At 68.2% G+C, this 57,671-nt stretch carries 48 protein-coding genes (1 of these 48 running past the window's edge); 16 read left to right on the forward strand and 32 right to left on the reverse strand.

Annotated elements, in window-relative coordinates:
* Positions 1-331: 331 nt before the first annotated feature.
* Positions 332-2,422: a methyl-accepting chemotaxis protein gene (locus EDC22_RS11830; RefSeq protein WP_165926887.1), complete on the forward strand. Its 2,091-nt coding sequence runs from the start codon at positions 332-334 to the stop codon at positions 2,420-2,422.
* Positions 2,423-2,537: 115 nt separating this feature from the next.
* Here EDC22_RS11830 and EDC22_RS11835 read toward each other — a convergent pair whose 3' ends face one another.
* The 5 genes from EDC22_RS11835 to EDC22_RS11855 all read right to left on the reverse strand — a co-directional run bounded on the left by EDC22_RS11835 (position 2,538) and on the right by EDC22_RS11855 (position 7,667).
* The gene (locus tag EDC22_RS11835) at positions 2,538-3,245 is read right to left on the reverse strand and encodes a hypothetical protein (protein ID WP_132806877.1); all 708 of its coding nucleotides are present in this window, start codon (positions 3,243-3,245) and stop codon (positions 2,538-2,540) included.
* 199 nt (positions 3,246-3,444) lie between these two features.
* The gene (locus EDC22_RS11840; protein WP_132806878.1) at positions 3,445-4,293 is read right to left on the reverse strand and encodes an ABC transporter permease; all 849 of its coding nucleotides are present in this window, start codon (positions 4,291-4,293) and stop codon (positions 3,445-3,447) included.
* A gap of 5 nt (positions 4,294-4,298) precedes the next feature.
* The gene (locus EDC22_RS11845) at positions 4,299-5,333 is read right to left on the reverse strand and encodes an ABC transporter permease (RefSeq protein ID WP_245499738.1); all 1,035 of its coding nucleotides are present in this window, start codon (positions 5,331-5,333) and stop codon (positions 4,299-4,301) included.
* On the reverse strand, positions 5,326-6,435 hold the full coding sequence (locus tag EDC22_RS11850) for an ABC transporter ATP-binding protein (protein ID WP_207903768.1): 1,110 nt from the start codon (positions 6,433-6,435) through the stop codon (positions 5,326-5,328). Before EDC22_RS11850 ends, EDC22_RS11845 begins: the two co-directional genes overlap by 8 nt.
* Before the next feature lie 98 nt (positions 6,436-6,533).
* Positions 6,534-7,667, reverse strand: a complete 1,134-nt coding sequence (locus tag EDC22_RS11855; protein WP_132806880.1) for an extracellular solute-binding protein — start codon at positions 7,665-7,667, stop codon at positions 6,534-6,536.
* 184 nt (positions 7,668-7,851) lie between these two features.
* Here EDC22_RS11855 and EDC22_RS11860 point away from each other — a divergent pair, with 184 nt between their 5' ends.
* Positions 7,852-9,378, forward strand: coding sequence for an alkaline phosphatase family protein (locus EDC22_RS11860; protein WP_132806881.1), 1,527 nt, complete (start codon positions 7,852-7,854; stop codon positions 9,376-9,378).
* A 413-nt stretch (positions 9,379-9,791) separates the two neighbouring features.
* Complete coding sequence (locus EDC22_RS11865) at positions 9,792-10,121, forward strand: c-type cytochrome (protein WP_132806882.1); 330 nt, start codon at positions 9,792-9,794, stop codon at positions 10,119-10,121.
* On the opposite strand, the gene EDC22_RS11870 is transcribed toward EDC22_RS11865, so the two are convergent.
* Together EDC22_RS11870 and EDC22_RS11875 are read right to left on the reverse strand one after the other, a co-directional pair.
* Complete coding sequence (locus EDC22_RS11870) at positions 10,091-10,558, reverse strand: GtrA family protein (protein WP_132806883.1); 468 nt, start codon at positions 10,556-10,558, stop codon at positions 10,091-10,093. The two genes, EDC22_RS11865 and EDC22_RS11870, sit on opposite strands and share 31 nt — an antisense overlap.
* A complete protein-coding gene (locus EDC22_RS11875) occupies positions 10,555-12,051 on the reverse strand; it encodes a UbiA family prenyltransferase (protein WP_132806884.1) in 1,497 nt (498 codons plus the stop codon). Before EDC22_RS11875 ends, EDC22_RS11870 begins: the two co-directional genes overlap by 4 nt.
* A 194-nt stretch (positions 12,052-12,245) precedes the next feature.
* Here EDC22_RS11875 and EDC22_RS18105 point away from each other — a divergent pair, with 194 nt between their 5' ends.
* Positions 12,246-12,572 (forward strand): sunset domain-containing protein, encoded by a 327-nt coding sequence (locus EDC22_RS18105; protein WP_245499739.1) that lies wholly within the window; start codon positions 12,246-12,248, stop codon positions 12,570-12,572.
* Here EDC22_RS18105 and pbpC read toward each other — a convergent pair.
* Positions 12,569-14,698, reverse strand: a complete 2,130-nt coding sequence (gene pbpC / locus EDC22_RS11885; RefSeq protein WP_132806885.1) for a penicillin-binding protein 1C — start codon at positions 14,696-14,698, stop codon at positions 12,569-12,571. The genes EDC22_RS18105 and pbpC overlap by 4 nt on opposite strands.
* Before the next feature lie 22 nt (positions 14,699-14,720).
* The gene (locus EDC22_RS11890) at positions 14,721-20,141 is read right to left on the reverse strand and encodes an alpha-2-macroglobulin family protein (RefSeq protein WP_132806886.1); all 5,421 of its coding nucleotides are present in this window, start codon (positions 20,139-20,141) and stop codon (positions 14,721-14,723) included.
* 231 nt (positions 20,142-20,372) lie between these two features.
* Here EDC22_RS11890 and EDC22_RS11895 point away from each other — a divergent pair, with 231 nt between their 5' ends.
* On the forward strand, positions 20,373-21,329 hold the full coding sequence (locus EDC22_RS11895; protein ID WP_132806887.1) for an ornithine cyclodeaminase family protein: 957 nt from the start codon (positions 20,373-20,375) through the stop codon (positions 21,327-21,329).
* Positions 21,330-21,369: 40 nt separating this feature from the next.
* Here the strand turns inward: EDC22_RS11895 and chrA are convergent, their stop codons facing one another.
* Positions 21,370-22,743 carry a chromate efflux transporter gene (gene chrA / locus EDC22_RS11900; protein ID WP_132806888.1) on the reverse strand — a complete coding sequence of 458 codons (1,374 nt, stop codon included), beginning with the start codon at positions 22,741-22,743 and terminating at the stop codon, positions 21,370-21,372.
* A 466-nt stretch (positions 22,744-23,209) separates the two neighbouring features.
* Entirely contained in the window at positions 23,210-24,052 is an 843-nt protein-coding gene (locus tag EDC22_RS11905; protein WP_132806889.1) for a helix-turn-helix domain-containing protein, read from the reverse strand.
* A gap of 116 nt (positions 24,053-24,168) precedes the next feature.
* Here EDC22_RS11905 and EDC22_RS11910 point away from each other — a divergent pair, with 116 nt between their 5' ends.
* The 4 genes from EDC22_RS11910 (at position 24,169) to EDC22_RS11925 (ending at position 27,267) form a co-directional block, all read left to right on the forward strand.
* Positions 24,169-25,122, forward strand: coding sequence for a fatty acid desaturase (locus EDC22_RS11910; protein ID WP_132806890.1), 954 nt, complete (start codon positions 24,169-24,171; stop codon positions 25,120-25,122).
* Positions 25,123-25,132: 10 nt separating this feature from the next.
* Positions 25,133-25,933: a PhnD/SsuA/transferrin family substrate-binding protein gene (locus tag EDC22_RS11915; RefSeq protein ID WP_207903769.1), complete on the forward strand. Its 801-nt coding sequence runs from the start codon at positions 25,133-25,135 to the stop codon at positions 25,931-25,933.
* Between the two features lie 97 nt (positions 25,934-26,030).
* The gene (locus tag EDC22_RS11920; RefSeq protein WP_132806892.1) at positions 26,031-26,648 is read left to right on the forward strand and encodes a 2-hydroxychromene-2-carboxylate isomerase; all 618 of its coding nucleotides are present in this window, start codon (positions 26,031-26,033) and stop codon (positions 26,646-26,648) included.
* Between the two features lie 106 nt (positions 26,649-26,754).
* On the forward strand, positions 26,755-27,267 hold the full coding sequence (locus tag EDC22_RS11925) for a hypothetical protein (RefSeq protein ID WP_132806893.1): 513 nt from the start codon (positions 26,755-26,757) through the stop codon (positions 27,265-27,267).
* Positions 27,268-27,329: 62 nt separating this feature from the next.
* Here the strand turns inward: EDC22_RS11925 and pcaG are convergent, their stop codons facing one another.
* The 4 genes from pcaG to EDC22_RS11945 all read right to left on the reverse strand — a co-directional run bounded on the left by pcaG (position 27,330) and on the right by EDC22_RS11945 (position 30,320).
* Entirely contained in the window at positions 27,330-27,896 is a 567-nt protein-coding gene (gene pcaG / locus EDC22_RS11930) for a protocatechuate 3,4-dioxygenase subunit alpha (protein WP_132806894.1), read from the reverse strand.
* A gap of 1 nt (position 27,897) precedes the next feature.
* Positions 27,898-28,602, reverse strand: coding sequence for a protocatechuate 3,4-dioxygenase subunit beta (pcaH, locus tag EDC22_RS11935; RefSeq protein ID WP_132806895.1), 705 nt, complete (start codon positions 28,600-28,602; stop codon positions 27,898-27,900).
* 87 nt (positions 28,603-28,689) lie between these two features.
* Positions 28,690-29,460, reverse strand: coding sequence for a CoA-transferase subunit beta (locus EDC22_RS11940; RefSeq protein WP_132806896.1), 771 nt, complete (start codon positions 29,458-29,460; stop codon positions 28,690-28,692).
* The gene (locus EDC22_RS11945; RefSeq protein ID WP_132806897.1) at positions 29,457-30,320 is read right to left on the reverse strand and encodes a CoA transferase subunit A; all 864 of its coding nucleotides are present in this window, start codon (positions 30,318-30,320) and stop codon (positions 29,457-29,459) included. The genes EDC22_RS11940 and EDC22_RS11945 overlap by 4 nt, the downstream gene beginning before the upstream one ends.
* Positions 30,321-30,438: 118 nt before the next feature.
* Between EDC22_RS11945 and EDC22_RS11950 the strand changes: the two genes are divergently transcribed.
* Entirely contained in the window at positions 30,439-31,206 is a 768-nt protein-coding gene (locus tag EDC22_RS11950; RefSeq protein ID WP_132806898.1) for an IclR family transcriptional regulator domain-containing protein, read from the forward strand.
* Positions 31,207-31,269: 63 nt separating this feature from the next.
* On the opposite strand, the gene EDC22_RS11955 is transcribed toward EDC22_RS11950, so the two are convergent.
* Positions 31,270-31,689 (reverse strand): hypothetical protein, encoded by a 420-nt coding sequence (locus EDC22_RS11955; RefSeq protein WP_132806899.1) that lies wholly within the window; start codon positions 31,687-31,689, stop codon positions 31,270-31,272.
* 9 nt (positions 31,690-31,698) lie between these two features.
* Positions 31,699-32,085 (reverse strand): ElaB/YgaM/YqjD family protein, encoded by a 387-nt coding sequence (locus tag EDC22_RS11960; RefSeq protein ID WP_132806900.1) that lies wholly within the window; start codon positions 32,083-32,085, stop codon positions 31,699-31,701.
* Positions 32,086-32,327: 242 nt separating this feature from the next.
* Between EDC22_RS11960 and EDC22_RS11965 the strand changes: the two genes are divergently transcribed.
* Positions 32,328-33,554 carry an AI-2E family transporter gene (locus tag EDC22_RS11965; protein WP_165926889.1) on the forward strand — a complete coding sequence of 409 codons (1,227 nt, stop codon included), beginning with the start codon at positions 32,328-32,330 and terminating at the stop codon, positions 33,552-33,554.
* A 72-nt stretch (positions 33,555-33,626) separates the two neighbouring features.
* Here EDC22_RS11965 and EDC22_RS11970 read toward each other — a convergent pair whose 3' ends face one another.
* The 5 genes from EDC22_RS11970 to EDC22_RS11990 all read right to left on the reverse strand — a co-directional run bounded on the left by EDC22_RS11970 (position 33,627) and on the right by EDC22_RS11990 (position 38,167).
* A complete protein-coding gene (locus EDC22_RS11970) occupies positions 33,627-34,262 on the reverse strand; it encodes an NAD(P)H-dependent oxidoreductase (protein ID WP_132806902.1) in 636 nt (211 codons plus the stop codon).
* Positions 34,263-34,266: 4 nt separating this feature from the next.
* The gene (kce, locus tag EDC22_RS11975; RefSeq protein WP_132806903.1) at positions 34,267-35,202 is read right to left on the reverse strand and encodes a 3,5-dioxohexanoate:acetyl-CoA acetone transferase; all 936 of its coding nucleotides are present in this window, start codon (positions 35,200-35,202) and stop codon (positions 34,267-34,269) included.
* A 21-nt stretch (positions 35,203-35,223) separates the two neighbouring features.
* On the reverse strand, positions 35,224-36,504 hold the full coding sequence (locus EDC22_RS11980; RefSeq protein ID WP_132806904.1) for a TRAP transporter large permease: 1,281 nt from the start codon (positions 36,502-36,504) through the stop codon (positions 35,224-35,226).
* A 3-nt stretch (positions 36,505-36,507) separates the two neighbouring features.
* The gene (locus tag EDC22_RS11985; protein WP_132806905.1) at positions 36,508-37,080 is read right to left on the reverse strand and encodes a TRAP transporter small permease; all 573 of its coding nucleotides are present in this window, start codon (positions 37,078-37,080) and stop codon (positions 36,508-36,510) included.
* Positions 37,081-37,162: 82 nt separating this feature from the next.
* Positions 37,163-38,167, reverse strand: a complete 1,005-nt coding sequence (locus EDC22_RS11990; RefSeq protein WP_132806906.1) for a TRAP transporter substrate-binding protein — start codon at positions 38,165-38,167, stop codon at positions 37,163-37,165.
* A 253-nt stretch (positions 38,168-38,420) separates the two neighbouring features.
* Here EDC22_RS11990 and EDC22_RS11995 point away from each other — a divergent pair, with 253 nt between their 5' ends.
* Entirely contained in the window at positions 38,421-39,353 is a 933-nt protein-coding gene (locus EDC22_RS11995) for a DUF6282 family protein (protein WP_132806907.1), read from the forward strand.
* A 183-nt stretch (positions 39,354-39,536) separates the two neighbouring features.
* On the opposite strand, the gene EDC22_RS12000 is transcribed toward EDC22_RS11995, so the two are convergent.
* The 7 genes from EDC22_RS12000 to EDC22_RS12030 all read right to left on the reverse strand — a co-directional run bounded on the left by EDC22_RS12000 (position 39,537) and on the right by EDC22_RS12030 (position 47,699).
* A complete protein-coding gene (locus EDC22_RS12000; RefSeq protein WP_132806908.1) occupies positions 39,537-40,694 on the reverse strand; it encodes an iron-containing alcohol dehydrogenase in 1,158 nt (385 codons plus the stop codon).
* A gap of 140 nt (positions 40,695-40,834) precedes the next feature.
* A complete protein-coding gene (locus EDC22_RS12005; protein ID WP_132806909.1) occupies positions 40,835-42,232 on the reverse strand; it encodes an aldehyde dehydrogenase family protein in 1,398 nt (465 codons plus the stop codon).
* Between the two features lie 186 nt (positions 42,233-42,418).
* A complete protein-coding gene (locus EDC22_RS12010) occupies positions 42,419-43,789 on the reverse strand; it encodes a glutamine synthetase family protein (RefSeq protein WP_132806910.1) in 1,371 nt (456 codons plus the stop codon).
* A gap of 97 nt (positions 43,790-43,886) precedes the next feature.
* Positions 43,887-44,951 carry a TRAP transporter substrate-binding protein gene (locus EDC22_RS12015; RefSeq protein WP_132806911.1) on the reverse strand — a complete coding sequence of 355 codons (1,065 nt, stop codon included), beginning with the start codon at positions 44,949-44,951 and terminating at the stop codon, positions 43,887-43,889.
* Between the two features lie 105 nt (positions 44,952-45,056).
* Positions 45,057-46,379: a TRAP transporter large permease gene (locus EDC22_RS12020; RefSeq protein WP_132806912.1), complete on the reverse strand. Its 1,323-nt coding sequence runs from the start codon at positions 46,377-46,379 to the stop codon at positions 45,057-45,059.
* Positions 46,376-46,885 (reverse strand): TRAP transporter small permease subunit, encoded by a 510-nt coding sequence (locus EDC22_RS12025; protein ID WP_132806913.1) that lies wholly within the window; start codon positions 46,883-46,885, stop codon positions 46,376-46,378. The genes EDC22_RS12020 and EDC22_RS12025 overlap by 4 nt, the downstream gene beginning before the upstream one ends.
* A gap of 10 nt (positions 46,886-46,895) precedes the next feature.
* On the reverse strand, positions 46,896-47,699 hold the full coding sequence (locus EDC22_RS12030; RefSeq protein WP_132806914.1) for an N-formylglutamate amidohydrolase: 804 nt from the start codon (positions 47,697-47,699) through the stop codon (positions 46,896-46,898).
* A 155-nt stretch (positions 47,700-47,854) separates the two neighbouring features.
* Here EDC22_RS12030 and EDC22_RS12035 point away from each other — a divergent pair, with 155 nt between their 5' ends.
* A complete protein-coding gene (locus tag EDC22_RS12035) occupies positions 47,855-48,721 on the forward strand; it encodes a MurR/RpiR family transcriptional regulator (protein WP_132806915.1) in 867 nt (288 codons plus the stop codon).
* Between the two features lie 159 nt (positions 48,722-48,880).
* Here EDC22_RS12035 and EDC22_RS12040 read toward each other — a convergent pair whose 3' ends face one another.
* The 3 genes from EDC22_RS12040 to EDC22_RS12050 form a co-directional block, all read right to left on the reverse strand.
* Entirely contained in the window at positions 48,881-51,415 is a 2,535-nt protein-coding gene (locus EDC22_RS12040) for a ligase-associated DNA damage response DEXH box helicase (RefSeq protein WP_132806916.1), read from the reverse strand.
* Positions 51,416-51,515: 100 nt separating this feature from the next.
* The gene (locus tag EDC22_RS12045) at positions 51,516-53,078 is read right to left on the reverse strand and encodes an OpgD/OpgG family glucan biosynthesis protein (RefSeq protein ID WP_132806917.1); all 1,563 of its coding nucleotides are present in this window, start codon (positions 53,076-53,078) and stop codon (positions 51,516-51,518) included.
* A gap of 102 nt (positions 53,079-53,180) precedes the next feature.
* Positions 53,181-55,571, reverse strand: coding sequence for a heavy metal translocating P-type ATPase (locus EDC22_RS12050; protein ID WP_132806918.1), 2,391 nt, complete (start codon positions 55,569-55,571; stop codon positions 53,181-53,183).
* 90 nt (positions 55,572-55,661) lie between these two features.
* Between EDC22_RS12050 and EDC22_RS12055 the strand changes: the two genes are divergently transcribed.
* The 3 genes from EDC22_RS12055 to EDC22_RS12065 all read left to right on the forward strand — a co-directional run.
* On the forward strand, positions 55,662-55,937 hold the full coding sequence (locus EDC22_RS12055) for a metal-sensitive transcriptional regulator (RefSeq protein ID WP_132806919.1): 276 nt from the start codon (positions 55,662-55,664) through the stop codon (positions 55,935-55,937).
* A gap of 169 nt (positions 55,938-56,106) precedes the next feature.
* Complete coding sequence (locus tag EDC22_RS12060; RefSeq protein WP_132806920.1) at positions 56,107-56,472, forward strand: hypothetical protein; 366 nt, start codon at positions 56,107-56,109, stop codon at positions 56,470-56,472.
* On the forward strand, positions 56,469-57,671 hold the 5' portion of the coding sequence (locus EDC22_RS12065; protein WP_132806921.1) for a methyl-accepting chemotaxis protein. Its footprint extends 255 nt past the window's final position; the window shows 1,203 of its 1,458 coding nt (coding positions 1-1,203); it begins with the start codon at positions 56,469-56,471; the stop codon falls past the right edge of the window. Before EDC22_RS12060 ends, EDC22_RS12065 begins: the two co-directional genes overlap by 4 nt.

Consider the following 57,671-nt stretch of genomic DNA (forward strand, 5'->3'; position numbering starts at 1 on the left):
AGATCGGTCGGATAGGCACGGCGGCGGCGCCGCATCGGTGTCGACCTCGGTTCGGAAAAGCCGACACCCCATGAATCATACAGGAGTCGCCCTGGGAATCCCCCTTCTCAAACACGCTCTGAATTTCATAAGCCACTCCTGCAGGATACTTTGATGACGTGCGTGTTGATCGTCTCGTGATAGAATCTCAGCACACGCACGATTTGATCGTCCGATCAGAAATACATCTATATTTAATTCCGTTAACCATACTTTCAGGAACTCCGACGACGATCGGGCCGGCGAGATCTCCGCGAGCAGAGATCGACAACAAGATATGCAGGTGGACTCCATGAAATCCCTATCCCTGAAGGCGATTCTCTACGGCGTGACCGGCCTGCTGGCCGGCCTCGCGGTGCTCCTGGCGGCAGAAAATGCCCGCCACATGTGGGAGCAGCAGGCTGCGGCCCAACTGACCCAGTCCTACAACGCGGTCGGCGACCGGCTCCTGGCAACCGCGGGCAGCCTCGCCGCGGAGCGCGGTCTGACCGTCACCGGCCTGAACGCGGCCGCCCAGTCGAGCCCGGATCGCCTGGCGGCGATCACCAGGGCGCGCGAAACGGCGGATGCAGAGTTCGCGGCAGCGATCGGGGCGCTGGAGGCGATGGGGGGCAGCGATCTCCACGAGTTCGACGACGCCCGCGCCGCCTATGCTGCGATCTCGGCGGTCCGCCGCACGATCGACAGCCAGCTCGCCATGCCGAAGAGCGAACGCCCGCAGGCGGCAGCGGCGGATGCCGGGGCGGCGCTGACAGATCTCATCGACGCCACCCAGAGGCTGCGCCGCGCGCTCGATCTGTCACTCGAATCCGCGACGGCGCGGACGGCCCATCTCCAGTCGATGAAGGACGCGATCTGGGTGATGAGCGAATTCGCCGGCCGCGAACGGGCGCTGCTCGGCGGCGCGGTCGCGCAAGGCACCCCTCTCGGCAGCGGGCAGCTGCAGACCGTGGCAGGTTTTCGCGGCCGCATCGACCATGCCTGGGAAACCGTCAAGCTCATTGCCGAGGAACTGAATACCTCGCAGGCCATCGATCGCGCGATTGCGGCCGTCGAAAGCGAGTATATCGGCTCGGTCGGCGATGCGCGTCGGAGGCTGATCAACGCCAGCGCCAGTGGTGAACCGTATCCGATGACCGCCGACGAGTGGATCGCGGCGGCCACCAGGGGCATCGACGCGATCCTGGAGCTCAACCGCACAGCGGGACAGGAGATTGATGCGCTGACGGCGGAAATGGCCCGCACGGCGCGCACCTGGATGATCTTCGGCCTCGGCGCGCTCCTGGTCGCGACCGGCGGCGCGGCTCTCGCATTCTGGATCGTCGCCGCACGCGTGCTGCGCCCCCTCGAGGCGATCCGCCTTGCGATGACGCGGCTTGCCGACGGTGAACGCGACATCGCGGTGCCTGGCCTCGAGCGTCGGGACGAGGTCGGCGCCATGGCGGCCGCGGTCGAGGTCTTCCGAAGGAATGCCGAGGAGGTGGCGCGCCTCGAGGCCGAGCAGACCGAGCGCGACCGGCTGGCCGCCGAGGAGAAACGGCGGATGATGAACGAACTCGCGGACAGTTTTCTCGCCAGCGTGGGCGGCGTCGTCGAAAAGGTGTCGTCGGCCGCCGTCGAGATGGAAGCGACCGCCCGGTCGATGGCCGCGACAGCCGAGGAGACGAACCGGCGGGCCGTCGCGGTATCGGCCGCGTCGGAGGAAGCGTCGACGAACGTCAACAGCGTCGCCTCGGCGGCCGACGAACTGTCCTCCTCGATCGGCGAGATCGCCCGCCAGGTCCAGCACGCCGCCGGCATCGCGGCGAGTGCCGTGACCAGCGCCAGTGCCACCAACAGGACGGTCGAGGGTCTCGCCGCAACGGCCCAGAAGATCGGCGAGGTGGTCGAACTGATCAACTCGATCGCCGAGCAGACCAACCTGCTGGCGCTGAACGCGACCATCGAGGCGGCGCGCGCCGGCGACGCCGGCAAGGGCTTCGCGGTGGTGGCGCAGGAGGTCAAGGCGCTCGCCAGCCAGACCTCGAAGGCGACCGAGGAGATCGGCCAGCAGATCTCCGACATCCAGGCGGCCACCGCGGAGGCAGTGCGGGCGATCCGCGAGATCGGCGACACGATCGTCTCGATCAACGAGATCTCGACGGCCATCGCCTCGGCCGTCGAGGAACAGGGCGCGGCCACCGACGAGATCGCCCGCAACGTCCAGCAGGCCTCGAGCGGCACCGGCGAGGTCAGTGCCAACATCGCCGGCGTCTCGTCGGCGGCCAGCCAGACCGGCAGTGCCGCCAGTCAGGTGCTGGGAGCGGCGCGTGGACTGGCCGACCAGGCCGAACGCCTGCGGCAGGAGGTCAACGGCTTCGTCGAGCGCGTGCGCGCCGCCTGAGGCGCCCGCACACCGCCCAAGGCCGGAACCGGGTCGGGGCCAGGGATGGTTCCGGCTCGGTGACGACGCCCCTCATTGCCCTTGCCGGTCGCCGGGCACAGCCTCGCCGGTGCCCCTATCCCGGCCCGACCCGGAACGTCCTTCTGTAAAGACCGGGATCCGCCGACAGGCCTTCCTCGATGTCCCGGTAGGCCGCCATATGGCCGACGTCCATCGTTTCCGCCACGATCTCGACGGCTTCCCGCCGGACAGGGATCGCCTGGGCGACCGGCGTCCCGGCCGGCAGCACGCCCTCGAAGCCGGGGTCGGTCCATAGCGCCGGGAAATGCACGAAGCCGTCGGAGAACCGGTCGCAATCGACCAGGCCGGCCAGCGTCCGGAATGGCAGATCCTCGCGGTTGAGCGGATGGACGAACAGGATGGACCACCCTTCCGGCGCTTCCAGCGCCCAGAAATTGGTGAACTTCACCACGAACTGTCCGTCTGCCGCCGGCAGCGGCACGCCACGCACCTGCTCGGGAACGTGCAGACCGATCGGCGAGCGCGTGTGCCGCAGGCCCGGCACGCGCGGCGCCTCCCAGTCCCAGGACAATTCGCCGCCAGCAACCGTCAGGTCTGCGGCGAGCGGCATCAGCACGCCCGCCGACAGGGCGTCGATCAGCGGCGGACAGTGCTTGAGCGTGCGCACCTCGAGGCCGCCCAGCGTCTCGCTCACGGTTGTCGCCGGCATCGCCCTCAGCCAGTCCGGCAGCGCGGTCCGCGCCGCCACCGGCTTCGGCAGGATCGATTCGTAGCCCGGCAGGCAGCGGAAGGTCAGGCGCATCGTGCAGACCATCGGCGGGTCGCGGGAGCGGACCTCTCGGCACGCCCGGTCGGCGTCATCCCGGCCGGCACGAGGTGCGGCGCCGGGGTCGGGCTGGATCCACCGGTGGCCCCATCGCGATCTTGGATCGGCCGTCCTGCCGTCCGGGTTGCCGCGGCGGAACCGCATGCGGCCGCTCGTGCCCGCGTCGATCGCATGGCTACCGTGCGCTGCGCGCCTTGCGGTCGCGCTCCATCAGGAGCACGTAGACCGTGGCGGCGATCACGGTGATGACGACGAAGATCACCCCGATGACATTGATCACCGGCGACAGCCCGAAGCGGAAGCGCGAGCCGATCTCGGTGACCAGAGTCCAGTTGCCGCCGATGGCGAAGACCGTGGTGTTGTAGTTCTCGATCGACTGCAGGAAGGCAATCACCGCCGCGGTGAAGATGGTCGGAGTCAGGAAGGGCAACGTGATCCGCCGGAACACCAGAAGGTTGGAGGCGCCGAGATCGAGCGCGGCCTCTTCCAGACTGCGGTCCTGGCGTTGCAGGCGCGCCATGAACATCAGCATGCAGTACGAGGCGATGAAGGTTGCCTGCGCCATGGCCGCAACGAACAGACCGCCCGGCACATCGAAGGTCCGCCAGAAGATCAGCGTCGAGATGCCGAGGATGATGCCGGGGGTGAGGATCGGCGAGACCAGCACGCCGTAGAGGAGGCCGGTCCAGCGCGACTGCAGCCGGGTCAGGATGAAGGCGCCCGACAGGCCGAGCGGCACCGACACGGCGATGACACCGATGCCGACCACGATCGAGTTCCACAGGCCCTGCAGGATGCGCTGGTCGCGGGCGAGCTCGCCGAACCATTTCAGCGTCCAGCCGCGCCACTGGGTGACGGAGGGATAGTCGTAGGCATTGAAGGCGGCGAGCGCCATGACGAGCAGCGGCGCGAACAGGTAGAGGAAGAAGATCGCCAGATAGACGTTGAGGACCGTATCGGCCCAGCGCCCCTCGCGGCTGGCGCGGACGGGTGTGGCGGGTGCAGCGGCGGTCGTGGCGGTCATCCCCCTCACCTCGCGATATCGCGGATGCCGACCCTGAAGATCATCATCATCAGGAAGATGAACAGGATGCACACGACGAGCAGGGTGAAGGCGTAGGCCGCGCCCTGGTTCCAGTTGTTCGATTCGAAGAACTGCCGGTAGATCGTCTGGCTGAACCAGTCGCCGGAGGTTCCCCGGGTCATGATCTGCGGCACCGAGTAGGACGAGGCCGACAGCATGAAGGTCATGATGCAGCCGACCGCGATGCCGGGCTTGGCGTGCGGAATCGCGACGCGCCAGTGAATCCGCCACGTCGAGGCGCCGAGATCGCGCGCCGCCTCGATCTGGTTCCGGTCGAGCGTCTCCAGCGTGTTGTAGATCGGGAACGCCATGAACAGGATGTAGGCGTAGACCATCGCGACGAAGACGGCGGCGGGGGATTCCAGGAAGGGTATCCACTGCCCGGCGGCGAGGTCGGTGACGCCGATCCAGCTCAGCATGGTGTTCAGCACCCCCTGATAGTCGAGGATCATCAGCCAGGCATAGACGCGCAGGAGCTCATTGATGGCATACGGGATGATGAGCCCGAGCAGCAGGAAGGCGGCACGCTGCGGGGTCGCCACCTGCGCCACCGCATAGGCGATCGGATAGCAGACGACGAGCGCCAGGATGGTCACCAGCGCGGAGTAGAAGATCGTCTTGACGAAGATGCGGACGTGCAGCGCCGACATGCGTGTGTAGTTGTAGAGCGAATAGACCTTCGGCGGATCGGTTTCCTCCGCCTCCCATTCGGCGATCTGCGCGCGCAACGCCGAGATCCTCTCGGCCAGCTCCTGCCGTTCCGCCTCGGTCGCGTTCTGCGAGTCGAGCTCCAGAAGACTGACCTCGTTGTAGGCGCGGTCGATCCTGAGCGAGATGTCGGTGGAGACCGTGCGGTTCCACAGCGAACGCTCGATCATGAACAGCTGCGGCACCAGGATCATCACCAGGATCCAGACCGCCGTCAGGGCGATGAACAGCCCGGCCAGACCGCGCCCGTAGGTGCGCAGCAGATCACTCACGCGCGAGCTCCCCGGCCGGCAGCACGAGCGCATCGGCCGCCGCGAAGCCGATCCGCTGCTCGCCGGTGAGGTTGCGGCCGGCGGCGCCGGAATTGGTGAGATGCACCATGATCTCGTTGCCGTCACGCCGCAGGAACACGTTGACGAACGGCCCTTCGAGATCGCGGCGGTCGACCGCGGCTGCGATCTCGTTGTCGAGGGCAGCGCCGTTGAGGAACTGCATCCGTTCCGGCCGCACGAACAGCAATGCCTCGGCGCCGGGGGCAAGTCCGTCCCGGTTGCGCCCGCGCAGGCGGCCTGACGGACCCTCGATGACGGCGAAGCCTTCCGCTGCCTCGACCACCCTGCCGCGGAACACGTTCTGCTCGCCGACGAAGGTCGCGACGAACGGCGTCGCCGGATTGTCGTAGAGCATGTCGGTGGTGTCGACCTGCTCGATCCGCCCCTGGTTCATCACGGCGATGCGGTCGGACATGGTCAGCGCCTCGCCCTGGTCGTGGGTGATGTAGATGAAGGTGACACCGGTCTTGCGCTGGATCGCCTTCAACTCGGCGCGCATGTGCTGGCGCAGCTTCAGATCGAGCGCCGACAGCGGCTCGTCGAGCAGCAGCACCGACGGCTCCACCGCGAGTGCGCGGGCAATGGCGACGCGCTGGCGCTGACCGCCGGAGAGTTCGGTGGGCCGCTTGTTCTCGTGCCCCTTCAGCGCGACGAGTTCGATCAGCTGCATGGCCCGTTCGCGACGCTGCCTCTTCGGCATGCCACGCGCCTCGAGACCGAAGGCGACGTTCTCCCAGACCGGCATCAGGGGAAACAGCGCCAGGTTCTGGAAGATCAGTGCGGTGGGCCGACGGTTCGGGCCGATTCCGGCCATGTCCTCCCCGCCGATCAGGATGCGTCCCGAGGTCGGTTCGAGGAAGCCGGAGATCATCCGCAGGATGGTGGTCTTGCCGCAGCCCGACGGGCCGAGAATCGAGAAGAACTCGCCTGCCTTGACCTCGAGATCGGTGCGGTGGACGGCGGTGAAGTCACCGAAGACCATGGTCACGCCGTCAAGGACGACGTTCTTGCCGCGCAGTTCGCCCGTCACGCCGACAACCATCTCTGCCCCACCCGCTGTCGTCGCAGACCGGCGGCAGAGGCCGCCGGCCCTTTACCGGACCGCCGTGGCGCGCGGTCCGGTGTCGCCCGACCGCCCGCTCAGGCGTTGGTCAGCTTCTCGGAATACTCCGAGCGCAGCGAGGCGAAGAAGTCGGTCTGTGCCGGCCACCACCACAGATTGTCGATCGCCTCCTGGGTCGGATAGGCCATCGCAAAGCCCTTCTTCTGGGCCTCGTTGAGGAAGTTCTCGGCGCCGACGGCCGCCGAGTTGTAGCCGGTGTTGTTGGCGAACATGCCGCCGGTCTCGGGGCTCAGCATGAAGTTGATGAAGGCATAGGCCTGTTCGACATTCTCGGCGCCGGACGGGATCGCCATGGTGTCGAGCCAGGCAAGCCCGCCTTCCTTCGGCATCGAGTACTGCCACTTCGGGCTGTTGTCGCGATTGAGCAGCAGGCCCGTGGTGTCCCAGGTCTGGCCGATGACGCAGCCCGCATCCGTGAAGGCGGCGGTCGCCTCGGTGGCGTTGTTCCAGAACGCGCCGATGTTCTTCTTGTGCTTGATCGCCCAGTCGGTGACTGCCTCGAAGACGCGCTTGCACTCGTCCGCCGACTTGTAGAGGTCCATCGCCCGGTCGGACTTCACCTCGCCGGTGGCGTCGAGATAGATCGCCAGCGACACCAGCACCGACTTCTGGCGGACGGCCACCTTGCCAACCAGATCCTCGCGCCACAGGTCGCCATAGGACAGGGCCGCGGACTCGATCGGCAGCACCTCGTTGTTCCAGGTGATCGCCTCGGTGCCCCAGTCGCACGGCACGAGATAGCGCTTGCCGCGGTTGGTGGCGCCGAGGCTGATCGACGCGCGGTAGATCGACGGGATCACCCGGTTCACCTCGAGCTTGTTCTCATCGATCTCGGCAAGCAGATTGTCCTTGTAGTAGTTCGGCCCGGTATCGACGGACGGGAACACGACGTCGAAGCCCTTGCCGCCGGCGGCCCGCAGCTTGTTCTCGGCCTCGTCGTTCGAGCCATAGGTCGAGAGGTTCATGGTGATGCCGGTCGCCTTCTCGAAGGCTTCCTTGATGTTGTCCTGGACGTAGTCGCCCCAGGCGAAGACGTTGACGGTGCCAGATGAGGCGAGCGCGTCGGAGGCGCGCAGGATCGCCGGAGCGGCGAGCACGGCTCCGGTTGCGGCGGTCGCCTTCAGCATGGAACGGCGGTTTACTGTCGTCATGTTCTGCCTCCCGATTGATACGGCCGAAACGGGGTTCTCCCGCGCGAGGAGGCTGCGATCAGGCTGCAACCCCGCGTCGGCCCCCGGCGTTAGCAGGCCGCCTTGACAAGTGTATGACAGCTGTCGCCTTGCTGTCATCGTTCTTGGCTAACCGGCTGGGCAGAGGCGACCGAGGCGCGCTCGCATGACCAACATTCTGCTGATCACGGCCGACCAGTGGCGCGGCGATACCTTCGGTGCGGCCGGCCATCCGGTGGTGCGCACCCCCAACATCGACCGGCTGGCCGGCGAGGGCGTGCGCTTCGCGCGGCATTTCGGCCAAGCCGCGCCATGCTCGCCGGCGCGGGCCTGCCTCTATACCGGCCTCTACCAGATGACCAACCGGGTCTGCCGCAACGGCACGCCGCTCGACCGGCGCCACGACACGCTGGCGCTGGCGATGCGCCGGGCGGGTTACGATCCCACCCAGTTTGGCTATACCGACGTCTCGCTCGATCCGCGCGACCGCTCGGGACGCGATCCGGCGTTGACGACCTACGAGAGCGTGCTGCCCGGGATGAGCGTCAGGGTGTTGCTGCCCGAGCATGCGCGGCCGTGGTTGTCCTGGCTGAGGGGCCGCGGCGTCGAGGTGCCGGCCGGGCTCGACATCTACCTGCCCAGGAATGCGCCGGCCGATCCGCCGGCCGGGGCGGCGCCGGTCTACGGGCCGGACGAGACCGAGACCGCGTTCCTGACCAACGAGTTCCTGCGCTGGCTGTGGGAGCAGGACGGCCCGTGGTTCGCGCATGTGAGCTTCCTGCGGCCGCACCCGCCCTTCATCGTGCCGGAACCCTATGCCTCGATGTATCCGCCGGAAGCGGCCACGGTTTTCGTGCGCCAGCCGACCGCCGCGGAGGCTGCGGCCCTACATCCCTTCCTCGCCTACAGCCTGGCGTCGATCCGCAAGGGCAGCTTCGTGTACGGCGCTGAGGGCTTGATCAGCGAGTGGGATGACGCGGCACGGCGGCAGATCCGCGCTACCTACTGGGGCATGGTCTCCGAGGTCGACGCACAGATCGGCCGCATCCTCGACGGGCTGGACGAGGCGGGCGCTGCCGCCGACACGATGGTGATCCTGACCAGCGATCACGGCGAGATGCTGGGCGACCAGTGGCTGTTCGGCAAGCTCGGCTGGTTCGACGCGAGCTATCACGTGCCGCTGATCATCCGCGACCCGAAGACCACGGCCGGCGGCACCGTCGTCGAATCCTTCACCGAGTCGATCGACATCATGCCGACGATCCTGGAGCGGATCGGCGCCGAGGTGCCGGACCATCTCGACGGGCGTTCGCTGATGCCGTTCCTGCGCGGCGAAACGCCGCCCGGCTGGCGCGCCGAAGCGCACTGGGAGTTCGATTTCCGCGAGGTCGCGACAGGCGAGACGGAGGCGGCGTTCGGACTGCCGCTCGATGCGCTCAACCTGGCCGTGATCCGCAGCGAGCGCTACAAGTATGTCCACTTCGCCGGCCTGCCGCCGCTCCTGTTCGATCTCGAGCGCGAGCCCGGCGAACTGGTGGACCGGGCGAACGACCCGGCCTATGCCGCGATCCGTCTGGAAATGGCAGAGAAGCTGCTGGCCTGGCGGGCGCGCCATCTCGACCGGCGGCTGTCGGGGATCGAACTGACCGAGGGCGGACCGGTGAGCGCCGGCTTGCATCGCAGGGTCGGGTAACGCGGATCATCGCAGCCGCGATCCGATGATGCGTTCCGGGCGAGAGGCTGCCGAGGTTGCGACGTTCCGGTGTCGAGAGGGGTCGGCTAAACGGGCACGGGACCGGACGTCCGGCGCAACGCGGTCGCGACTGAATGGCAAGGCAGCTCGCGCCCGGGCGACCGCCGGAAGGCGTCGCCGTAGCCGTGGCGTCGGCCTGCACACGGCACGTGAACGGGTTGCCCGACATCGTTGCGAAGAACCGGCGGGCTGCACGCTGATCGCAACCGCTGTTCCGCTCCTGCTTCCCGTCACGTCGTACATCCTGACGGCGAACCGGGTTCACCGATGCGGAAACTGTCCCAATCTCGCCGACACCCGCCGGTCAGACGTCTGCCGTCAGCGATCTTCCGCATGATCAACGAGGCGAGCGCATGCGACCGATCTCCTCGATCATTGCCGTCCTGGCGGGGCTCGCGACCAGCGGATCGGCGGCTGCGTCCGGGCCGGGCGGAGCGGCGGGGCTCGAGAAGGCGGCGATCTGCGCCTCCTGCCATGGTCCGGTCGGCATCTCGCCGGTGCCGACCTATCGGAACATCGCCGGGCAGAACGCGCTCTGCCTGGAACATGCGCTGAAGCGCTACCGGGCCGGCGAGCGGGGCGGCGATCAGTTCGGGATGATGTTCACGGTGACGCAGGCGCTGAGCGATACCGACATCACCGATCTCGCCGACTACGATGCCAGCCTGCCGGCCGGCCGCTGAGCCGGAATATCGGCGCTTGCGGCGTGGCGACCTGCGGCGTGACGAAAGGTCAGGAACTTGTGGCCGACGAAGTTGACCGCCGCGCCCACCGCGATGGCGATGCCGTGGGCGGTCGCCTCGGGCATGAAGGCGTAGTCGGCGGCCGGGAAGACGCGCGCGACGAGGAGCATCGCCACCGACCAGACCACCACCGCTCCGGCCGCATTGACGATCAGGAACACCGCGACCTGCCGTCCGATCGGCACGGTTGAACCCGGGAACACATAGGCCCGGTAGAGGGCAAAGCCGGCCGTCATGCCTATGGCGTAGGCGACCAGGATCGCCGCGGAGAACGGCAGCACCAGCGATAGCGGAAAGCGGACGAGCCAGTTGATCGCGGCGGCGAGCCCGCCCAGCAGCAGGAAGCGCAGGATCTGCGCGATGAGCGTTCGGTTCACGCGCCGAGCCCGTACCAGGCGCCGAGGAAGGTCAGCCCCATTACCGCGCCGAGCATCAGGCTGGTGCGGTCGCGGATGGCGAAGGCGACCGGATCGTCGTTGAGCTCGCCGCGCTGGCACAGCAGCCAGACGCGGCCGATCCACAGGAACAGGATCGGCGGAAAGGCCCAGAGCCAGATCGGATTCGCATACAGCCCGACCTTGAAGGCATCGTTGATCAGGTAGAGCACCATGATCACGATTGCGGCCAGCCCGCTGGCCACACCCATGGCCAGCAGCAGTGGACCGTCGGTGGTGATGTAACCGCGGCCGGCGATCCGGCGCTCGCCGAGGGCGGCCATGCGTTCGACCTCGGTATGCCGCTTGGCGAAGGACAGCGAGGCAAACAGGAACATCGAGAAGACCAGCAGCCACGGCGAGACCACGACACCGGCCGAGGCAATTCCCAGGCCGAGTCGCATGGTGAAGAGCAGCGCCAGCACGAAGGCATCGACGATCGGCTGCCGCTTCAGCGCCATCGAATAGGCGACGGTCAGGATCAGATACGCCGCGAGCAGCGCCACGGCCGCCGCGCCGACAATCGCGGCAAGGCCGAAGGCCAGGGCAAAGCCGATCGGCAGGGAGAGCACGGCAGTGGAGATCGGCATGTGCCCGCTGGCCAGCGGCCGCAGCCGCTTCGACCAGTGACGGCGGTCCTCGGGCAGGTCGAACAGATCGTTGAGCAGATAGGTGGTGGAGGCGAGCACGCCGATCGCGACGAAGGCGATCGCGGCATTCGCCCAGGCAACCGTATTGCCGATCTCGCCGCCGAGCACCAGGGGCACGAAGACCAGCCCGTTCTTCGCCCATTGGTGCAGCCGCGCCGCCTTGGCGAAGGCGGCAGCGATGCTCGGACGCGGAAACGTCGCCTCGACCGGACGGAACCGGGCTGCCTCACGCTCGATGCGACGGGGCGCCTCGACCAGCACGACCGTATCGGCGCGCCGCCAGACGGGTAGGTCGGCGCTGCTGTCGCCAGCGTAGGAGAAGCCGTCCGGAAAGGCCTGCGCCAGCGCCTCGGCCTTGGCCGCGCCCTTCATGTTGGTAACACCGTCGCTGGCGATCACCCGGTCGATGAACGGGAAGCGTCTGGCGATGGCGGTGGCAAGCAGCAGGTCGGTTGCAGTCGCCAGCACCACCTGCCGGCCCTTGGCCTTCTCGGCCGCGGCATAGGCGGCGAGTTCCTCGTTGACGGGAAGCGAGTCGACATCGACGGCGACCTGCTCGGCGAGCCGGCGCTTCAGGACCGCGCGGCCCTGCATGAGCCAGCGGACGACCTTGAAGATGCCGAACGGATTGCGGCGCAGGAAGCCGATCGCGGTCTCGTGCAGGATGTCACAGCGGATCAGACTGCGATCGAGATCCAGCACCAGCGGCGGCAGATCGCAGCGCGCCCCCGACTCCCCCGTATCGGCATGGATCGATGGTTTGGCCGTGCGCAGAGCAGCGGTCATTGCCCAGTTCCGTTCAGCTTTCGGTCGTGGCCGTCCGCAGTCCAAGAAAGGCGAGCGGTCGGCAAATTGCAAATTAACGTCTCGGTAAGAGTTAACGTCGGGAGATCCCGGTGCCTCGCGGCTCCGATATCCGATAGGATTGTCTTGAAGGTGTCAGGCTGGTCTTAGCAAACATCTCCGATACTGGGGCACCGATGACCAGACCGACGTCCAGCCGCATCGGCACGCCCGCATTCTCCACCGCGATCGCGCTCGCAACGGTGGCTGCCGGTACCGCGGCTCTTGCGGCCCTGACGGTCGAGCCGAGGCTTATGGCATTCGCGCGGGACTGGGCAGGCAGTTTCGGGCTCATCCCCGGCTGCAACATCAAGGGCAACATCGCGGCGAACGGCCAGCGCATCTACCACGTGCCCGGCCAGGAATACTACGCCGCGACGCAGGTCGATCTTGCCCGGGGCGAGCGCTGGTTCTGCAGCGAGTCGGACGCACGGGCTGCCGGATGGCGACGCGCCAAGATCTAGCGCCGGGCCGATGCTGTCGGCTGCTCCAGGAACACCGTGACGCTGGTCGCCTTGCCGTCGGCATCGACGACGGAAAGGGTGGAGAAGCCGGACCCGTCCGGTTGCCAGATGACGCTACGGCGACGCTGTGCGGCATCGACGGGACGGCCGTTGGCGAACCACTGGAAAGGCGGACGGCCGCCGTCGAGCTTGACGACCAGCGGCCGCGGCCGGCCGTCCGGTGCATGCTGCAGGGCAACGCGGGCGCCATCCGGCGGAAAGACGATCGTTGGCGGCGCCTCGGGCACGACGGGGCCGGCGATCGGCCGCAGCGGCTCGAAGCGGCGCAGCGCCGGCGGCAGGTCGGCCGCGCCGGCGATCAGCGTCCCGGCCGGCGGTGGCGGCAGCGGCACACGACGCCCGCCGAGGCGCTCGAACGCGTCGAACAGGATCGGCGCGGCGGTGAGCCGCCCCGACAGGCCGGGAACCGAGGCGCCGTCCGGACGGCCGACCCAGACCCCGATGACATGGCGCCCGTCAAACCCGACCGACCAGGCGTCGCGAAAGCCGTAGGAGGTGCCGGTCTTGTAGGCGAAGCCGGCACCGGCCCGCCCGGGCGCGGGCGGCGTTCCCTTCAGGATGTCGCCGACGAGCCAGGCCGCGCGCGCATCGAGGAACTCCCCCTCGTCCTCCGGCAGACTGGGCCCGGCGGCGACCTCGCGCCGCAGCACAACCGGCCGCCCGCCCGCGGCAAGACCCGCGAACAGGGTCACCAGACCGTCCATCGTCATGCCGACGCCGCCGAGGCCGACCGGCAGGCCTGGCGCGTCGCCCCGGGGCAGCACCGGCGTCGCGCCGGCGCGCCGCAGCCGCGCGACGAGGCGGGTGGGCCCGACCGCCTCGAGCAGGCGGATCGCCGGTATGTTGAGCGACTGCTGCAGCGCTTCCCGGACGCTGACCGTACCCTGATAGGCGAAGTCGAAGTTGCGCGGCCGGTAGGTGCCGAAGCTGGTCGGGCGATCGTCGATCAGCGTCTCGGGCAGCGCGAGCCCCGCCTCGAAGGCGAGGCCATAGATCAGCGGTTTCAGCGTCGAGCCGGGCGAGCGGACGGCGCGTATCATGTCGACCTGTCCGGCCCGGCCGGCGTCGAAGAAGTCGGCCGAACCGACTTCGGCCAGCACCTCGCCGGTGGAATGGTCGGCGACGAGAATCGCAAGCGACATGCGCGCGCCCAGTCCGGCGGCTCGGTCGCGCGCCAGCGCCTCGAGCCGCGCCTGCAGGCCCGCGTCGATGGTGAGGCGACGCTCCGCACCCGCCCACGCGGTTGCCGCCACGAGGCGCGACAGGTGCGGCGCAAGATGGGGCATGTCGCGGCGCGCCGCCGGCACACTGGCCGCGACGGCGGATGCAACCTCATCGGCTTCGATGACGCCTGCTGCGACCATCCGTTCCAGCACCCGGTTGCGGGCCGCCGTCGCCGCGCCGGGATTGCGGTCCGGTCGGCGTGTCTCGGGCGCCTGCGGCAACGCGACCAGCAAGGCGGCTTCGGCAAGGGACAACCGGCGCGGCTCACGGCCGAACCAGGCGATCGAGGCGGCACGGACACCCTCGAGATTGCCGCCATAGGGCGCGAGTGTCAGGTAGAGCGACAGGATCTCGTGCTTCTCGAAGGCAAGCTCCAGCCGGATCGCGTCGCGCATCTGAACGAGCTTGGCAGCGAGGCTGCGTTCGGCGCGGGGGGTCAGCAGGCGGGCGACCTGCATGGTCAGCGTCGAGCCGCCCGAGACGATGCGTCCCGACGTCACCAGCTGCCAGGCGGCACGCCCGAGCGCCAGCGGATCGACACCGGCATGGCTGGCGAATCGACGATCCTCGTAAGCGATCAGCATGTCGAGGAAGCGGCTGTCGACGGCATCGGCGTTCACGGCGAGCCGCCACCGCCCGTCGGAGATGGCAAAGGGCCTGAGCAGCACGCCGTCGCGGTCGACGATCTCGCGGGAGACTTCAATGGCGCGCGCGCGGGCGACCGTCTCGGCACCGCCGGGCGCGGCAAGAAAGGCTGCGGCGGCAACGATCGACACGACGAGTACGATCGCGGCAAGCGCACCCCCCACCGCGCGAACCGTCGCCCCCCCTTCGTCGCGCATCACCGCCCCCGATGCCAGACGGTCAGGGCCTTGGACCGAGCACCTCGAGGCGGCCGGTCTCGCCGCGCGCGTTCAGATAGGGGCGATACATGTCCTCGACATGCACCGGCGGGTGGACGAAGCTGCCGGGCGAAACGGCCCGCACCACATAGGCGAGCGAGAATTCCCGGTCGCCCCTGCCGTCGCGCTCGAAGGCAGCGACGAACCGGTCGTCGCGGAACTCGACATGGGCCGGGTTGACGTCGTCCGGCAGCCAGCCGAAACCCGCCAGATCCGCCGATCCCACGAGGCTCGGATTGTCGATCTCGAAGCCGGCGGGCAGCATGTCGACGACCAGCACCTTGCTCGGCCAGTCGCTGGTCTCGGTCACCTCGATGACCACGACGAAGCGGTCGTTCTGCGCGACCTCGGCAACCGGCACCGGGTCGCCGTTCATGTCGTAATAGGTGCGGGTGATCGAGAATCCGTTGGCCTCGGGACCGCGCGGCACTTGCGGGATGCCGGTTGCGGTCAGGACGGCGGTCACGGCGTGGTCGGAGGTGTTGCGGATGCTGACCGGCCGGCCCTCGAGCCGCTCGCCCGAATAGCGCCGCAACAGGTTGCCTTCGACAACCTCGCCGTCGACATCGAGCCTGAGCGCGCCGGACCGGTTGATCAGCGCATGGGCTGCCATCAGCATCCAGCCGTCCTCCTGGGTGCTGGTGTAGCGGCGGCCAGCGCGCTCGGCATCAACGACCTGCAGCAGCGTCGGGATCGGACCGTCGCCGACACCGCTTTCGGCAACGAGGGTCAGGGTGGCGGCGCCGTCGCGCAGCCTCGAGCCGTAGTCGGATCGGTAACCGCTGCCGGTGCTGCCCTCGAGACTCTCCAGCGCGGCGGCAAAGGCCCGACGGGCGCGCTCGGCCTCCCCGTAGAGTGCCAGCGCCGCACCGAGCTGCGCCTTGGCAAGCGCGGTCGGAAAGTCGGACAGCCGCGTATCGGCATAGTAGCGGAGGTCGGAGATCGCTGCCCGCTTGTTGCGGGCGAGCACATAGAGCGCATAGGCGATCTGGACGCCTTCCCCCTCGACATCGGTCGCCACAGCGAGCCCGTTGGACAGGTGGTCCAGCGCCTGGCCGAAAGCGAGATCGGGCACCGCATGGCCCTGCTCGCGGGCGCGCGTCAGGAACTCGCTGACATAGGCGTCGAGCCACAGGTCGCCGCCGCCGGTGGGGCCCCACAGGCCGAAGCCGCCGCCGGAGGACTGCTTTGCCAGAACGTCCTTGATCGCCTTGTCGATCCGCTCGCGCAGCTCCGGCTCGGTGCCGAGGCCGAGGTCGCGCGCGACGGAGGACAGGTAGAGCAGCGGCATGCCGCGGCTGGTCAGCTGTTCGGCGCATCCATACGGATAGCGGTCGAGCGCCGCCATGATGGCGGGAATGTCGAGCGCGCCGGCGCGGGTGACCGACAGGCTGACGAAGCCGCTGCCGGGGATCCGGTCGGCGACGAGCGCCCCGTCCAGCGTGAGGCTCGCGCCCGGAGCGAGCGAGACGACCCGGCGCTCGCTCAGCGGCGGCTCGGCGCCCCGCACCCCGATGTTGAGATCCTGCGTGATCTCCAGTCCGCTTTCATGGGCAAGCCGCACGCGCAGCCGGTCCTGGCCGATGCGGGTGGCGGTCAGCGGCACCGAGACCGCCGCCTTCTGCTTCTCGGCCATGTGCAGCATCGCGGCCGGTTCCGGTGTGCCGGCGGATACGGGACCCTGGCTGTCGATCGAAACCACATAGGCGCCGGCAGGGCCGTCGGTGTTGTCGAGGTCGATGCGCAGCCGCGACCGGTCACCCGGCGCAAGGAAGCGCGGCAGGCTCGAGAGCATCACCACCGGATCGCGGACGATGACGTCGCCCGTGCCGTGGCCAACGCCATCCCTTGTCCAGGCGACCGCCATCACCCTGAGCGTGCCGTTGAATTCGGGGATATCGAAGCTGACGGTCGCGCGCCCGTCTGCATCCGTGGTCACCAGCCCGGAAAACAGCGAGACGGGCTCCTGCGTCGGCGGGCTGCCCTGCATGGCCGCCGCCTCGCCGCCGCCCGCGCGCAGCCGGCCGACCTCGCCCGAGAGCCCGTCGATCAGCGCGCCATAGATGTCGCGCATCTCCATGGCGAGCTTGCGCTGGCCGTAATACCAGGTCTCCGGCGCCGGTGGCTGGAAACCGGTGAGGTTGAGGATACCGACATCGACCGCGGCAACCGTCAGATAGGCCTGTTGTCCCGGCGCAAGCCCGCCGACCGCCAGGGGCACCGACATCTCGCCGCGCGGGCGGACGACCTCGGGGAGATCGAGATCGACGGTCAGGGTGCGGTCCGCCATGTCGATCCCGAGCCAGGCGAGGCCGACGGCGCGGGCCGGCATAAGCGAGGCATTCTCGCCCATCGGGCGCAGCACCGTCGCGGTCACGTAGGCGCCGGGTGCCCAGCTCGCATCGACGGTGAATTCGACTGTGCCACCGGCATCACCGACGTCGACCTCACGGCGCTCAAGAACGGTCTCGCCGATCACCGCGACGATCGCCGTGCCGGCGATGCGCGGCGCGATGGTCACGCGCGCCGTGTCTCCGACCCGGTAGGACGGCTTGTCGAGGGTGAGTTCGACGGAGTCCGGGCTGTCGGCGTCGCTGGCCTCGACATACCAGCCGGCGGTGAACTCGATGCTGGTGACGGGACCGTCGGGATCCGGGGACATGACCTCGAGGCGGTAGCGGCCCCAGTCCACGTCGACGGTCAGCCGCGCCGGCTGGTCGGCGGCCAGGTCGATACGGCCGTCGGCGACGCGTGAGGTATACGTCACGGCGTCGTAGGTCCAGCTGCCGTCGAGCCGGTACCACTGGAAACTGCGGTCGACGCGCAGGAGCTCCCAGCGGACGCCGCGCTGGGCGATGCGTTTGCCGGAGGGGTCGAGCGCAATGACATCGAAGGCCGCGCTGGTCCGCTCCGGCACGCTGCCGTCGGCAAACAGCGGCCGTACGCCCAGCATCGGCACGCCGGTCTCGATCGGCAGTTCGAGACGGCGCTCGACCGCCCGGCCGCCGCCCTCCCGCATGCGCACGTCGATGCGTGCCTTGAGCGGTCGGGTCGTGTCCGGCAATGCCGGCGCGGCGATCCTGAAGGTCGCCCTGCCGTCCGCGCCGGTGCGTGGCAGGTCGTAGAGCGGTTCGCGGACAGGTGTCACCTCCTCGTCGGCTAGGCCGAAGCGATAACCCGGCCAGTCCGGCAGTTCCGAGCTCGGCGCGACGATGATGTCGCCCTCGAGCCGCAGGTCGGCGGCAGGCGCCCCATAGAGGAAGCGCCCGTCGACCTCGGCCTCGATCGGTTCGGTGGCCGGCAGGACGGCGGCGGCGGTGGTCAGGTCGAACGTGATGCGGTCGGGCACGAAATCCTCGACGAGGAAGTCGATCGAGGCGACCGGCTGTCCCTTCGGGTCGGTATAGGCGGCCACCGTCCATGAGCCGCGCATCGCGTCGCCGATCATCGGCAGGGCGAAGAGATGCCCGCCCATGGCGTCGTCGCGGCCGATCAGCCGCCTGTCCTCGACCCCGTCAGGACGTGTGACGATCAGCGTCAGCGGCAGGCCGGCGACGGCCTGGGCGGTGTCGTCGCGGACGAGTGCCGTCAGGTTGACGGTTTCCCCCGGCCGGTAGACACCGCGATCGGTGTAGAGGAACACGTCGAGCGGGCCGGGTGCCTCTCGGCCGGCCACGCCGCGATCGGTCAGGTCGAAGCCCGGGCGGGTCATGTCGAGGAAGGTGAAGTCGAGGCCGCCGTGTTCGGCCGTCAGCACGCCGGGCGCCATGCCGCCGGTGCCGCGGGTCAGTCCGGCAGCGAGCCGGGCGTGGCCGTCGGCGTCGGTCGTCGCCTCGCCCAGCACCTCGTTGTTGCGCGCCAGCAGCCGCAAGGTGACGCCCGCCAGCGGCCGTGCCGTCTCCAGCGAGCGGGCGAAGACATGCAGGCCCTCCTGTCCCATCAACGTGGTGAGGCCGACGTCGGAGACGATGAACCACTGGGTGGCGTTCGCCTCCCAGTATTCCTGCTTCGCCCCGACCGCCCTGGCGGTCATCACGTAGACGCCGGGCCGCCGCTCGGGCAACGCCTCGTCGATCGGGAACAGCGTGGTGACGTCTCGGTTCAGTTCGTTGCGGACCTCGAGCGCGCCGCTCCAGATCTTCTCGCCCGTCTGTTCGGCGATCCGCTCGGCGTCCCAGTTGTCGAGCTGGCGCAGGAACGGGCCGTCGCCGACGATGTTGGTGAGGCCACGCGCGCCGATCCGGTAGAGCTCGATCTCGATCTGCGAGGTGTTCACCGTCACCGCCGGTACACCCCGTGCGCCGACCCGCGGCAGCACGAAGCTGCGGCCGGCGAAGCGGACGCCGGGATTGCGGTCGGGAACGTAGATGTCGAAGTTCGAGGCGATCTCGGTCGTCTCGTCGACCACAGAGGGCACGCCGGGGCGCACCGACAGCCGGTAGCGTTCTCCGTGACGGATGCCGTCCACGCACAGCTGCTCGCCCTCGGCGGTCACCGCAGGAGGGGTGCGTCCGTCGAGCGTCACGAAGGGCGTGAAGTCGATGCGGCCGACCTGAAGCTGTTCCGAGAACTGCACGCAGATGCGCGGATTTGGGGCATCCGAATCGATGCTGTAGTCGACGACGCGGAAGCCGTGGGTCCGCCTCAGCTCCTCGAAGGCCTCCCTCACGACCGACGAGTCGACCAGCTTCAGACTCGCCTTGTAGGCCTCGATCGCCGGCCGGTAGCGCTGCTGGCGCTCGAGGGCCTGCGCCAGCAGGTCATAGGCCTCGGCCCGGGCCGTGCGGTCCCTGGCCTCGCGGACCGCCGTCACCGCCGTCCAGACGGCCTCGCTGTTGATGCGGTAGCTGTCTTCCTCTCCCGGCGACATTGCCAGGAGTGCGCGCGCCAGACCGGTGAACACGGCGGCATCACCGGGGGCGAGCGGCACGGCACGACGGAACAGGTCAGCCGCTGCCTCCGGATCGCCGGAATCGAGCGCCCGGCGGGCCTCGGCGATCAGCGCGCGGGCGGTCTCGCCCTGCGGCACCGGCGCAGCCCGCAGACGAGCAGCGTGGGTTGCGGCATCGTCGAGAATCCAGTCGAGCACGAAGCTGAGATCCGGCGGTGGCAGCGTCTCGACGCGGACCGTCACCTCGCTGATCCGGCCGGCGATCGCACCCGAGAACGACTTCAGTTCGCCAGCCTCCGACTTCAGGAAGCACCAGCCGGCATTGCGGTTGTAGGTGAAGGCCTTGCAGGCCGTATCGTCGATGCAGGCCTGCTCGCACTGGTCGAGCGGGACGCCGCGCAGGGTCTGGTAATCGTGACCGTAATAGTCACCATCCTCGACGGTGACGATGCGCCGTTCGATACGGCTATCCTGGGCTTGTGCAACCGCCATCGGCGGGTCCGTGGCCAGCAAGGCACCGGACAGGAGGACCATCGAGACGAGACCCACGCGACGCAACCACATCCTATCCTCCCTGGGGCCGCCATGGGCCCGTTCCGGCGCATTGTGACCAAAGCCCAGCAGCGCGTCCATCTCGTTGCGGGAGGTGGCAGCAACCGACGCCCGGACATATCGTGCGCATGTTTCGTGCTGATTGCACTTCCGAACCCGGACGGACCCGCGATGATCGTGATCGATTCTCCCGCCGTGAACGAACTGCTCGACTGGCACGCGCTGGTGGCAGCACTGAGAGAGGGGCATCGCGGTGCGCGACCGCGGATCGACGACCTCTTGCAGCGCGACGGCGCCGCAGCCTTCCTGATCCGCGCCGCCTGGCAGCCGGGCGGGGCACTCGGCCTGAAGGCGGTGACCGTGTTTCCGGAGAATCCCGACCGCGACCCGCCGCTGCCGGCGGTACAGGGGCAGTTCCTGCTGTTCGATGGGCAGACCGGGCGCGTCACCGCGGCAATCGATGGCGCCGCAATCACCGCCTGGAAGACGGCGGGCGATTCGGCGCTCGGGGCGGACCTGCTGGCGCGGCCGGACATCGAGACGATGGCGATGGTGGGCGCCGGCAGCATGGCCGAACCGCTGGTCCGGGCGCATCTGGCGGTCAGACCGTCGCTGCGCCGCATCCTGATCGCCAACCGCAGTCGCAGCCGCGCCGAAGCCCTGGCGCAACGCCTTGCCGACACCGGCCGGCGGATCGAGATCGCGGAAAGCGTGGACGCGGCCGTCGCCGAGGCCGACCTGATCAGCACAGCAACCATGAGCCACGCGCCGCTCATCAAGGGGCTGCTGCTCAGGCCCGGGGCCCATGTCGACCTCGTCGGCGCCTACACACCTGACATGCGCCAGGCCGACGACGACGTGCTGCGCCGCGGCCGGCTGTTCGTCGATGCGCGCGAGACGACGCTGCACGAGATCGGCGAACTGAAGATCCCGCTCGCTGCGGGGGTGATCAGCGAGTCGGACGTTTCCGGCGACCTGTTCGATCTGGTGCCGGCAGCCGACCGCGGCGAAGCCGCACGCCGCTCGCCCGAGGAGATCACCGTCTACAAGAATGGCGGCGGTGCGCATCTCGACCTGATGACGGCGGGCGCGATCCATGCCGCCTGGCGGCAACGGCACCGGCTGTAGCTGCCCGCCCGACCCTGCCCGCCCCGCTCTGCCGGTCGGCTCAGACCAGCCAGGGGACGAGACTGTGCAGGGCGATTCCGGCAGCAGCACAGCCGGCGAGCACGGTGAGCGTCCCGACGCCGAAGCGGAAGACCGCCAGCAACGCCGCAGCGGCCAGCAGCGCCGAGGGCCAGTCGATCGAGGCGATGACCGGGACGTCGAGGCGCAGCCCGAAACCGGCCGCCTCGACGACCTCGGCGAACACCACATGCAGCCCGAACCACAGGGCAAGGTTGAGGATCACGCCGACTACCGCCGCCGTGATCGCCGTCAGCGCCGCGGTCAGCGACCGGTTGTGCCGCAGCCGCTCGATGAAGGGCGCCCCGAGGAAGATCCACAGGAAACAGGGGGTGAAGGTGACCCAGGTGGTCAGCAGCCCGCCCAACGTGCCGGCGATCAGCGGCGGCAGACCGCCCGCTTCACGGAAGGCGGCCATGAACCCGACGAACTGTGTCACCATGATCAGCGGTCCCGGCGTGGTTTCGGCCATGCCGAGTCCGTCGAGCATCTCGCCCGGCGCGAGCCATCCGTAGTTCTGCACGGCCTCCTGTGCCACATAGGCCAGTACCGCATAGGCGCCGCCGAACGTCACCACCGCCATGACGCTGAAGAACGCGGCGAGCTGCGCGAAGACGTTGGCAGGTCCAAGCGCGATGACAAGGCCGGCGACCGGCGCCAGCCACAGCGTCAGCAGCACCGCGGAGAGCCGGAAGGCGGCGGCGCGGTCGACGCGCGCGTGATCGGGAACCTCCTCGCCGAGAATCGTCCCCGCATCCGCGACGGTCTGCCCGCCCAGCAGGCCGTGACCGCGGCCATCGGCGAAGGCCGGCAGGTTGGCGCGGGCACCGAGATAGCCGACGAGCCCCGCCACGAGAATGATCAGCGGGAAGGGCAGGTTGACGGCGACGATGGCGACGAACGAGGCGGCGGCGATCGCCACCATCGCTCCGCTGCGCAGGGCACGCCGACCGATGCGGACGACGGCCTGCGCGACAATCGCCAGCACTGCGGCCTTCAGGCCGAAGAACAGGGCCTCGACGAGCCCGACATTGCCGTAGAGGGCATAGATCCAGCTCAGCGCCATGATCGCCGCGGCGCCCGGCAACACGAACAACAGACCGGCGATGATGCCGCCGGGAGTGCGGTGCATCAGCCAGCCGACATAGACGGCCAGCTGCTGCGCCTCGGGTCCCGGCAGCAGCATGCAGTAGTTGAGGGCATGCAGGAAGCGGGTCTCGCCGAGCCAGCGGCGCTCCTCGACGAGGATCCGGTGCATCATCGCGATCTGGCCGGCCGGACCGCCGAAGCTCAGCAGGCCGATCCGGGCCCAGACCCGTGTCGCCTCGGCAAGGGTTGGATGCGGGGGGCGTGTCATGCCGCGCGCTCCTTGCGCCGCGTGGAGGGCGGGATACGGGTCTCGCCAAGGCAGATCTCGGACAGACGTTTGAGCCTCGACGCAGCTGAGGCGGCGGGTGCCGGATCGGCCCGATCGTCCGCCGGCGTCTGGCAGGGCGCGCGCAAGGCCATGCGGTCTGGTAGCCGGAAGCGGGTGGCGGCGCAATCGGGATGATCTCGTCAGACCGGCCAGGGCCCGTCGGGCACTGTCGTACCACCCCAGCTGCGCAACTCTCGTCGCGAACCGACAGCGCATCTATACACGCTGCCGAGGTGCTCGACGCCGGTCTTCCATATCGCCCTGACAATCATGAGTCTTGCGATATGATCGAACGTTCCAACGTCCGCCTCCCGTCGGACCTCCCCACCGCACCCGACGCAACGGCGCGATCAGGGCGACTCTCCACCGACACCCGATCTGACAGATCCGGTCCGGCCGGGCACCCTCATACCTCTTCCTCAAGCTGCGCGATCCGCGCCGCCGCCTCGTGCGGGTTGACCACCGCCTGGCGGATCAGGCTGTCGAAGCGGTCGATCAGGGTGCGGATGTGCTCGGTGGCGTTGAGGACGAGGTACATGTCGCCCATGTAGATCGCCGCACGCTGCGGACCGAAGATGGTCATCGGCGCGGAGAAGGTTCGGCGGGCATCATAGAGAAACAGCCGGAAGGTCGGATAGAGCTCGTCGAGAAGGCGGGCCATCCGAGCGAGCTGGGCGCGCCGCTCGGCTGCACCGAGACCGGACCACATGCCCTCGCCGCGGGCAAAGGAGACGAGACGCTGCAGCGGCATGCAGACCTCCATGTCGGTTTCCGGTCTGCGGGTGTAGGCCAGATAGGAACCGGCGTCGGCGATCGAGGCCTCGATGCGCGCGTCCGGCTCCCGGCCGAGCTCGTAGCGGATCACCGCCTCGGTGCGCAGCAGATCCGGCAGCGTCGCCGGGACGTAGCGGATCTTGAAGCCCGTTGCCTCGCGCCGCCAGTGCTGCAGACGGGAATCGTCGATGCCGGAGGCGCCGAGCTCGATGGCCAGCATCGGCGCGATCTCGGCCGACAGCCGCTCGCTCTGGCTGATGCCGAGCAGCCAGTCGAGGCTGACGCCGTGGGCGCTGGCGATGGCGACCAGCGTCTCGGCGCGCGGCAGGCGCACGGCGCGCTCGGACATCAGCTGCGAGAGGGCGGAGCGATCGAGGCCGATCGTCGCGGCAAAGGCCGACTGGCCGAGCCCGGCGCGGCGCATGACGCGGGCCAAACGCTCGCGGAAGACGGCGCCGAGATCGCGCTTGTCCACTTTTCTCACCGCCTGTTGCATTTCATCATCGTTTCTACAGAATGTACACCAAACGCAACGAACTATCACCGTTGTCGCCTTGAATCGCTGCGGTCCGATCGCCGACACTCGCCGGCATGGGGGACTATCCGCACGAGGAACTGGCGGTTTCCGCCGCCGTGGCGGCCGGGGCCCGGCGCCGGCGCCGGCGCGAGATCGAATGGCCAACCTTCCTGGCTCTCGCAGGCTGCTATGCGGTCTGGGCGGCGGCGATCTGGTGGCACGCGAGCCTGACGCTGTGGCTCGCCGCGCCGCTTGCCGCCTATTGCGTCGCGTTGCAGTCCTCGCTGCGGCACGAGGCGCTGCACGGCCATCCGACCCGGTCGCTGGCAATCAACGAGGCGCTCGTCTTCCCGCCGCTGTGCCTCATGATCCCCTACCGGCGGTTCCGCGACACGCATCTTCGGCATCACCACGATTCCCGACTGACCGACCCCTATGACGATCCGGAATCCTGGTATCTGGCCGAGCGGGACTACCGCGCGCTGCCGGCACCGGTCAGGCTGCTGCTGAAAGCGAACACGACGCTCGCCGGGCGGCTGGTGCTCGGCCCGCCGCTGTCGGTCGTCGGGCTCGTGCGCCACGACATCCGGGCAATGCGCGCCGGCGACCGCAGGATCGCCGCCGCCTGGGCGCTGCATGCCGCCGGGGCGGCGCCCGTCCTCGCCTGGATCGAGCTGTCGGGTTTCGGGATGCTGACCTATCTGCTGGCGGTTGCCTGGCCTGGTCTGGCGCTGCTCATGCTGCGCACCTTCGCCGAGCACCGGGCCGACCCCGAGGTGGCGCGGCGCACGGCGATCATCGAGGCCTCGCCGATGCTCGCCTTCCTGTACCTCAACAACAATCTCCACTACGTCCACCACCAGCGCCCGCGCGTGCCCTGGTACCAGCTTCCGGCCGTCTACCGGGCCGAGCGGGAGAGGTTCCGGGCCGAGAACGGCGGCTACGGCTTCGACGGCTATGCCGACCTGGCCCGCCGCTATCTTCTCAGGTGCAAGGAGCCGGTGGCCCATCCCTTCCTGAGGCGCTAGTCTTGCCGGCGTGATCGCGTCGCTGCCGATGTATGACTGGCCGGAGCTGCGCCCGGCGACCGATGCGTTGTGGCGCGCGCTCGCCGCAGCGCTGTCGCGGCGGGGCATCTCCGCGCCATCCGGCCTCGACCGCGAGGGCGATCGCCATGCGCAGTGGCGCGATCCGGCGCTGCTGCTGTCCCAGACCTGCGGCTACCCCTTTGTGACCGCACTGAAGGGCTGGCTTCGGCTGGTGGCGGTGCCGATCTATACCGCCGAGGGGTGTGCCGGTCCGAGCTACCGAAGCGTCGTCTTGGTGCGGGCAGACGATCCGGCGCGCGGCCTGGCGGACCTGCGCGGACGCATCGTTGCCTACAACTCGGTCGACTCCCAATCCGGCTATTCGGCCATGCGCGCACTTGCCGCGCCGCTGGCGCGCGAAGGCCGGTTCTTCGCCGCGGCGGTCGAGACCGGCTCCCATCTGGCCTCGATGGAGGCGGTCGCCGACGCCGGCGCCGACTGTGCCGCGATCGACTGCGTCTGCTGGGCGATGGCCGAGCACTATCGCGGCGACCTCGCCAGCCGCCTCCGGGTGATCGCCTGGAGCCCGCCGGCACCCGCCCTGCCCTTTGTCACCTCGGCCCGGCGCTCCGAGCTGGAGATCGCGCAGATCCGGGCTGCGGTGCTCGAGACGCTGGCCGACCCGGCAACGGCGGACGTGCGCAGGTCGCTGTTCCTGGCAGGTGCCGAGATACCTTCCGACGCGGCCTACGATGCCATTCTCGCGATGGAGGCGAAGGCGGTCGCCGCGGGCTATCCGGCGCTCGGCTGAGTGCACATCCACGGCGATCTATCCCTTTGCCAATCCGGCGGTTAGCCCGCATTCTGCCGACCATCCGGCCCCGCAGCGGCACGCAAAGGAAAACGCCATGACGCCGACAATCGACTACTTCTTCACCTGCATATCGCCGTGGTCCTATCTCGGTCACGACCTTTTCGTCGATCTGGCGCGGCGGCACGGCGCGTCGATCCGCTACTGGCCGATCAATCTGGCGGAGGTGTTCCCGCAGACTGGCGGACTGCCGCTCGCCAAGCGGGCGCCGGCCCGGCAGCGCTACCGCATGGTCGAATTGCGGCGCTGGCGGGAGAAGCGCGGTCTGCCGCTCAACCTGCAGCCGGCGCATTTTCCGACCGACACGACCCTTGCCGACCGTGCCGTGCTCGCCATTGCGGCCGCGGGCGGCGATCCGGCCGATTTCCTGCACCGGGTGTTCCGGGCGGTGTGGGCGCATGATCGCGACATCGCCGATGCGCATGTGCTGGAGGGGCTGCTCGCCGACGCCGGCCACGACGCGCGGGCGATCCTGGCCGCCGCCCGGGGCGAGGAGATCACCGCCGCATACGCGGCAAACGCCCGCGAGGCGATCGAGCGTTCGGTGTTCGGTGCGCCGACCTATGTGCTGAATGGCGAGCCGTTCTGGGGTCAGGACCGGCTCGACCTCCTCGCCGATGCGCTCGAACGCGGCCGGCAACCCTATCTGCCCTGACAGCCTGTCTTGCCCGGACCGCCAGCGGCCGCGGGGGTTTGCCCGGGGTGGCGGGAGCGGTAGATTGTCTGTGTTGCCGGGGGCGTCGGACAAGGAGGCCTAAACCATGCGTCTGAGCACGTTCTGCGCCCTCGTTGCGATCATCATTGCCTGTCCCGCCGCCGCGCAGAGCGCGCCGCCGGACACCGAGGGCGGCCGCTATGTCCTGCGCCGCGTCGACGACGGGCTGATGCGGGTGGACCGACAGACCGGCGCAACCTCGCTGTGCCGCAAGCGCGGATCGGGCTGGGCCTGCGAGGCGGTGGCCGACGACCGCGAGGCGCTCGAGGAGGAGATTGCGCGACTGTCGCGCGAGAACGCCGAACTTGCAATGGAGATCGGCCGCCTGCGCGAGCAGCTGGCGAAGGTGCAGGCGCCGCGCGACCTGCCCGGACAGGCGCAGCCCGGTGCCGGCGGCGGCGCGGCGCCCGGCGATGACGGCGCCAGCGGCGAGCGGACGCTGCGGCTTCCCACCGACGAGGAGATCGACGAGGTCGCCAGGACCTTCGAGTCGATGATGCGGCGCTTCATGGACTCGATGAAGGCCCTGCGCGAGCGCTACGAGAACGAGCGGCTGTAGGCGGGAGCGATCCGTGCGGGCGGCGGCGTGGCCCTGGGCTCACGCCGCCGATTGCCGTTGCCTCAGATGTCGAAGAACTGGGTCTCGTTGTCGCCCTGCAGGATCACATCCCAACGATAGTGGCCGCCGCCGCGGTCGGCGGCCAGGAGGCTCCGGCGCGGCTGGCCCTCTCCAACCCGCGACAGCACCGGATCGGTGTCATTGAGCGGATCGCCCTCGAAATAGATGCGCGTGGCGAGCGGCTTCAGGAGGCCGCGCGCAAAGACCGCGACCAGGATGTGGGGGGCCTGCGCGGCATTGCCCGGGCCCGGCACCGGCCCGGGTCTGATGGTGCGGAACCGGAAGCGGCCGTCGACATCGGTGGCGCAGCGGCCGAACCCGCGAAATGCGGGATCGACCGGCTTGTCCTGGGTGTCCTCGGGATGGTCGTACTTGCCGGCCGCGTTCGCCTGCCAGATCTCCAGCATGCAGTCCGGCACCGGCGCCCCCTCTCCGTCGAGAACGCGCCCCTCGATGATGATGCGCTCGCCCTCGGCGGCGTCGCCGGCGAGATCGGTGATCGCGTATTTGTCGGTCAGCCCGAAGTGAAAGAACGGTCCGACCGTCTGGGATGGCGTGGTGGTCGACATCTCATCCCTCCATCGGCGTGGCATCGCGGCCGCGCAGAACGATGTCGAACCGGTAGGCGAGCGCCCATTCCGGCTCGGTGGCCTCGAGATCGAACACGGAGACCATCCGCTGGCGGGCCCGTTCGTCCGGAACCGAGTTGAAGATCGGGTCGAAGGGAAACAGCGGATCGCCGGGGAAGTACATCTGTGTCACGAGCCGCTGGGTGAAGCTCGTGCCGAACAGCGAGAAGTGGATATGCGCCGGGCGCCAGGCGTTCGTGTGGTTGCGCCAGGGGTAGGCGCCGGGGCGGATGGTGATGAACCGATAGCGCCCCTCCTCATCGGTGACGGCACGCCCGGCGCCGGTGAAGTTCGGATCGAGCGGGGCAGGATGCTGGTCGCGGTGATGGACGTAGCGTCCCGCGGCATTGGCCTGCCAGATCTCGACGAGGCTGTTGCGGACCGGCCGGCCGTCCTCGTCGAGCACGCGGCCGTGCACGATGATGCGCTCGCCGAGCGGCTCGCCGGCATGCTGGCGGGTCAGATCCGCCTCCTCCGGGCGTACCGTCTCGTGACCGTAGACCGGGCCGGTGATCTCCGAGAGCGTGTGCGGCAGGATCATCAACGGCCGCTTCGGCACCCTGAGCGGATTGGACCGGTAGGCCGGATAGGGATGAGCCGGCGCGCTGTCGGGCGTGATCCGGCGGTAGCCTGTGATACGGGTCATGGATTCGTCCTCCGAGTTTCCTCTTGCTCGGCATTTGTCTTGTTGGCCGCGGGCGGCCACATGGCCCGCCGGCGGCGGTCCGCCGATTCAGGCGGAACTGGAATGCGCCCGGCGCGTGCGCTCGTGCAGGTCGCGCAGCACCGCGAGTTCGGTCGCGGTTGGCGGAGGCGTTTCGGCAATCTCGGCGGCGAACCGGATCGGCCAGCCGGTCGCCTCGGTGATCGCCTCGCGGGTTACACCCGGATGGATCGATGTGACCGTCAGTTCCTTCGTCGCCGGGTCGGGCTCCATCACGCACAGATCTGTGACGACGCGCGTCGGCCCCTTGGTGCGGAGCCCGAGCCGGGCGCGATGGTCGCCGCCCTCGCCGTGCCCCATGGAGGTGACGAAATCCAGTCGCTCGACGAAGCTGCGTCGGCTCTGCGTCATGATGATGAAGATCTCGCCGCAGCCGGAGGCTATCTCCGGGGCGCCGCCGCCCCCCGGCAACCGGACCTTCGGGGTGGCATAGGGCCCGACGACAGTCGTGTTGAGGTTGGCGAAGCGGTCAATCTGGGCACCGCCGAGAAAGCCGACCGAAATGCGCCCGCCCTGCAACCAGTACCGGAACATCTCCGGCACATCCACGGTGACGAGGGCGGTGTCGCACAGCTCGCCGTCGCCGATCGACAGCGGCAGCACGTCGGGCCGGGTCGCGATGGTGCCGGACTCGTAGATCAGCGTGATGCCGGGCGCATGGGTGAGGCGGGCGAGGTTGCAGGCGGCCGACGGAGCGCCGATGCCGACGAAGCAGACGTGGTCGCTGCGCAGCGCGCGCGCCGCCGCGATCGTCATCATCTCGGTCGCGGTATGACTCATGCATCCTCCCCGACCCGATGCCGGCGGGGATGGCGGGCGAAATCCTCCGGCCCCTTCGTCATCACATTGGCGTCCATCCAGGCGCGGAAGCGATCGCGGTCGCGCGCGATCGGATCCCAGGCGATGTAGAAGGCGTTGTCGCGCGGATAGTAGCCGTGCGCGTAGGAGGGGTGGGCGCCGCCCGGCACCTCGGCGATCGCGGTGATCGTCCAGGACGGCAGGATGACGCGGTTCGGCGACCCGTCCTCGAGTTCGTCGACGATCTCCTCGACGGTCACGACCGACCGTTTCGCGGCTAGCACCGCCTGCTTCTGGACACCGACAATGCCTTCCAGCAGGACGTTACCCTCACGATCGGCCCTCAGCGCATGGATCACCGCCACGTCGGGCCGGATCGCCGGCACCGTGGCCAGGCGTTCGCCGGTATAGGGGCAGTCGACGTACCGGATGTTCGGATTCACCTTCGGCAGGTCGGCGCCGACATAGCCGCGGAACACCGCGAAAGGCAGGTTGGCCGCGCCCGCATCATAGGCGTTGGCCATGGCGGCATGGCTGTGCTCCTCGATCTCGAGCGGGCCGGGCCAGCCGTTCTCCACCGCATCGCGCAGCCTGTGCAGCGACCCGACTCCGGGATTGCCGCCCCAGGAGAAGGTGAGCCTTGCCGCGCAACCCATGCCGATCATCTGATCGTACAGGATATCGGGCGTCATGCGGATCAGGTGCAGGCCGGTGCGGCGCTGGCGGATGATCTCGTGGCCAGCCGCATAGGGGATCAGATGCGTGAACCCCTCGAGTGCAACGGTATCGCCGTCGCCAACTGTGCGGGCGATCGCATCGCGGAGCGGAAGTATCTCGGCCACCCGGTTCGTCCCTGCAAGGCATTGCGACAGCATGGGCATTGTCCAGCCCGGACCGCTTGCGTCAACCGCAAAGTTCGCAATACGATCCTATGTTCGAGATGCGAACGGAAGGACGGCGATGCCCCAACGCGACGAGACGGTGCAATCCCTGGTCAGGGGCCTGGCGGTGATCCGCAGCTTCGATGCCGCGCACCGGCGCCAGACGATCACCGATGTGGCCGCCCGCACCGGCCTGACCCGCGCGGCCGCGCGCCGCTTCCTGCTGACGCTGTGCGAGATCGGCCTCGCCCGCACCGACGGCAAGAACTACGAACTGACCCCGGCCGTGCTGGAAATCGGCCAGGCCTATCTGGCGGCCGCCAGCGAGCTCGAGGTGGTGCAGGACGAATTGCGCGGCCTGACGCTGGAATTCGACGAATCCGCCTCTGCCGCCATGCTGGACGGGGCAGACATCATCTATGTCGCCCGCTCGCCCGCCCGCCACCGCATCATGACGATCGGTCTTGGTCTCGGCACACGTCTTCCCGCGCACGCGACCTCGATGGGCCAGGCGCTGTTGTCGATGCTGTCGCCGCGTGAGCTCGAGGCGTACTTTTCCGTCGCCCGGCTGGAACGGCGCACCGCTCACACCCTGACCACGCGCGCGGCGCTGAAGCAGCGGCTGGAGGAGGTGCGCGCGCGCGGCTATGCGCTCGTCTCCGAGGAGCTGGAACTCGGGCTGCGCTCGATCGCCGTGCCGGTCCCGGGCCGCACCACCCGCACCAATATCGCGATCAACATGAGCGCCCAGGCCGGACGCGTCACGGCCGAGGAGATGGTCGAGCGATTCCTGCCGGCCCTGCGGCGGGCGGTCCGGCACATCGGACTGGCCGCCGATGCGCGATGAGTCGGGCAGGGCGCGCGTGACGCCCTGCCCTGGGGTCGGTCACCACGGCCCACGGCGCGGCGACTACCTGCGGATGCGGCCGAGCATCAGTCCGACCGCAAGCGCCGTCACCACGAGCGGAATGCCGTTGAGATTCCGCCCCAACAGGATGCCGAGCGCCTCGGCATCGCCGGCCAGCCCGGCGACCGAAGCGGTCGGCACGGCGCCGGCAGGCGGGGCCATGGTCTTGTAGGCTCGCCGCGTCCGCACCATGGCGATCAGCAACAGCAGGAGCATCGCGACAAGGAACAGGACGGCAACGCCGAGCGCGGCGACCACCGGGCCAGTCACGGTGAGCAGATAGAGGTAGAACGCCACCGAGCCGAAGGCGATCGCTCCGATCAGGAAGACCAGCGCGATGGCGATCAGTATCGCCCCGGTCACCGCGTCGCGCATGGTGGCCCGGGCGGCGGCACCGGCCTGGGCGGCGAGTGCCCTCAACATCCCGCGACCCTAGTGCCGGCCACGGGAGCTCATGCCGATGACGAACCCGATGCCCAGGGCAACCAGCATCGCCGTGATCGGATTGCGGTTGATGGTGGACTCGAGCTCGCGTGCGTAATGGCCGGCCTGCTCTCCGGCCTGGCGCGCGATCCGGTGACCGCTGGCGTTCAGCTCGTCGCGGATCGCCGCGGCACGCGCGGCGAGTTCCTCGATTTCGCTCTGCACGCGATCCTGGCCCTCGGCAACGCCTGCCCGGGCGAAGTCGCGGGCGGCGGCACTGAGGTCCGACAGGTCGTTGCGAAGCTGGTCCAGCCGGTCAGTAAGACGATCCCAGCTGTCCGAAACGGAGTCCTCGGCGGCCGCCCTGGCGGCGGTGGACGACTTGCGTGCACTCATCAATGTGTCTCCCGTTGGATCACCGGCGAGGGAAGTCGCGCATTGCCCTCGCCCATTCTCGAGGCGGCCGCATTGCGCCAGCGCAAGCCCCGGTCATGCGCCAGCGCGGGCACCGGGCATCCGGGGCTGCCACGCCCATCCGGGGAACGCGCGAGCCTCGCCGTGCGTTCCATAGCGTCGGGTCCGTCGCAGGAGGTCGGGCGCTTGGACCCCCGGAGGCCGGGACCCCAGGAGACGGACAGATGCCCCCTCACCCCGGCAACGTCGGACGCCGCCGTGTCGCTCCGGTTTCGCCGGCGCTGCTGCGACCGGTCGATCCGTCGGCAGGCCTGCGCCCGTTCCTCGGTCGCAGCCGGCCGATCGCGGATCCCGGCAGTCTGCTCGACAAGGCGGCGAAGATCGCGATCCTCGGCATCTTCATGATCATCGCGATCCACGCACTCGACGCATGGGCTGCCTTTCTCGCACCGGTACTCACCGCTGTCGTGCTGGGACTGATGCTCGGGCCGGCGATGACCCTGTTCGAGCGCGCCGGCCTGCCCGCACCGCTATCGGCGATCGTGGTGATCGTCCTCGCGCTCGGCGGCCTGTACGGGCTCGGTTTCCTGCTCGCACCCTCGGTCCAGGAATGGAGCGGCCGGTTGCCGGAACTGCTCGCGGTTGTCGAACGCCACACCTCGCAGCTGCAATGGCATATGCGTGCCCTGCGCGAACTGCAGGAGTCCGTCCAGCAGGCCGGCGGCGGCGACACTGCCCCGGTCGTCGCCGTGCAGGGGCCGGGACTGGTCGACAGCGTGCTCAGCTTCGCGCCGCCGGCGCTCGGGCAGGTCGTGCTGTTCGTCGCCGTGCTCTATTTCTACCTTGCCACCCGCAACCGGTTGCGCGACAGCATCCTGACGATGTGCGTCAGTCGCGGTGCCCGGCTGCGCGCAGCCCGCATCATCCGCGACGCGGAGCGGACGATCTCCGGCTACCTGCTGACCATCGCCGGCATCAATGTCGGCCTCGGCATCGCCACGGCCGGCGCGATGTGGGCGCTCGGCATTCCCTCGCCGGCACTGTGGGGAGCGGTCGCCGCCATCCTCAACTTCATCCAGTACATCGGGCCGCTGATGTTTGCGGTGTTGATCACCGCGGTCGGACTGATCACCCAGGACACGCTGGGGGCCGCACTGATGCCGACCATCGCCTTCGTCGCGCTCAACACGATCGAGGGCCAGTTCATCACCCCGGCAGTGCTCGGCCGCCGGCTGACGCTCAACCCGTTCCCGATCATCCTGGCGATCGGCTTCTGGCTGTGGCTGTGGGGGCCGGTCGGCGCCTTCCTGGCGGTGCCGATGCTGATCATCTCGCTGGTGGTCCTCACCCATCTGATGCCACAGGGACCGATCGCCAGACCGCGCCGACCGATGCCGCCCCCCGCCCCGACCGAGCCGCCGGCGCGGGAGGCTGCGCCGCCGGCGGCGTGAGGACGCCGGTGCCGGCAATTCCCGATGGAGGAGAGGCCGGAGCTCCCTCCGGATTTGCGACGCAGCCGGGAGTCAGAGCGCCTCGAGGCGCCGCGTCCAGTCGTCGAGATAGGCGCGACGGCCGGCATCGTCGATGCGCGGCGCGGCGTAGGCCACGAAGGGCGGCACCACCTCCATGCCGAGATACTCGAAGACGCCCCTGTTGACCGGCCGCAGCACGCCTTCGATCGGCCCGTAGACACCCTCCGGTGAGAACCGTTCGGGGGTTCCTCCGGTGGTGACGCAAGCCATGCCGCGCTTGCCCTTGAGCATGCCGCGTTCGAACCGCAGCCCATCGAGATAGACGACGCCGAAGGCCAGCACCCGGTCGACCCAGCCCTTGAGCATGGCCGGGACATTCGACCACCACAGCGGGAAGATGAAGATCACCAGGTCGGCCCGCAGAAGCCGCGCCTGCTCACGTTCGAGCTCCGGCGCGAAGCCGCCTTCGTTCGCGGCATGCAGCTGTTCGTTCTGGTAGTGGAAGCGCTCGGAATCGAACTGGCCGATGAAATCGTGCCGCCCCGCGACCGGGTTGAAGCCCTCGGCGTAGAGATCGCTGACCTCGACCTCGTGGCCAAGACGCGACAACGTCTCCACCGCCCGGTCCTTCAGCGCGCCACAGAACGAGGTCGGCTCGGGGTGGACGTAGACGATCAGGATCCGCATCTGATCAGAAGTCCACCCGGTCGCCGCCCTTGAGGTCAAGCATGGCGCGGGCCTCGGCGGGCGTGGCGATCTTGAGCGACAGGGTCTCCAGGATGGATCGGATCTTGGCGACCTGGGCGGCGTTGGAGGTGGCGAGTTCGCCCTTGCCGAGATAGATCGAATCCTCGAGGCCGACGCGCACGTTGGCCCCCATCATCGCGGCCATGGTGCACAACGGCATCTGGTTGCGGCCGGCGGCGAGGATCGACCAGCTCCAGTCGTCGCCGAACAGCTTGTCGGCGATGCGGTGCATGTGAGCGACGTTCTCGGGATCGGCGCCGATGCCGCCGAGGATGCCGAAGATCGTCTGCACGAACAGCGGCGGCGTCACCAGCTTGCGGTCGAGGAAATGGGCGAGCGTATAGAGGTGGCCGACATCGTAGCACTCGAACTCGAAGCGGGTGCCGTGCGCCTCGCCGAGATGCGTCAGGATGTATTCGATGTCCTTGAAGGTGTTGCGGAAGATGAAGTCGCGCGAGTTCTCAAGGTGCTGGCGTTCCCACTCGTGGCGGAATTCCTTGTAGCGGTCGAGCATCGGGAACAGGCCGAAATTCATCGAGCCCATGTTGAGCGAGCACATTTCCGGCTTCGCACGCAGCGGTGCGGCCAGCCGCTCCTCGATCGACATGCCATGGCCGCCGCCGGTGGTGATGTTGATCACCGCATCGGTGGACTGCTTGATGCGCGGCAGGAACTGCATGAACACGTCTGGGTCCGGTGTCGGCCGGCCGTCGTTCGGATCGCGCGCGTGCAGGTGGATGATGGCCGCGCCGGCTTCCGCCGCGCCGATCGCAGCCTCCGCGATCTCCTCTGGCGTGATCGGCAGGTGCGGCGTCATGGTGGGCGTGTGGATCGAGCCAGTGACGGCACAGGTGATGATCACCTTGTCCTGTTTGCGCATCGGTGTCCTCTGACTGGGAAGCTACTGCACGGTGCCGAAGGCATGCGGCAGGAACAGTGAAACGGGCGGTACCAGGGCGACAAGCGCGAGGACGACGAGCGCGATGCCGAGCAGCGGCAGCGCCTCCCTGGAGACCTCCACCAGCGATTTCCCCGATATGGCGCAGACGATGAACAGGCAGATGCCGACCGGCGGCGTTGCCATGCCAATGACGACGTTGAGCACGACCATCATGCCGAACTGGACGAGGTCCATGCCGATCACCTTGGCCATCTGCATCAGGATCGGCATGGTCAGGATCAGGATCGAGATCGGCTCGAGGAACATGCCGAGGACCAGCAGCACCACGTTCAGCATCAGGACGACAAGGTAGGGATTGTCGCTGATCGACAGCACGGTCGCGGCGACCTTCATCGGCACCTGCTCGATGGCGAAGACGAACGAGACGATCGAGGCCATCGCGACGATGAACATGATTGCGGATGTCGAGATCGCGGTCGCGGCAAGCGCGTGCCAGAGCCTGGCCACGTCGAGGTCGCGGTAGGCGAATCCGACGATCAGGGCGTAGACGACGGCGACGGCGGCGGATTCGGTTGCGGTGAAGATGCCGCCCTTGATGCCGACGATGATGATCACCGGCAGCATCAGCGCCGGGAAGGTGCGCACGATCGCGGCCCTGCGCACCGGCCAGCTCGCCCTGTCGGTGATCGCGAAATTGTCGCGCCGCGCCCGCCACGAGGCATAGAGCAGGAATCCCGTGGCCAGCAGCAGCCCGGGCACGACGCCGGCGATGAACAGCTGGCCGATCGAGGCGCCCGACAGCACGCCATAGACGATCATCGTGATCGAGGGTGGGATGATCGGGCCCATGATGGCGCTGACCCCGACCAGCGCCGCGGCATAGGCGGGGGGCATCCCCTGGCGGGCCATCGAGGGAATCAGGATCGAGCCGAGCGCCGACGCTTCCGCCGTGGCGCTGCCGGAGATGCCGGCGAAGAACATGCTCGACAGGACGGTGACCGACGACATGCCACCGCGGCGATGGCCGACCATGGCGCGGGCAAAGGTAATGATCCGATCCGTGATGCCGCCGACATTCATCAGCATGCCGGCGAGCAGGAACAGCGGTATGGTGAGCAGCACGAACTGATCGACCCCCGCCAGCATGCGCTGCGGGAAGTTGAGGATCAGCATGCCGTTGCCGGTCAGGAACAGGTAGATCACGCCGCCCACACCGAGCGCCAGCGCGATCGGGACTCCCGTGATCAGGAAGAAGAAGAAGATCCCGAGAAACTGCCCCATGGGCTACGCGGCCCCCTCGCTCGTTCCGGCCGGGCGGGGGAAGAGGACATCACGTCCTTCCAGCAGGAGCGCGACGATCATGTGGGCAAGCAGCAGCGCACAGCCGACCGGCACCGAGACGTAGATCCAGAATACCGAGATGTCGGCAGTGGCGCCGCCGGACAGCGACATCCAGATGAAGTCGAGGGCCGGAATCTTCTGGATCGCGAAGCGGGAGGCGTAGGTGTAGCCATTCACCGCCATGAGCCACAGGAACCAGAGGACTGGCAGCGTCACCAGCACCTTCAGAACATACCGCCACGGCTGACGGATCGCCGAGGTCAGGACATCGACGATGACGAACTCGCCCTTCTGGAAGGCAATGCCGATGAACAGGAATGTCATCCAAATGAGGATGTAGCGGCAGAGCTCCTCCGCCCAGATCAGCGAGGCGTTGAGGACGTAGCGGGCGAAGACCTGGACGACCATGATGACGACGAGGACCGCCATCGAGGTCGCGGCGATGTGGCCCATCAGCGAACCGTAGAGGTTCCTGGGCGCCCCGCCGACACCGCCGGTGAGGTCATGCGTCGTCATCGAATAGTCCCCCCTCGACCTCGCAATCGCGACGGGAACCGGCGACCGCCGGCGACCGTACCGCGTCGAGGCCCCGCGAAGTCTACGTGCTCGACTGGGCCTTGGCCACGAATTCCGCGATGAGCGGCGACTTGCCCGACCATTCGGTGATGATCGGCGCCACCTTGTCCTTCATCGCCGGCAGGTCCTCGAGCTCGAAGATCTGGACGCCCTTGTTCTTGACGAGGTCGTCGCGGGCCGAATGGTCCTGGTCCCTGGCGTAGTCGAGGGTCGGCTTGATCGAGGCAAGTCCGGCCTCGCGCATCGCCTGCTGCACCTCGGCCGGCAGCCCGTCGAAATAGCCCTTGTTGCAGGCGATGACCGCGGTCCACGGGTAGTGGCCTGTCAGCGTCAGGTACTTGCCGACCTCCCAGAGGTTCTCGCCGACGATCGAGGAGACATTGATCTCCACCGCGTCGATCACCTTGGTCTGCAGCGCGCCGTACACCTCGCCGTAGGGCAGGCCGACGGGCGAGGTGCCAACCGCCTCCCAGATCGCCTTGTGCAGCGGCACCGGCACGATGCGCGTCTTCAATCCCTGGAAGCCGGCGAGATTGGTGACCGGCGCGCCGACCGAGAGGAAGTTGCGCTGGCCGATATCTGAGGTCGCAAGGCCGACCAGCCCTGCCTCGCCGAGATCCTCGAGGATCTTCTGGCCGATGTCGGAGGTCGCGAGTTCGCCGAAATGCTCGTAGTCGCGCACCAGGAACGGCAACTGATAGGCATCCATCGCCTGCCGCCCGGTGACCAGCGGGAACAGGACACCGCTGGCCATGCAGATCTCGATCGTTCCGGCGACCGCCGACTCCAGGTTCTGCTTGTCGTCGCCAAGCATCCGGTTGGGGAAGATCTGAACCTCGACCTGACCGGGTAGCCGCGCCTCGAATGCCTTCTTGAACTCGACAGCAGCGATGTGGCCGGGGTGCGACTCGGCGGTGGCATGGGCAAGCCGCATCTTGATGGGGCCCGAGGCGCGGGCGACCCAAGGCATTGCAAGGCCAGCGGCGACAGTGCCTCCAGCGGCGATGAGCTGACGGCGGGAAATCATCGACCAGTCCTCCCTGTTCTTATGTACAGAACAATGTTCTTATCCATACTCGACCGGGCGGTTTGCTTCTGTCAAGAGGCAGGCGCCGCCGGCGACGATCGCGGCGGTACGCGCACCGATGCCGCGCGCCGCACGCTGCACAGCAGATGTCGCACACGATGGAGCCGACGGGGCGCTTGACAGCCGAGTCGCGACAATGGTCTGATCTTCGGCATATTGTTTTGTTGTTCGAAACATCGGATGAGGAAACGTCATGTCCGCAGCCACCCTCGACGCGAGATCGCGGGACGAACAGGTCTCTGCCCTTCTGAAGGGCGCAGTCGATCTGCATGTGCACAGCGGGCCCTCGGCAATGCCGCGCATCCTCGACCACGAGGAAGCGCAGGCGCAGGCCGATGCGGCCGGATTCCGCGCGATCCTCTACAAGGACCACTTCTATCCGGGAATGGCGCACGCGCAGATGCTGGAGAAGGCCTATCCCGACCGCAAGGTCAGGCTGTTCTCCGGAACGGCGCTCAACAATGCGACCGGCGGGGTCAACCGCTACGCCGTCGATCTGTGCGTCAAGCTCGGCGGCAAGATCGTCTGGATGCCGACCTTCTCGGCAAAGAACCACATCGACAAGTATGCGGCGAAGAACAAGCAGGCGATGGCGTTTCCTTCGACGCGGGAGAAGATGGTTGCGCCGACGCCGCTCACGGTACTCGATGCCAACGGCAAGCTCACTGACGAGACCAAGGCCTGCATCGACCTGATCGCCGAAGCCGACATCATCCTGGCCGGCGGGCACCTGCATGTCAGCGAACAGGTACCGCTGTTCGAGGAGGCGAAGGCGCGCGGCGTCAGGAAGATGCTGATCAATCACCCCACCTATCTGATCGACTGCACCGACGCGGACATGCAGAGCTTCGCCTCGATGGGTGTCTACATGGAGCACTCGATCTGCATGTTCGTCGAGAATTCGAGAGCGAAGCTCTTTGGCCCGGCCGATCTCAAGCACCTGATCGATGTTGTCGGCCCGGACCGCACCGTGCTCGGCTCGGACCTCGGCCTGACCGAGGCGCCGCTGCCGGTTGCCGGCTGGCGGGAGATCGTCTCGATGCTGCTCGACCTGCAGGTCAGCGAGGCCGACATCCGCAAGATGGTGGCGACCAATGCGGCGCGGCTCCTGAACCTCGAGAGCTGAGGCGCACGCCCGGCGAGCGTCGTCGCGGACGCCGCGCAAGCGATGGTCGGGGGCAAGCGATGGTCCGGGATCGGCAGGGCCGGCATCGCAGGGGCAGCGCGTCCCGCGTGGTGGCGCCGCGGTCCCGGCTCTGCTCTGACCTGACGGTCCTGCCGGGATGACCCGGACCCGGGGAGCTGCGCGCTACAACCGTCCGGCCAGCGCCGCCTCGAACAGGCTGCGGGCAGCCTCCTTCGTCAGCTTCACCGGGTTGCCGCCGGCGGTCGGATCGACGATCGCCATCTCCGACATGAGATCGAAGCGGGCGTCGTCGACGCCGAGACCGGCGAGCGTGTGCGGGATGCCGATCTCGCGCCTGAGCTCCAGCACAAAGGCGAGGAAGGCATCGAACGACGCCGCAAGGCCGATATAGGCTGCCAGCCGGGCGATGCGCTGTTCGATGGCGGGGCGGTTGAAGACCAGCACGTAGGGCATGAAGACGGCGTTGGTCAGCCCGTGATGGGTGTCGTAGAGCGCGCCGACCGGATGCGACAGCGAGTGGATCGCACCCAGCCCCTTCTGGAACGCCGTCGCTCCCATCGCCGCAGCCGCCATCATGCCGGCGCGCGCCTCGATGTCGCTGCCGTTGGCTACCGCACGGGGCAGGAATTCCTTCACGAGCCGGATGCCCTCGACCGCAATGCCGTCGGCGAGCGGATGGTATCCCGGCGCGCAATAGGCCTCGAGGCAATGGGCGAAGGCGTCCATGCCGGTGCCGGCGGTGAGCCTGGCCGGCAAGCCGACAGTCAGTTCCGGATCGCAGATCACCACCTTCGGCATCATCGCCGGATGGAAGATCACCTTCTTGGTGTGGGTCTGCTCGTTGGTGATGACGCCGGCCCGCCCCACTTCGGACCCCGTTCCGGCCGTTGTCGGCACGGCGACGACCGGCGCGATGCCCGCCGGGTCGGCGCGCGTCCACCAGTCGCCGATGTCCTCGAAATCCCACATCGGACGGGTCTGACCGGCCATGAAGGCGATCACCTTGCCGCAGTCGAGCGCCGAGCCGCCGCCGACCGCCACCACGCCGTCATGGCCGCCGGCGCGGAGCTTGGCCACGCCGTTCATGACATTGGCCTCGACCGGATTGGGACGAACGTCCGAATAGATCGCGGCCGGCAGGCCCGCCTCCTGCAGGATCGCCGACATCCGGGCGATCATCGGCAGGCCGGCAAGTCCCGGGTCGGTGACAATCAAAGGGCGCGAGATGCCGGCCACCCGGCAGGCATCGGCCAGTTCGCCGATGCGGCCCGGTCCGAAGCGGACGGCGGTCGGATAGTTCCAGTTCGCGGTGATCTGCATGGATAGGTCCACCTGGGGTTGGCGATGCCCAGACTTGGATCGGTCCAGACTGAAGCGATCCGCCTCTGGCGTCTCGTTTGGCCGCGTGATCGAACCTGTGAACCGGAGTTCACTTCACCTGATCACGCCCTGGGAGGCTGCTACGACGCGAAGCTCGTCCGCATGTGCCACGACTTCGGCCGGGTCAGCGTCTCGTAGCCGATCCGCGACAGCGTCACGCCTCGGCCGGAGTCCTTGACGCCGGTCCAGGCGAGCGCGGGATCGAGATAATCGCAGCGGTTCATGAATACCGTACCGGTTTCGAGCCGCTGCCCGATCTGTTCGGCCGTGGAGAGATCCGAGGTCCACAGCGAGGCGGTGAGCCCGTAGGGACTGTCGTTCATCAGCCCGATCGCCTCCTCGTCGTCGGCAACCTTCATGATCCCGACGACCGGACCGAACGACTCCTCGACCATCACCGCCATCTGGTGATTGACCCCTGTCAGCACCTGCGGCGCCATGTAGGGGCTTCCCCTGGCGTCGCGCGGGAACGCCTTCGGATCGATATGCGCGGTCGCACCGGACCGCACCGCCGCCTCGATCTGGTCGCGCACGAAGTCGGCCGCCTCGGCCTTGACCATCGGGCCGAGCGTGGTGTCGGGATCGAGCGGGTTGCCCAGCACGTATTGCCGCGTGAGTTCGACCGCGCCGTCGACAAATTCCTGGTAGACATCGGCGTGGACATAGATCCGCTCGATGCCGCAGCAGGACTGGCCCGAGTTGAAGAAGGCGCCGTCGACCAGATTCTCGATGGCGGCGCGCATGTCGGCGTCGGGCCGGACATAGGCCGGGTCCTTGCCGCCAAGCTCGAGGCCGAGGCCGGTGAAGGTGCCGGCAGCCGCCCGCTCGATGGCCTTGCCGCCGGGCACCGAGCCGGTGAAGTTCACCTGATCGACGAGACCTGCCGAGATGATCCGCGCGGTCTGGGCGTGGCTGAGCACCAGGTTGCGGAACAGCCCCGCCGGCAGCCCTGCCGCATCGAAGGCGCGCTGGAACCGCTCGCCGACCAGCAGCGTCTGTGCGGCATGCTTGAGGATCACCGCATTGCCGGCCATCAGCGCCGGGATCACCGAGTTGACCGCGGTCAGGTAGGGGTAGTTCCAGGGCGCGACCACGAAGACGATGCCAAGCGGCTCGCGGGTGATCCAGCGCCGGAAATTCTCCTTCGGCAAGGGATCGATACGGGCGAGCGCCACGTCGGCGATGTCGATCATGAAGCGGGCACGCTCCTCGAAGCCGCGCAGTTCGCCCGCGCCGTACCGCACCGGCCGGCCCATCTGCCAGGCAAGCTCGGGCACGATCTCGTCGCGCATCGCGACCATCGCATCGACGGCGGCATTGCAGTAGCGCGCCCGCTCGAAGATCGGCAGCCGCGACCATTCGGCCTGCGCCGCCTTCGCCGCGGCGAGCGCCGCGTCGACCTCGGCGTCGGGCGTGAGCGGCCGCTCGGCATAGAGCGATCCGTCGACTGGAGAGATGCAGCGGATGGTGGAGGTCATGCGTTGATGCCTTGTTTCCAGAATTGGGGTCGTGCTTCCCCCGGATGCTGTCGATCGGTCCGCTTGCAGCTCACGCCGGGGCCCGACCCGGGCCTCGCTGTGCACATGGCATTCGCCGGATCAGACCCGACCCAACGGGCAGCGGGGCTGCGGTGCTGCGACCGGGGCGGGCTGCGCCCGGCACGATCACGCCCGCTCGAAGCCGCGCGCCACCTCCCAGTCGGTAACGCGGCGGTCGTACTCGCCCTGCTCCCATTCGGCGGTATGGATGTAGTGCTCCATCACCTGATCGCCGAACGCTTCGTGCAGCATCCTCGAGCCCTTCATCAGCTCGATCGCCTCGCGCAGGGTCTTGGGGATCTCGCGCAGCGTCTCGCCGCGGTAGGCGTCGCCCTCGAAGGGCGGTTCCAGTTCGAGTTCGTTCTCGATCCCGGAGATGCCGGCGGCGAGGATCGCGGCGAAGGCGAGATAGGGGTTCAGGTCGGCGCCGCCCATCCGGCATTCGATCCGCACCGCCTTGGTGTTCTCGCCGCACACCCGGAATCCGGCGGTGCGGTTGTCGCCGCTCCAGATCGCCTTGGTCGGGGCGAAGGTGCCGGCCTGGAAGCGCTTGTAGGAGTTGATGTAGGGGGCAAGAAACCAGGTGATCTCGCGCGAATGGGCGATCAGCCCGGCGACGTAGTGGCGCATCAGCTTCGACATGCCGCGCTCTGCCGTCGGATCGAAGAACAGCGGCGTCTGGCCCGTTGCGTCCCACAGCGAGGAATGGATGTGACAGCTCGATCCGGCGAGGTCGTAGCGCCACTTGGCCATGAAGGTGATCGACTTGCCGTGCTGGTCGGCGATCTCCTTGACCGCATTCTTCATGACGACGTGGCGATCGGCCATGGTCAGCGCGTCGGCGTAGCGGACATTCAGTTCCTCCTGGCCGGGGCCCCATTCTCCCTTGGTGTTCTCGACCGGAATGCCAGCCGCCGTCAGACTGGTGCGGATCGCCTGCATGACGGGCTCGACGCGGGTGCACTGCAGGACGTTGTAGTCCTCGATGTAGTAGCCGGAGGTGGTGAGGTTCCGGTACCCCTTTTCGAAGGCGGCGCGATAGCTGTCGTCGAACAGATAGAACTCCAGTTCGGACGCGAAGAAGGCGGTCGCCTTGAGCCCCTCGAGCCGTTCGAGCTGGCGCTTGAGGATCGCGCGCGGGCTGTGCGCGATCGGTTCGTGATGGTGGTGGTCAACGAGATCGGACAGCACGAGTGCCGTCCGCGGCAGCCACGGCACCGGCATCAGTGTCGCCAGGTCGGGCTTCAGCACGAAGTCGCCGTAGCCCCGCGCCCAGTTGGCGACCCTGTAGCCGGGCACCGGCTCCATCTCGATGTCATTGGCAAGCAGATAGTCGCAGGCATGCGTCTCCTCATGGGCGGAGGCGACGAAATGCTCGGCCTGGAAGCGCTTGCCGACGAGGCGGCCGATCATGTCCGGGAAACAGACGATGACGGTGTCGATGTCGCCGGCCTTGACCGCCTTGGCGAGCGTTTCGAGGGTGAGCTTGGCAGCCATGTGTGGTGTCCGTTGATTGCCGGCTGGTTCCGGACGGGGGCCGGCCGCGCCGCCGGCCCCCGCAACTGTCTCGGCCGGGGCTGCGAGCCCCGCCCTCTCAGGCCTCGCGGTAGGGCGGACCGGCGTGGCGCATGGTGTCGTTGTACTTCCTCAGGATCTCGACGACGCGGGCGTTGCGCGGGCTCATCGCCGCGATCTCGTCCCAGAACGTCACCGCCGCCTCCTCGACCTGCTTCCACTCATCCTCCGGAATGGTGGTCAGCTCGAGCTTGGCACCGCGGACGCGCAGCTCCGCCTCACCGCCCCAGTACCACCACTGGCGATAGTAGTGGGAGGAGTCCATGCACAGCTTGAACAGCTCCTTGAGGTGATCGGGAACGGCATTCCACCGCTCGGTATTGGCGAAATAGGATCCGATCCAGGCGCCGGAGATGTTGTTGGTGAGGAAGTATTTGGTCACGTCCGCCCAGCCCACCGTATAGTCCTCGGTGATGCCGGACCAGGCGATGCCGTCGAGCTCGCCGGTCTGCACGGCGACCTCGACGTCCTCCCAGGGCAGTGTCACCGGCACGACGCCGAAGCGGGACAGGAACTTGCCGGCTGTCGGGAACGTGAACACCCGCAGACCCTGGAGATCGGACAGCGAGCGCAGCGGCTTCACCGTCGCGAAGTGGCACGGATCCCAGGCGCCGGCGCTGAGCCAGGTGACGTTCTCGATCTCGCCATAGGCCTCTTCCCAGATCTCGCGCAGCCCGTACTGGTTGAACAGCACCGGCACGTCGAGCGAATAGCGCGTGGCGAAGGGGAAGTAGCCCCCGAACACCGAGATGTCGACCGGCGCGGCGATGGAGTCGTCGTCGCTCTGCACCGCGTCGATGGTGCCGCGCTGCATGGCGCGGAACAGCTCGCCTGTCGGCACCAGCTGGTCGGCGGTGTACAGCTCGATCACCATCTCGCCGTTGGCGACCTTGTTGAAGGCGTCGATCGACGGCTTGATCACGTGCTCGGCCAGCGCCGGGCCGGCATAGGTCTGCAGACGCCAGCGGATCGGCGACTGGCCGATCACGGCAGGCGCGGCGAGGGTCGTGGCGCCGGCGGTGGCGGTCGCGACACCCGCCGTCTTCAGGAACTGTCGCTTCGTGAGCTTCCTGGATTCGGTCATGCTGTTCGTCTCCCTTCTCGTCGGTTCAGTCTGCGCGGCGGCATCCCCCCCGCCGCAGTCGAAGTCCCCGCCGCGTCCGACACTCTCCTCCCGCGCCGGACGCAGCTACCGCCCGTAGACCATCTGCGGCAGCCACAGCGCGATCTGCGGGAATGCCATCACCATCGCCAATCCGCAGGTCATGACGATGACAAAGGGCAGGATCGAGCGGTAGATGTCGGCGAGCGTCACCTCCGGCGGAGCCATGGCGCGCATCAGGAACAGGTTGTAGCCGAAGGGCGGGGTCATGTAGGCGATCTGGCACGTGATCGTGTACAGGATGCCGTACCAGATCAGATCGAATTCGAGGGCTCGCACCAGCGGCACATAGAGCGGCGCGACGATCACCAGCATCGCGGTGTCGTCGAGGAACATCCCCATGAGCAGGTAGGAGATCTGCATCATGATGATGATCTCCCATGGCCCGAGCCCGAGCCTGTCGATGAAGAACGCCTCGATCGCCTTGACCGCACCGAGTCCGTCGAAGACGGCGCCGAAGGTCAGCGCGGCAAGGATGATCCACATGAACATGCAGCTGACGCCGAGCGTCTTGCGCACCGTCTCGTGCAGCACACGGAACGTCAGCCGGCCCTTGATCAGCGCCGCCACCGTCGCCGACATGGCGCCGACGGCAGAGCTCTCGACCAGGCTGGTGATGCCCATCATGAACAGGCCCATCATCAGGAAGAAGATCATCAGCGGCAGGATGCCGGCCCTGAGCAGGCTGAGCTTGCGGGCGAGGCTCACCTGCCGCTCCTCCTTCGGCAGGACCGGCGCAAGCTGCGGCTGCAGGTAGCAGCGCACGAGGATGTAGACGATGAACAGGCTCGCCATCATCAGGCCGGGCAGAACACCGGCGAGCCAGAGCTGGCCGATCGGCTGGCGGGCGATCATGCCATAGAGCACCAGCACGACGGACGGCGGCACGAGGATACCGAGCGTCGAGCCGGCCTGGATGACGCCGGTCACCATGATCTTGTCGTAGCCGCGCCTGAGCAGTTCCGGCAGCGCGATGGTCGCGCCGATGGCAAGGCCGGCGACCGACAGCCCGTTCATCGCCGAGATCACCACCATGACGCCGATGGTGCCGATCGCAAGCCCGCCGCGGACCGGACCGAACCAGACATGGAACATCTCGTAGAGGTCGTCGGCGATGCCGGATTCCGACAGCATGTACCCCATGAAGATGAACATCGGCAGCGTCAGCAGCGGATACCATTTCATCAGCTTCATGGATGCGCCGAAGGCGAGCTCGACGCCGCCATCGCCCCACAGCAGCAGCGCCGCGACAACGGCGACGAAGCCGATCGCGCCATAGACCCGCTGGCCGGTGATCAGCATCACCATCATCGAGGAGAACATCAGGATGGCGATGAGCTCATAGCTCATGGAATGGGTCTCCCGATGGCCTCGGCGAGATTGCGGAAGAAGGCAGCGATGGCCTGCAGCAGCGTCAGCGTGATGCCGATGCACATGATGATCTTGATCGGCGCCATGTAGGGCGACCACGACGAATAGCTGGTCTCGCCGTATCTGAGCGCGTACCCGGTCGAGGAGATGCCCCCGATCAGCAGTACCGCGAGGAAGAAGATCAGGAACGTAACGGTGACCGAATCGACCACCGCCCTGGTGCGCGGCGACCAGCGGCTGTAAGCGAGGTCCATCCTCACATGGGAATCGATCTGCAGCGAATAGCCACCGCCGAGTATGTAGTAGGCCGCCATGGTGAACTGGGCCATTTCGAGCGTCCAGTTGGCAGGCAGCAGGAACGTCTTGGAGATCGACGAATAGAACAGGATCGCCATCATCGCGAAGACGAGATACATCGCGAACAGGCCGACATACCTGTTCACGCCATCGACAAGCCGGACATAGGCTGTGATCGCCTTCGGCATGGCTCCCCGCTCACCGTTCCCCGGCCGCAACGGCCGGCATGTCAAGATCGCGTCTGGCCGCCGACAGTGCCGCGGCCAGGCTGTTCGCCCAGCGCTCCTGATCGGGCGCCGTGGCGATCAGGTCATTGCGGATCTCGAGCATGACGCACGGCAGGCCGCGCGCCTCGCCGTGCCGTTCCAGCGTATGGTAGACGCCGTCCCAGGGTCCATAGGGTTCGTTGTCGCCGATGACGGTTTCCGGCTCGCCCCGATAGGTCGCAAACAGGCTGTCGGCGATCCGCCGGTCACGACCGTACAGGATACCGAGATGCCAGGGCCGCGGCCGGCCCCGATAGACAGGCGTGAAGGAATGTACCGCCACCAGCACGCTCTGCGCACCGGCCCGCGCCCGCTCGTCGAGAAGGGCGTCGATCGCCGCGTGATAGGGCTCGTAGATGCCGCTGATCCTGCGCGCGCGCAGATCAGCCGGCAGATCGGCATTGCCCGGGATCGACGTGTCCTCGCTGCGCACGGTCACGGAATCCGGCGCGTCGATCGGCCGGTTGCAGTCGATCAGCAGGCGCGAGGCGTCGGGATAGAGAAGCGGGGCGCCGAGCAGTCGTGCCAGCATCCGCGCCACCGGCAGCGCCCCCGGATCCCAGGCGATGTGGCGGCGCATGTCCTCCTCGCCGAGGCCGGGCTCGCCGAAGCCCGCCGGCACCCGGTTGCTGGCATGATCGCACAGGATGACGAAATCGCCGCCCGCAGGCGAGCCTTCGAGGCGAACGAGCGCGGTATCGCTGCCGACCCCCGCCGAACCGTTCGTCTCCCCCATGATCGCCCTTTTCGTCGGAACCGGAATCCGGTCTGATGCCTGATCAGGTATTTTAGATACAGCCGCCTGGACGATGTCAATTCTGAAACCACAATTTCATCACCGCAGCAGACTGACGCCGCAGGCGGGGCGACAGCACGCCGAAGAGGAAGCGCATGAGCGAGACGGGACTGACCATCGCCGAGCAGGTCCGCGAACGCCTGCAGGAGTTCACCGCCACCGAGCGCAAGGCGGCGCATGTGTTGCTGGCGACCTATCCGCTGGCGGGACTTGAGCCGGTCGCCGAATTCGCTGCCCGCGCCGGTGTCAGCGCGCCGACCATCCTGCGTTTCGTCGCCCGGATCGGCTTCCAGAGCTATCCCGATTTCCAGAAGCGGCTACGCGAGGAACTGGAGGCGCAGCTTCAGTCGCCGCTGATGAAGGCGAATTTCGACGGTGGCGCGAGCCCGGCAGCAGCCGGCGGCGAACGGCCGGTGGACCGGTTCCGCGATGCGGTCGCGACCAATCTCATGCAGACTTTCGCCCATCTGCCGCCGGGCGAGTTCGAGGCGGTGGTCGAACTGATCGCCGATCCGAAGCGGAGGATCCACCTGATCGGCGGCCGCTTCACCGATCCGATCGCCCGCTACGCCGCCGCCCATCTGCGGATCGTCCGGCCGGGGGTCATCCATCTCGCCGGTCAGATCGAGAATCTGCGCGACCAGATCCTCGACATGCGCCGCAACGACGTGCTGGTCGCCTTCGACATGCGCCGGTACCAGCCCGATATCGTCGCGCTGACCCGCCTTGCCTCCGGGCGCGGTGTCCGGGTCGTGCTGATCACCGACCAGTGGCTGTCGCCGATCGCGCGGGTCGCCGCCCATATCCTGTCGGCCCACATCGCGGTACCGTCGAACTGGGACTCCAACGTCGCGCCGCTGGCGCTGGTCGAGGCGGTGCTGGCTGCTGTCACCGAACGGCTTTGGGCGAGCGCCAAGGACCGCATCGCCGAAATCGAACGCCTCAGGCCGGAGAGCAGCTGAGCGCGCTTCACCACCCCGTCATCCCACCTCCCCCCTATCCGCGCCTCTGCCGGCCGTCATCGCGCCACGGCAGTCCTGCTGACGTCCTGCCCGCCCGATCTTGGATCGACTGCGCCGTCCGGGATGGCCGAGGGAGCAGGAACGGCGGTCGGCCGACGCCTAAGCCTTGCCGTCGCCCGGCATCGCCATCGCCTCGGCGATCAGCGTCTCCGCGGCCTCGGCCAGCAGCGTGTCCTCGGCCTCGCCGTAGACCGGTTCCCTGCCGATCTCGAGCAGCACCGGAACCGCGAGCGGCGAGACGCGCTCCAGCGGCTGATGGACGATCCTGCCGCGAATGCGCTTGAGCAGGACGCCGACGCGACCAACGTCGATCAGGCCGGTGCCGGCATCCGCACGGGTTGCGCGCAAGAGCACGTGGTCGGGCTCGTGGCGCATCAGCACGTCATAGATCAGGTCCGAGGAAACGGTCACCTGCCGGCCGGACTTCTCCTTGCCCGGATGGCGGCGCTCGATCAGCCCGGCGATGATCGCGCAGCTGCGGAAAGTGCGCTTCATCAGGCTCGATTCGGCGAGCCAGGCTTCGAGATCGTCGCCCAGCATGTCCTCGTCGAACAGTTCGGCGAGCGACAGCCGCCCGCGCCGGATCAGCGCCGAGAGGTCGGCGAGGCCCCAGACGGCGAGCGCATAGTCGCTGGCGACGAAGCCAAGCGGGCGGGCGCGGACGCGCTCCAGGCGGCGGGTCAGGAGCATGCCCAGCGTCTGGTGCGCAAGACGCCCCTCGAACGGATAGGCAACCAGGTAGAAGCGGCCGCCGCGCGGGAAGGTCTCGACCAGAAGCTGGTCGCGGCGCGGCACCACCGAGCGCAGCCTCTGCATGCCGAGCCACTCGCCGACATCGCCCGGCAGGCCGCGCCATTGCCGCTCGTCGGCGAGGATCGCCCGCACCCGGTCGGCAAGATGGGTCGACAGCGGGAGCTTGCCGCCCTGATAGGCCGGGATGCGCGGATCGGCGTCAGCGGCACGCGAGACATAGGCCTCGGTCTCGCGCAGAGCCTCGAGCCTCAGAACCTCGCCGGCGAAGACGAAGGTTTCGCCGGGCGCAAGCTGCTCGATGAACCATTCCTCGATCTCGCCGAGCATCCGCCCGCCGGCCAGCGCCGCCCTGCGGCCGGGCCTGACCAGCCTGACCTTGAGCATCGGCGCCTCGACGATCGTGCCGACATTGAGGCGGTACTGCTGGGCGACGCGGGGATGGGTGATGCGCCAGAGCCCGTCGCCCGTCTGGCGGATCCGGGCATACTGCTCGTAGGTCGACAGCACGTAGCCGCCCGTTGCAACGAACCTGACCACCTGGTCGAAGGTCTCCCGGTCGAGACCGGCATAGGGCGCCGCCGAGCGCACCTCCGCAAACAGCGCGTCCGCGTCGAAGGGAGCGGCGACGGCCGAGCCGAGGACATGCTGGGCGAGCACATCGAGGGCGCCGGCGCGCGGCGGCGGCGTGTCCTGCGCGCCCTCGGCGAGCGCGTCGAGCGCGGCGCGGCATTCCAGCACCTCGAAGCGGTTGGCCGGCACCAGCACCGCCTTGGACGGCTCGTCGAGCCGATGGTTGGCGCGGCCGATGCGCTGGGCGAGGCGGCTCGCCCCCTTCGGCGCCCCGACATTGACGACGAGATCGACATCACCCCAGTCGATGCCGAGATCGAGGGTGGAGGTCGAGACCACCGCATCGAGCCGGCCTGCCACCATGGCTGCCTCGACCTTGCGGCGCTGGCTGACGTCGAGCGAGCCGTGATGCAGCGCGATGGCAAGCCCGTCATCGTTGATGCGCCACAGCTCCTGGAACAGCATCTCTGCCTGGCTGCGGGTATTGACAAATACCAGCGTCGTGCGGTGGGCACGAATCGCCGCGTAGATCGCGCCAACCGCATGGCGCGCCGAATGACCCGACCAGGGAATCCGTTCGGTCGGCAGCAAGATCGACACGTCGGGCGGCGCACCGGGATCGGCGAGGATCACATGTGCCGCCGACGGGTCCGGGCCGCTGCCGTCCTGTGGCATCATCCAGCGGGCAAGTGCGGCCGGATCGGCGACGGTCGCCGACAGGCCGATCATCCGCAGCCCCGGCGCAAGCCGGCGCAGGCGGGCGAGGCCGAGCGACAGCAGGTCGCCACGCTTCGAGGTGACGAGTGCATGCAGTTCGTCCAGCACGACGGTCCTCAGCCCGGCGAACAGTCGCGGCGCGTCGCGCGCGGCGATCAGCAGGGCGAGCTGTTCGGGCGTCGTCATCAGCATGTCGGGCGGATCGGTGCGCTGGCGCTGGCGGCGGCCGGCAGGCGTGTCGCCGGTGCGGGTCTCGACGCGGACCGGCAGGGCCATCTCGGCGATCGGGGTGGCGAGATTGCGCGCGACATCGACCGCAAGCGCCTTAAGCGGCGAGATGTAGAGGGTGTGCAGGCCGCCGCGGCGCACCAGCGGGGCACGCCCCGCCGTCAGCTCCAGGAGGCTAGGCAGGAATCCCGCGAGGGTCTTGCCCGCACCGGTGGGGGCGACCAGCAGCGCCGAGCCACCGGCGCCGACCCACCGCAGCAGCTCGAGCTGGTGGCGGCGTGGCACCCATCCGCGCGCGGCGAACCAGCCGGCGAAGGGCTCGGGCAGCAGACCGGCATCGGGGGCTTGATCGCAGCTCACCGCCAACAGGTATCGCCGGGCCGAAAGGTTGCCAATCGGGGGACACCTGCGCCGCGGGAAGGGGCATGCCGGCGAGGAAGACGGCAGGCTGCGGCCGGGTGTCCGCCTACGACATCTCGTTCGGGAAGTACTGGTAGATCCAGGTTTCGCTCAGCGCGTCCGCGCCCTTGCGCAGAAACATGCGCAGATCGACCGGGCCGGGGCCGGCAATCTCCAGGTCGAAGATGACCCGCCATCGCTCGGTGCTCACCACCGGATAGGCGACCGCGCCGCTGACCGTGCCGCGGCTGGCTGCCACCACCGCCTCGACGCCGCTGCTGCGGTCAAGGCCGGCCATGCCCTTGCCGTCGAAATCGACTGCGAACTTGCGCACTCCCGGCGGACGCGGCTGACCGGGCACGCCGCCCATGCCGATCCGGGTCGCGACGACCCTCGCGACCGGCGAGGGATGCGGCGAATCGGCGAGCCAGTGTAACCGGTAGGCAAGATCGTATTCGGCACCGGCCTCGACCGGCTCCCGAGGCACCCAGAACGCGACGATGTTGTCGTGGATCTCGTCGTCGGTCGGGATCTCGACCAGTTGCACCGAGCCTTCGCCCCAGTCGCCCAGCGGTTCCACCCAGACGCTGGCGCGGCGATCGTAGAACACACCGTCGTCTTCGTAGTTGGCGAAGGCGCGGTCGCGCTGCATGAGCCCGAAGCCGCGCGGGTTGTTGTCGAGAAAGGCATTCACCATGACCTGCGGCGGATTGACCAGCGGCCGCCAGATGCGCTCGCCGGTTCCGGTCCAGATTTCCAGACCGTCCGAATCGTGAATCTCCGGCCGCCAGTCACGGGCAGCCTCGCGGTTGTTCTCGCCGTACCAGAACATGCTGGTCAGCGGGGCGATGCCGAGCCGCTCGATCGGCCGGCGTACGAACAGGGCTGCATCGACATTCTGGACGATACCCCCGGCAGGGGCCTGGCTGACGATCCGGTAGGCGCCCGTGACACTTGGCGAATCAAGCAGCGCGTGGACGATCAGGCCGCCATTGCCGGCGCCCTCCAGCCAGAAATCGGTAAAGCGGGGAAACTCCTCGGGATGCGAGGTGGCGGTATCGACGGCGAGGCCGCGCGCCGACAGGCCGTACTGGTTGAAGGGACCGGAGGTGCGGAAATAGGAGGCGCCGAGGACGGCCAGCCAGTCGGTACGGTTGCCCTCGCCCATCACCCGGAAACCGGCGAAGCCGATGTCGTCGGGAAGCGCGCGGGCGACGTGATCGTCAGGCATGTCGAAGTAGGCGGCATGGTAGAGGATCGGCCGCGCCTGCCCGTTCTCCACCACATGCATCCCGACGGGAGCCTTGAAGAAGCGGCCGAGATGGAAGAAGCGGACGCCAGGCCGCGCCGCGTCGTCGCCCCACAGCGTCGCCTCGTCGCGGAACCGGAGCTGCTGGTGGGCGTCGTAGTCGATCGCCTCGAGAATGTCGGCCGCCCGGATCTCCGGCGCGCGATAGGCTTGGCCGGCCAGCGTCCTGGCGCGCTCCTTCAGCAGGTCGAAAGAGAAGGGTGACGGCGGGCCAAGCTGCAATCCCTCCCCGGCCGCCCGTGCGGCAAGGCCCGGCAGGGTCCAGAAGGCGCCCGCTCCCGCGGCTGCGGCCAGCAATTGTCTACGCGAAACCTCGGGCATCATATCCTCCAATCCCCGGCAGGGCGGCGTCCGGGCGGCGTGAGAAAACCGCCCATCAAGGAAATTGTGTGGCCGTGCCAGCCAATTCCAGTGATAACCGCATCATAGCCGCACGGTCCGCAACCTCAGCGCATTGCCGATCACGCTCACCGAGGACAGCGCCATCGCTGCGGCAGCGATGATCGGCGACAGCAAGATACCTGCCACGGGATAGAGGACACCGGCGGCGACCGGGACGCCGGCGGCGTTGTAGAGGAAGGCGAAGAACAGGTTCTGGCGGATGTTGCGCATTGTCGCGCGGCTAAGCCGCCGCGCCCGGACGATGCCGGTCAGATCGCCCCTGAGCAGCGTCACGCCGGCGCTCTCGATGGCAATGTCCGTGCCGGTGCCCATCGCGATACCGATGTCGGCGGCAGCCAGCGCCGGCGCATCGTTCACGCCATCCCCGGCCATCGCCACCACCCGGCCCTCGCGGCGCAACCGCTCAACCGCCGCCGCCTTCTGGTCCGGCAGCACCTCGGCCTCGACCTCGTCGATGCCGAGACTGCGGGCCACCGCCTCGGCGGTGGTGCGGTTGTCGCCGGTCAGCATGACGATGCGGATGCCGTCCGCGTGAAGCGACCGGATCGCCTCGGGCGTGGTCGGCTTGATCGGATCGGCGATGGCGAGAATGCCCGCCGCCATGCCGTCGACGGCAACGAAGATCGCGGTGGCGCCGTTCGCGCGCAGCGCCTCGGCACGGGCCGCGAGTGCGCCGGGCGCGATGCCCTCCTCGGTCATGACGCGAGCATTGCCGACGACGATACGCCGGCCGTCGACGGTGCCGGTGACGCCCTTGCCGGTCGGACTGTCGAAGCCGGTCGGCTCGACGAGCCGGATGCCGCGCTCCCGGGCCGCTGCGACGACCGCAGCTGCGAGGGGATGCTCGCTGGCCTGCTCGAGGCTGGCGGCAAGACGCAGGACTTCCGCCTCGTCGAGGTCGCCGGCAGTGACGATAGCGGTCAGGGATGGACGGCCCTCCGTCAGCGTACCGGTCTTGTCGACGACGAGCGTGTCGACCGTCTCCATGCGCTCGAGCGCCTCGGCATTCCTGATCAGGATGCCGAGGCCGGCGCCGCGCCCGATGCCGACCATGATCGACATCGGCGTGGCAAGCCCGAGCGCGCAGGGGCAGGCGATGATCAGCACGCTGACGGCCGCCACCAGCGCATAGGCAAGCCTCGGCTGCGGACCGAAGGTCGACCAGGCGGCGAAGGCCGCGACCGCAACAAGAAGGACCGCTGGGACGAACCAGGCCGAAACCCGATCGGCAAGACGCTGGATCGGCGCCCGGCTGCGCTGCGCCTCTGCCACCAGCTGGACGATGCGCGCCAGCATTGTATCGCGGCCGACCCTGCCGGCGCGGATCACCAGCGCGCCGCTGCGGTTGATCGTGCCGCCGATGACGGTGTCCCCCACCTGCTTGGTGACGGGCATCGACTCGCCGGTGACCATGGATTCGTCGATCGCCGAGCGACCGTCGATCACCTCACCATCCACGGGAACCTTCTCGCCGGGGCGCACGCGCAGCCGATCGCCGACCGCGATCTCCGCAAGCGGCACCTCCTCGTCGGAGCCGTCCTCGGTGATGCGCCGGGCCGTCTTCGGGGCTAGGTCAAGCAGCGCCTTGATCGCGCCGCTGGTCTGCTCGCGGGCGCGCAGTTCCAGCACCTGGCCGAGCAGAACCAGCACCGTGATGACCGCCGCCGCCTCGAAGTAGACGGCAACGCTGCCGTGCTGATCACGGACTGCCGGCGGGAACAGGCCGGGGGCCAGCGTGGCAATCACGGAATAGGTCCAGGCAACGCCCACACCGATGGCAATCAGTGTGAACATGTTGAGGTTCCGGGTGACGACCGACTGCCAGCCGCGCGCGAAGAACGGCCAGCCCGCCCACAGAACGACCGGACTGGCGAGCGCGAGCTGCCCCCAGTTGGAGACCTGCGGAGCGACCAGGTCGAGACCGAACACATGGCTGCCCATCTCCAACACGACGACCGGCAGCGCCAGGACGAGGCCGACCCAGAGCCGCCGGGTCATGTCGGCGAGTTCGGGATTCGGCCCGGAGTCGGCCGTGACCGTCATCGGCTCCAGAGCCATGCCGCAGATCGGGCAGCTGCCGGGGCCGATCTGCCGGATCTCCGGGTGCATCGGACAGGTGTAGACGGCCGTTTCGTCCGCCGGCTCGGCTGGGCCCGGAGACAGGTACCTCGCCGGATCGGCGATGAACCTCTCGCGACATTTCGGATTGCAGAACCAGTAGGTCTCGCCGTCATGGACGGCGCTGTGCCTCGCCGTCGCAGGATCGACGATCATGCCGCAAACCGGGTCCCTGACCGTGCCGGCCTGGTCGGCAGCCGGCGCATGACCGCCGCAACAGGAACCGGCCAAGCGCGGCGACGGCGATTCCGCTGCCGCAGGATGATCAGGGTGGTGATGCTGAGGCGCCTTCATCCGAAGTCTCCCGTTGCCGTCCCGCCAGATACCCGGTAGGGGTATCGCCCGCCGCTTGACCATTATACCCCCATAGGGTATTTGGCAAGCATGCAGGACGAGACGAGATCCGCCGTGACGAAACGCCTCGGCCGTATCGAGGGGCAGGTGCGGGGGATTGCGCGCATGGTCGCCGAGGATCGGTACTGCATCGATATCGTCACGCAGATCGATGCCGTACGTGCCGCGCTGAAGCGCGTCGAGGAGGAGATCCTGCGCGACCATGTCGGCCATTGCGTCGAGCACGCGATCCTGAGCGGCGACAAGGCCGAACAGCGCCGCAAGATCGCCGAACTGATGCAGGTGCTCGGGCGCGCCGGCAGGTAGCGGTACCACCTGCCCGACGACCGATCCGATTCATACCGATCCGATTTATTCAGCCTTTACCATTTGTCGCACAGGATTGCCGGCGAACGAGCGGACGGGGCACGGGACCGGTGCGGTGAAGGTGCCGGACCAGTGCGGAAGGGCGCCGCAAAGGCGCATCAGCAACGGCATGTCGGATCGCAGCGCAGCGCTGGCTTGGCTCGCAGGTACCGCGATGACGGTGCTCGCCACCCTCGTCGTGCTGGCGACGGGACTGCGGCTGCCCTCCGCCGAGCGCCCCGTCCCGCTGGTGTTCGCGCCGGGAACGTCGGCGGTCGAAGCCATCGGCCGGCTGGCCGCGCTGGACGGCCGCCTGATTGCCACCGGCGGATTCGAGAACGTCGTCGTCGCACAGTTTGCGCGCGATGTCGGCTACGGCGCGCTCAGGAAGGCGGGCGTCTGGCTGGCGCTGGAACCGCTCGCCTTCGGCGGATGCCTCGATCTGCGCGCCTCGCCGGAACCGACACCACTTTCCAGAAGGGATGAAACGACATGAACGCCCTGATCGACCTGCGGACGCAGGTGAGCCGATACATGGTCTGGTTCCTGTGGGCACATGTGCCGCTGATCGCAGTGGCCGGTGTGTGGCTCGGCAACGGCTGGCTCGCCCCAACCCTCGCTGCCGGCCTGTTCGCCGCCATCGCCACGGCAGCCTGGCGGATGGATGCGGCCGGTGACATGGCTCGGCCGGTGATGGGCGTCTCGCTGGTGATGATGGTCTCGCTGCTGGTCTACCAGGCGGCCGGACATCCCTGGCAGATCGACATGCACATGTATTTCTTCGCGGCGCTGGCGATCCTCGCCGCGTTCTGCGACTGGCGGACAATCATCATCGCGACGGCCGTGGTGGCGGTCCATCACCTGCTGCTGAACTTCGTCCTGCCGGCCGCGGTCTTTCCGAATGGTGCCTCGCTCGGCCGGGTCGTCCTGCACGCTGTGGTGGTTGTGGTCGAGGCCGCCGCGCTGGTTTGGCTGACCGCGCGGATGGCGGCCGCTTTCATCGAGCAGGCCGCCGCCACCGCCAAGGCGCGCGCGGCCGAGGCCGAGGCGCGGCGCCTTGGGGAGGAGCTGCGTGCCGGCGAGCAGGCCGCGGCTGCCGAGCGGCGCCGGGTCCTCGAGGCGCTTTCCGACGAGTTCGAGGAGAGCGTCGGACGCCTGGTCGGCACCCTGTCGGAGCAGGTCCGCGAGCTCGGAGAGAGCGCCGACACGGTGTCGAGCGTGGCCACCGATTCGAGCCGGCGCAGCGACTCGGCGGCCGAGCACGTCCGCCAGGCGATCCGCAACGTCGAGACCGTCGCGTCGGCGACCGAAGAGGTGAACGCCTCGATCGGCGAGATCGCGCGACAGGTCAGCCACTCGACCCAGATCGCCCAGCAGGCCGCCGAGCGCGCCCGCGGCACCGACCGGACGGTGCACCAGCTGTCCGATTCCGCCCAGAAGATCGGTGATGTCGTCGATCTGATCCGCAATGTCGCCGAGCAGACCAACCTGCTGGCGCTGAACGCCACCATCGAGGCCGCGCGCGCCGGGGAGGCTGGCCGCGGCTTTGCCGTCGTCGCCTCCGAGGTGAAGAGCCTCGCCACCCAGACCTCCAGGGCGACGGAGGACATTGCGCAGCAGATCGGCGCGATGCAGGCCGCATCGCGTGACGCGGTGGAGGCGATTGCCGCCATCCGCGAGACGATCGACGCGATC

The sequence above is a fragment of the Tepidamorphus gemmatus genome, assembly GCF_004346195.1.
GTDB classification, from domain to species: Bacteria; Pseudomonadota; Alphaproteobacteria; order Rhizobiales; family Tepidamorphaceae; genus Tepidamorphus; species Tepidamorphus gemmatus.

Coding starts and splice junctions, on each gene's coding strand:
- EDC22_RS12015 (WP_132806911.1), bottom strand. CDS start 44,951: ATGACCGAATCCAGGAAGCTCACGAAGCGACAGTTCCTGAAGACGGCG.
- EDC22_RS11950 (WP_132806898.1), top strand. CDS start 30,439: ATGCCCCAACGCGACGAGACGGTGCAATCCCTGGTCAGGGGCCTGGCG.
- EDC22_RS12010 (WP_132806910.1), bottom strand. CDS start 43,789: ATGGCTGCCAAGCTCACCCTCGAAACGCTCGCCAAGGCGGTCAAGGCC.
- EDC22_RS11895 (WP_132806887.1), top strand. CDS start 20,373: ATGATCGTGATCGATTCTCCCGCCGTGAACGAACTGCTCGACTGGCAC.
- EDC22_RS12055 (WP_132806919.1), top strand. CDS start 55,662: ATGCAGGACGAGACGAGATCCGCCGTGACGAAACGCCTCGGCCGTATC.
- EDC22_RS11920 (WP_132806892.1), top strand. CDS start 26,031: ATGACGCCGACAATCGACTACTTCTTCACCTGCATATCGCCGTGGTCC.
- EDC22_RS11860 (WP_132806881.1), top strand. CDS start 7,852: ATGACCAACATTCTGCTGATCACGGCCGACCAGTGGCGCGGCGATACC.
- EDC22_RS12030 (WP_132806914.1), bottom strand. CDS start 47,699: ATGGGGGAGACGAACGGTTCGGCGGGGGTCGGCAGCGATACCGCGCTC.
- EDC22_RS11835 (WP_132806877.1), bottom strand. CDS start 3,245: ATGCGCCTGACCTTCCGCTGCCTGCCGGGCTACGAATCGATCCTGCCG.
- EDC22_RS18105 (WP_245499739.1), top strand. CDS start 12,246: ATGACCAGACCGACGTCCAGCCGCATCGGCACGCCCGCATTCTCCACC.
- EDC22_RS11990 (WP_132806906.1), bottom strand. CDS start 38,167: ATGATTTCCCGCCGTCAGCTCATCGCCGCTGGAGGCACTGTCGCCGCT.
- EDC22_RS12000 (WP_132806908.1), bottom strand. CDS start 40,694: ATGCAGATCACCGCGAACTGGAACTATCCGACCGCCGTCCGCTTCGGA.
- pbpC (WP_132806885.1), bottom strand. CDS start 14,698: ATGCGCGACGAAGGGGGGGCGACGGTTCGCGCGGTGGGGGGTGCGCTT.
- EDC22_RS11830 (WP_165926887.1), top strand. CDS start 332: ATGAAATCCCTATCCCTGAAGGCGATTCTCTACGGCGTGACCGGCCTG.
- EDC22_RS11955 (WP_132806899.1), bottom strand. CDS start 31,689: ATGTTGAGGGCACTCGCCGCCCAGGCCGGTGCCGCCGCCCGGGCCACC.
- EDC22_RS12045 (WP_132806917.1), bottom strand. CDS start 53,078: ATGCCCGAGGTTTCGCGTAGACAATTGCTGGCCGCAGCCGCGGGAGCG.
- pcaG (WP_132806894.1), bottom strand. CDS start 27,896: ATGTCGACCACCACGCCATCCCAGACGGTCGGACCGTTCTTTCACTTC.
- EDC22_RS11865 (WP_132806882.1), top strand. CDS start 9,792: ATGCGACCGATCTCCTCGATCATTGCCGTCCTGGCGGGGCTCGCGACC.
- pcaH (WP_132806895.1), bottom strand. CDS start 28,602: ATGACCCGTATCACAGGCTACCGCCGGATCACGCCCGACAGCGCGCCG.
- kce (WP_132806903.1), bottom strand. CDS start 35,202: ATGCGCAAACAGGACAAGGTGATCATCACCTGTGCCGTCACTGGCTCG.
- EDC22_RS11985 (WP_132806905.1), bottom strand. CDS start 37,080: ATGACGACGCATGACCTCACCGGCGGTGTCGGCGGGGCGCCCAGGAAC.
- EDC22_RS11970 (WP_132806902.1), bottom strand. CDS start 34,262: ATGCGGATCCTGATCGTCTACGTCCACCCCGAGCCGACCTCGTTCTGT.
- EDC22_RS11965 (WP_165926889.1), top strand. CDS start 32,328: ATGCCCCCTCACCCCGGCAACGTCGGACGCCGCCGTGTCGCTCCGGTT.
- EDC22_RS11925 (WP_132806893.1), top strand. CDS start 26,755: ATGCGTCTGAGCACGTTCTGCGCCCTCGTTGCGATCATCATTGCCTGT.
- EDC22_RS11850 (WP_207903768.1), bottom strand. CDS start 6,435: ATGGTTGTCGGCGTGACGGGCGAACTGCGCGGCAAGAACGTCGTCCTT.
- EDC22_RS12025 (WP_132806913.1), bottom strand. CDS start 46,885: ATGCCGAAGGCGATCACAGCCTATGTCCGGCTTGTCGATGGCGTGAAC.
- chrA (WP_132806888.1), bottom strand. CDS start 22,743: ATGACACGCCCCCCGCATCCAACCCTTGCCGAGGCGACACGGGTCTGG.
- EDC22_RS11875 (WP_132806884.1), bottom strand. CDS start 12,051: ATGACCGCTGCTCTGCGCACGGCCAAACCATCGATCCATGCCGATACG.
- EDC22_RS11960 (WP_132806900.1), bottom strand. CDS start 32,085: ATGAGTGCACGCAAGTCGTCCACCGCCGCCAGGGCGGCCGCCGAGGAC.
- EDC22_RS11890 (WP_132806886.1), bottom strand. CDS start 20,141: ATGGCGGTTGCACAAGCCCAGGATAGCCGTATCGAACGGCGCATCGTC.
- EDC22_RS12035 (WP_132806915.1), top strand. CDS start 47,855: ATGAGCGAGACGGGACTGACCATCGCCGAGCAGGTCCGCGAACGCCTG.
- EDC22_RS11855 (WP_132806880.1), bottom strand. CDS start 7,667: ATGACGACAGTAAACCGCCGTTCCATGCTGAAGGCGACCGCCGCAACC.
- EDC22_RS11940 (WP_132806896.1), bottom strand. CDS start 29,460: ATGAGTCATACCGCGACCGAGATGATGACGATCGCGGCGGCGCGCGCG.
- EDC22_RS12005 (WP_132806909.1), bottom strand. CDS start 42,232: ATGACCTCCACCATCCGCTGCATCTCTCCAGTCGACGGATCGCTCTAT.
- EDC22_RS12020 (WP_132806912.1), bottom strand. CDS start 46,379: ATGAGCTATGAGCTCATCGCCATCCTGATGTTCTCCTCGATGATGGTG.
- EDC22_RS12050 (WP_132806918.1), bottom strand. CDS start 55,571: ATGAAGGCGCCTCAGCATCACCACCCTGATCATCCTGCGGCAGCGGAA.
- EDC22_RS11995 (WP_132806907.1), top strand. CDS start 38,421: ATGTCCGCAGCCACCCTCGACGCGAGATCGCGGGACGAACAGGTCTCT.
- EDC22_RS11980 (WP_132806904.1), bottom strand. CDS start 36,504: ATGGGGCAGTTTCTCGGGATCTTCTTCTTCTTCCTGATCACGGGAGTC.
- EDC22_RS11910 (WP_132806890.1), top strand. CDS start 24,169: ATGGGGGACTATCCGCACGAGGAACTGGCGGTTTCCGCCGCCGTGGCG.
- EDC22_RS12060 (WP_132806920.1), top strand. CDS start 56,107: ATGTCGGATCGCAGCGCAGCGCTGGCTTGGCTCGCAGGTACCGCGATG.
- EDC22_RS11840 (WP_132806878.1), bottom strand. CDS start 4,293: ATGACCGCCACGACCGCCGCTGCACCCGCCACACCCGTCCGCGCCAGC.